General features: G+C 73.5%; 49 protein-coding genes and 1 tRNA gene (2 of these 50 cut by a window edge). 22 read left to right on the top strand and 28 right to left on the bottom strand.

The features are described 5' to 3' along the window. The 3 genes in view from ACZ7LE_RS23050 to ACZ7LE_RS23040 are tightly spaced (each overlapping or abutting the next) and all read left to right on the top strand, a layout consistent with a single transcriptional unit that may run on beyond the window. Positions 1 to 754, top strand: partial view of a glycosyltransferase family 2 protein gene (locus ACZ7LE_RS23050; protein WP_470405552.1) — the 3' portion only. It extends 35 nt beyond the left edge of the window; only the last 754 of its 789 coding nucleotides appear in the window; its start codon lies beyond the left edge, outside the window; it ends in the stop codon at positions 752 to 754. Continuing rightward, complete coding sequence (locus ACZ7LE_RS23045; RefSeq protein ID WP_470405551.1) at positions 751 to 2043, top strand: hypothetical protein; 1293 nt, start codon at positions 751 to 753, stop codon at positions 2041 to 2043. The genes ACZ7LE_RS23050 and ACZ7LE_RS23045 overlap by 4 nt, the downstream gene beginning before the upstream one ends. Next, positions 2040 to 3155 carry a polysaccharide pyruvyl transferase family protein gene (locus ACZ7LE_RS23040; protein WP_470405550.1) on the top strand — a complete coding sequence of 372 codons (1116 nt, stop codon included), beginning with the start codon at positions 2040 to 2042 and terminating at the stop codon, positions 3153 to 3155. The genes ACZ7LE_RS23045 and ACZ7LE_RS23040 overlap by 4 nt, the downstream gene beginning before the upstream one ends. Here the strand turns inward: ACZ7LE_RS23040 and ACZ7LE_RS23035 are convergent. The 4 genes from ACZ7LE_RS23035 to ACZ7LE_RS23020 all read right to left on the bottom strand — a co-directional run bounded on the left by ACZ7LE_RS23035 (position 3128) and on the right by ACZ7LE_RS23020 (position 7952). Then, complete coding sequence (locus tag ACZ7LE_RS23035; protein ID WP_470405549.1) at positions 3128 to 3916, bottom strand: glycosyltransferase family 2 protein; 789 nt, start codon at positions 3914 to 3916, stop codon at positions 3128 to 3130. The two genes, ACZ7LE_RS23040 and ACZ7LE_RS23035, sit on opposite strands and share 28 nt — an antisense overlap. A 30-nt stretch (positions 3917 to 3946) precedes the next feature. Next, entirely contained in the window at positions 3947 to 5416 is a 1470-nt protein-coding gene (locus ACZ7LE_RS23030; RefSeq protein ID WP_470405548.1) for a sugar transferase, read from the bottom strand. 128 nt (positions 5417 to 5544) lie between these two features. Further along, complete coding sequence (locus ACZ7LE_RS23025) at positions 5545 to 6105, bottom strand: LPXTG cell wall anchor domain-containing protein (protein ID WP_470405547.1); 561 nt, start codon at positions 6103 to 6105, stop codon at positions 5545 to 5547. A 125-nt stretch (positions 6106 to 6230) separates the two neighbouring features. Further along, the gene (locus tag ACZ7LE_RS23020) at positions 6231 to 7952 is read right to left on the bottom strand and encodes a DUF4012 domain-containing protein (protein WP_470405546.1); all 1722 of its coding nucleotides are present in this window, start codon (positions 7950 to 7952) and stop codon (positions 6231 to 6233) included. A gap of 372 nt (positions 7953 to 8324) precedes the next feature. Here ACZ7LE_RS23020 and ACZ7LE_RS23015 point away from each other — a divergent pair, with 372 nt between their 5' ends. Beyond that, the gene (locus ACZ7LE_RS23015) at positions 8325 to 8876 is read left to right on the top strand and encodes an arsenate-mycothiol transferase ArsC (protein ID WP_470405545.1); all 552 of its coding nucleotides are present in this window, start codon (positions 8325 to 8327) and stop codon (positions 8874 to 8876) included. 77 nt (positions 8877 to 8953) lie between these two features. Further along, the gene (locus ACZ7LE_RS23010; RefSeq protein ID WP_470405544.1) at positions 8954 to 9190 is read left to right on the top strand and encodes a DUF2530 domain-containing protein; all 237 of its coding nucleotides are present in this window, start codon (positions 8954 to 8956) and stop codon (positions 9188 to 9190) included. 41 nt (positions 9191 to 9231) lie between these two features. Here the strand turns inward: ACZ7LE_RS23010 and ACZ7LE_RS23005 are convergent, their stop codons facing one another. The 4 genes from ACZ7LE_RS23005 to ACZ7LE_RS22990 all read right to left on the bottom strand — a co-directional run bounded on the left by ACZ7LE_RS23005 (position 9232) and on the right by ACZ7LE_RS22990 (position 14684). Then, entirely contained in the window at positions 9232 to 12513 is a 3282-nt protein-coding gene (locus ACZ7LE_RS23005) for a sacsin N-terminal ATP-binding-like domain-containing protein (protein WP_470405543.1), read from the bottom strand. Beyond that, entirely contained in the window at positions 12510 to 13349 is an 840-nt protein-coding gene (locus ACZ7LE_RS23000) for a DUF3027 domain-containing protein (protein ID WP_470405542.1), read from the bottom strand. Before ACZ7LE_RS23000 ends, ACZ7LE_RS23005 begins: the two co-directional genes overlap by 4 nt. Positions 13350 to 13372: 23 nt before the next feature. Continuing rightward, the gene (locus ACZ7LE_RS22995; RefSeq protein ID WP_285105431.1) at positions 13373 to 13747 is read right to left on the bottom strand and encodes a cold-shock protein; all 375 of its coding nucleotides are present in this window, start codon (positions 13745 to 13747) and stop codon (positions 13373 to 13375) included. A 193-nt stretch (positions 13748 to 13940) separates the two neighbouring features. Continuing rightward, positions 13941 to 14684, bottom strand: a complete 744-nt coding sequence (locus tag ACZ7LE_RS22990) for a TetR/AcrR family transcriptional regulator (RefSeq protein ID WP_470405541.1) — start codon at positions 14682 to 14684, stop codon at positions 13941 to 13943. Between the two features lie 125 nt (positions 14685 to 14809). On the opposite strand from ACZ7LE_RS22990, the gene ACZ7LE_RS22985 reads away from it, so the two are divergent. The 4 genes from ACZ7LE_RS22985 to ACZ7LE_RS22970 all read left to right on the top strand — a co-directional run bounded on the left by ACZ7LE_RS22985 (position 14810) and on the right by ACZ7LE_RS22970 (position 22505). Further along, complete coding sequence (locus ACZ7LE_RS22985) at positions 14810 to 15730, top strand: NAD-dependent epimerase/dehydratase family protein (RefSeq protein WP_470405540.1); 921 nt, start codon at positions 14810 to 14812, stop codon at positions 15728 to 15730. A 58-nt stretch (positions 15731 to 15788) separates the two neighbouring features. After that, positions 15789 to 18413, top strand: coding sequence for a helicase-associated domain-containing protein (locus ACZ7LE_RS22980; RefSeq protein WP_470405539.1), 2625 nt, complete (start codon positions 15789 to 15791; stop codon positions 18411 to 18413). Between the two features lie 31 nt (positions 18414 to 18444). Further along, positions 18445 to 20142 carry a DNA repair helicase XPB gene (locus ACZ7LE_RS22975; protein WP_470405538.1) on the top strand — a complete coding sequence of 566 codons (1698 nt, stop codon included), beginning with the start codon at positions 18445 to 18447 and terminating at the stop codon, positions 20140 to 20142. A gap of 125 nt (positions 20143 to 20267) precedes the next feature. Beyond that, positions 20268 to 22505, top strand: coding sequence for a TPM domain-containing protein (locus tag ACZ7LE_RS22970; RefSeq protein ID WP_470405537.1), 2238 nt, complete (start codon positions 20268 to 20270; stop codon positions 22503 to 22505). Positions 22506 to 22549: 44 nt separating this feature from the next. On the opposite strand, the gene ACZ7LE_RS22965 is transcribed toward ACZ7LE_RS22970, so the two are convergent. Continuing rightward, entirely contained in the window at positions 22550 to 23143 is a 594-nt protein-coding gene (locus tag ACZ7LE_RS22965) for an NYN domain-containing protein (RefSeq protein ID WP_470405536.1), read from the bottom strand. A 141-nt stretch (positions 23144 to 23284) separates the two neighbouring features. Between ACZ7LE_RS22965 and ACZ7LE_RS22960 the strand changes: the two genes are divergently transcribed. From ACZ7LE_RS22960 to ACZ7LE_RS22945, 4 genes are all read left to right on the top strand, one after another. Continuing rightward, a complete protein-coding gene (locus ACZ7LE_RS22960; protein WP_182619482.1) occupies positions 23285 to 24010 on the top strand; it encodes a response regulator transcription factor in 726 nt (241 codons plus the stop codon). Beyond that, a complete protein-coding gene (locus tag ACZ7LE_RS22955) occupies positions 24003 to 25559 on the top strand; it encodes a sensor histidine kinase (protein WP_470405535.1) in 1557 nt (518 codons plus the stop codon). The genes ACZ7LE_RS22960 and ACZ7LE_RS22955 overlap by 8 nt, the downstream gene beginning before the upstream one ends. Before the next feature lie 157 nt (positions 25560 to 25716). Beyond that, a complete protein-coding gene (locus ACZ7LE_RS22950) occupies positions 25717 to 26421 on the top strand; it encodes an HD domain-containing protein (protein ID WP_470405534.1) in 705 nt (234 codons plus the stop codon). Positions 26422 to 26512: 91 nt separating this feature from the next. Next, the gene (locus ACZ7LE_RS22945; protein ID WP_470405533.1) at positions 26513 to 26878 is read left to right on the top strand and encodes a WXG100 family type VII secretion target; all 366 of its coding nucleotides are present in this window, start codon (positions 26513 to 26515) and stop codon (positions 26876 to 26878) included. A gap of 140 nt (positions 26879 to 27018) precedes the next feature. Here the strand turns inward: ACZ7LE_RS22945 and groL are convergent, their stop codons facing one another. The 6 genes from groL to ACZ7LE_RS22915 all read right to left on the bottom strand — a co-directional run bounded on the left by groL (position 27019) and on the right by ACZ7LE_RS22915 (position 32773). Further along, entirely contained in the window at positions 27019 to 28647 is a 1629-nt protein-coding gene (gene groL, locus ACZ7LE_RS22940) for a chaperonin GroEL (protein ID WP_377241831.1), read from the bottom strand. 204 nt (positions 28648 to 28851) lie between these two features. Further along, a complete protein-coding gene (locus tag ACZ7LE_RS22935) occupies positions 28852 to 30381 on the bottom strand; it encodes a phytoene desaturase family protein (RefSeq protein ID WP_470405532.1) in 1530 nt (509 codons plus the stop codon). Between the two features lie 219 nt (positions 30382 to 30600). Next, positions 30601 to 30804 (bottom strand): cold-shock protein, encoded by a 204-nt coding sequence (locus tag ACZ7LE_RS22930; RefSeq protein WP_036964095.1) that lies wholly within the window; start codon positions 30802 to 30804, stop codon positions 30601 to 30603. A 204-nt stretch (positions 30805 to 31008) separates the two neighbouring features. Then, positions 31009 to 31659: a LytR C-terminal domain-containing protein gene (locus tag ACZ7LE_RS22925; RefSeq protein WP_470405531.1), complete on the bottom strand. Its 651-nt coding sequence runs from the start codon at positions 31657 to 31659 to the stop codon at positions 31009 to 31011. 42 nt (positions 31660 to 31701) lie between these two features. Beyond that, a complete protein-coding gene (locus tag ACZ7LE_RS22920; protein WP_470405728.1) occupies positions 31702 to 31998 on the bottom strand; it encodes a DUF3263 domain-containing protein in 297 nt (98 codons plus the stop codon). A 112-nt stretch (positions 31999 to 32110) separates the two neighbouring features. Continuing rightward, positions 32111 to 32773: a uracil-DNA glycosylase gene (locus tag ACZ7LE_RS22915; RefSeq protein ID WP_470405727.1), complete on the bottom strand. Its 663-nt coding sequence runs from the start codon at positions 32771 to 32773 to the stop codon at positions 32111 to 32113. A gap of 154 nt (positions 32774 to 32927) precedes the next feature. Here ACZ7LE_RS22915 and ACZ7LE_RS22910 point away from each other — a divergent pair, with 154 nt between their 5' ends. The 3 genes from ACZ7LE_RS22910 (at position 32928) to ACZ7LE_RS22900 (ending at position 36035) form a co-directional block, all read left to right on the top strand. Beyond that, positions 32928 to 33782, top strand: a complete 855-nt coding sequence (locus ACZ7LE_RS22910; protein ID WP_470405530.1) for an SGNH/GDSL hydrolase family protein — start codon at positions 32928 to 32930, stop codon at positions 33780 to 33782. Positions 33783 to 33916: 134 nt separating this feature from the next. Beyond that, positions 33917 to 35452 carry an MFS transporter gene (locus ACZ7LE_RS22905; RefSeq protein WP_470405529.1) on the top strand — a complete coding sequence of 512 codons (1536 nt, stop codon included), beginning with the start codon at positions 33917 to 33919 and terminating at the stop codon, positions 35450 to 35452. A gap of 34 nt (positions 35453 to 35486) precedes the next feature. Beyond that, positions 35487 to 36035 carry a TetR/AcrR family transcriptional regulator gene (locus tag ACZ7LE_RS22900; protein WP_470405528.1) on the top strand — a complete coding sequence of 183 codons (549 nt, stop codon included), beginning with the start codon at positions 35487 to 35489 and terminating at the stop codon, positions 36033 to 36035. A gap of 24 nt (positions 36036 to 36059) precedes the next feature. On the opposite strand, the gene ACZ7LE_RS22895 is transcribed toward ACZ7LE_RS22900, so the two are convergent. Further along, a complete protein-coding gene (locus ACZ7LE_RS22895; RefSeq protein ID WP_470405527.1) occupies positions 36060 to 36758 on the bottom strand; it encodes a FadR/GntR family transcriptional regulator in 699 nt (232 codons plus the stop codon). Positions 36759 to 36806: 48 nt separating this feature from the next. On the opposite strand from ACZ7LE_RS22895, the gene ACZ7LE_RS22890 reads away from it, so the two are divergent. Further along, positions 36807 to 38036: a CynX/NimT family MFS transporter gene (locus ACZ7LE_RS22890; protein WP_470405526.1), complete on the top strand. Its 1230-nt coding sequence runs from the start codon at positions 36807 to 36809 to the stop codon at positions 38034 to 38036. A 41-nt stretch (positions 38037 to 38077) separates the two neighbouring features. Here ACZ7LE_RS22890 and ACZ7LE_RS22885 read toward each other — a convergent pair. The 3 genes from ACZ7LE_RS22885 to ACZ7LE_RS22875 all read right to left on the bottom strand — a co-directional run bounded on the left by ACZ7LE_RS22885 (position 38078) and on the right by ACZ7LE_RS22875 (position 41070). Further along, positions 38078 to 38153, bottom strand: a tRNA-Thr gene (locus ACZ7LE_RS22885). Positions 38154 to 38288: 135 nt separating this feature from the next. Then, positions 38289 to 39134, bottom strand: coding sequence for a DsbA family protein (locus ACZ7LE_RS22880; RefSeq protein WP_470405525.1), 846 nt, complete (start codon positions 39132 to 39134; stop codon positions 38289 to 38291). A 121-nt stretch (positions 39135 to 39255) separates the two neighbouring features. Beyond that, positions 39256 to 41070 (bottom strand): protein kinase domain-containing protein, encoded by a 1815-nt coding sequence (locus ACZ7LE_RS22875; protein WP_470405524.1) that lies wholly within the window; start codon positions 41068 to 41070, stop codon positions 39256 to 39258. A 175-nt stretch (positions 41071 to 41245) separates the two neighbouring features. Here ACZ7LE_RS22875 and otsB point away from each other — a divergent pair, with 175 nt between their 5' ends. The 3 genes from otsB to ACZ7LE_RS22860 all read left to right on the top strand — a co-directional run bounded on the left by otsB (position 41246) and on the right by ACZ7LE_RS22860 (position 46290). Beyond that, positions 41246 to 43576, top strand: coding sequence for a trehalose-phosphatase (gene otsB / locus ACZ7LE_RS22870; protein ID WP_470405523.1), 2331 nt, complete (start codon positions 41246 to 41248; stop codon positions 43574 to 43576). A 151-nt stretch (positions 43577 to 43727) separates the two neighbouring features. After that, a complete protein-coding gene (locus tag ACZ7LE_RS22865; protein ID WP_470405522.1) occupies positions 43728 to 44846 on the top strand; it encodes an ABC transporter ATP-binding protein in 1119 nt (372 codons plus the stop codon). Positions 44847 to 45045: 199 nt separating this feature from the next. Beyond that, complete coding sequence (locus tag ACZ7LE_RS22860; protein WP_470405521.1) at positions 45046 to 46290, top strand: DUF4032 domain-containing protein; 1245 nt, start codon at positions 45046 to 45048, stop codon at positions 46288 to 46290. Here the strand turns inward: ACZ7LE_RS22860 and rlmB are convergent. Genes rlmB through ACZ7LE_RS22840 form a run of 4 tightly spaced genes read right to left on the bottom strand, consistent with a single transcriptional unit; the run spans position 46287 to position 51287 of the window. Further along, the gene (rlmB, locus tag ACZ7LE_RS22855) at positions 46287 to 47276 is read right to left on the bottom strand and encodes a 23S rRNA (guanosine(2251)-2'-O)-methyltransferase RlmB (protein ID WP_470405520.1); all 990 of its coding nucleotides are present in this window, start codon (positions 47274 to 47276) and stop codon (positions 46287 to 46289) included. The two genes, ACZ7LE_RS22860 and rlmB, sit on opposite strands and share 4 nt — an antisense overlap. A 32-nt stretch (positions 47277 to 47308) precedes the next feature. Continuing rightward, positions 47309 to 48736: a cysteine--tRNA ligase gene (gene cysS, locus ACZ7LE_RS22850; protein WP_470405519.1), complete on the bottom strand. Its 1428-nt coding sequence runs from the start codon at positions 48734 to 48736 to the stop codon at positions 47309 to 47311. Between the two features lie 19 nt (positions 48737 to 48755). After that, positions 48756 to 50024, bottom strand: a complete 1269-nt coding sequence (locus ACZ7LE_RS22845) for a low temperature requirement protein A (protein WP_470405518.1) — start codon at positions 50022 to 50024, stop codon at positions 48756 to 48758. 33 nt (positions 50025 to 50057) lie between these two features. Next, the gene (locus ACZ7LE_RS22840) at positions 50058 to 51287 is read right to left on the bottom strand and encodes a type III PLP-dependent enzyme domain-containing protein (RefSeq protein WP_470405517.1); all 1230 of its coding nucleotides are present in this window, start codon (positions 51285 to 51287) and stop codon (positions 50058 to 50060) included. Between the two features lie 56 nt (positions 51288 to 51343). On the opposite strand from ACZ7LE_RS22840, the gene ACZ7LE_RS22835 reads away from it, so the two are divergent. Then, positions 51344 to 52681: a D-arabinono-1,4-lactone oxidase gene (locus ACZ7LE_RS22835; protein ID WP_470405516.1), complete on the top strand. Its 1338-nt coding sequence runs from the start codon at positions 51344 to 51346 to the stop codon at positions 52679 to 52681. A 22-nt stretch (positions 52682 to 52703) separates the two neighbouring features. Here ACZ7LE_RS22835 and ACZ7LE_RS22830 read toward each other — a convergent pair whose 3' ends face one another. The 4 genes from ACZ7LE_RS22830 to ACZ7LE_RS22815 form a co-directional block, all read right to left on the bottom strand. Continuing rightward, positions 52704 to 53303: a TetR/AcrR family transcriptional regulator gene (locus tag ACZ7LE_RS22830; RefSeq protein ID WP_470405515.1), complete on the bottom strand. Its 600-nt coding sequence runs from the start codon at positions 53301 to 53303 to the stop codon at positions 52704 to 52706. After that, complete coding sequence (gene ispF / locus ACZ7LE_RS22825) at positions 53300 to 53845, bottom strand: 2-C-methyl-D-erythritol 2,4-cyclodiphosphate synthase (RefSeq protein ID WP_397397920.1); 546 nt, start codon at positions 53843 to 53845, stop codon at positions 53300 to 53302. The genes ACZ7LE_RS22830 and ispF overlap by 4 nt, the downstream gene beginning before the upstream one ends. Continuing rightward, a complete protein-coding gene (gene ispD / locus ACZ7LE_RS22820) occupies positions 53842 to 54558 on the bottom strand; it encodes a 2-C-methyl-D-erythritol 4-phosphate cytidylyltransferase (RefSeq protein ID WP_400543493.1) in 717 nt (238 codons plus the stop codon). The genes ispF and ispD overlap by 4 nt, the downstream gene beginning before the upstream one ends. 108 nt (positions 54559 to 54666) lie before the next feature. Beyond that, positions 54667 to 55149, bottom strand: a complete 483-nt coding sequence (locus ACZ7LE_RS22815) for a CarD family transcriptional regulator (protein WP_020017968.1) — start codon at positions 55147 to 55149, stop codon at positions 54667 to 54669. Between the two features lie 304 nt (positions 55150 to 55453). On the opposite strand from ACZ7LE_RS22815, the gene ACZ7LE_RS22810 reads away from it, so the two are divergent. Continuing rightward, positions 55454 to 55990 (top strand): hypothetical protein, encoded by a 537-nt coding sequence (locus ACZ7LE_RS22810; protein ID WP_470405514.1) that lies wholly within the window; start codon positions 55454 to 55456, stop codon positions 55988 to 55990. Between the two features lie 121 nt (positions 55991 to 56111). Here ACZ7LE_RS22810 and pstB read toward each other — a convergent pair whose 3' ends face one another. Beyond that, positions 56112 to 56803 carry the 3' portion of a phosphate ABC transporter ATP-binding protein PstB gene (gene pstB, locus ACZ7LE_RS22805; protein WP_470405513.1) on the bottom strand. 88 nt of this gene lie beyond the right edge of the window, so the window shows 692 of its 780 coding nt (coding positions 89-780); the start codon falls outside the window, past its right edge; its stop codon occupies positions 56112 to 56114.

The raw sequence follows: 56803 nt of genomic DNA, 5'->3' as shown, positions 1-56803 counted from the left end.
CGTCGTCCTGCCGACCTATGACCGGGAGGCGACGCTCAGCGCCGCGATCGCCACCGTCCTGGACCAGACGGTCCCGGTGCACGAGCTGCTGGTCGTCGACGACGGGTCGACCGACGGCACCGCGGCCCTGGTCGGCGCACTCGCCGCGGAGGATCCCCGGGTGCGCTACGTCTTCCAGGCGAACTCGGGTGCGACGGCCGCCCGCAACCGCGGCATCCTCGAGGCGACCGGTGACGTGATCGCGTTCCAGGACAGCGACGACCTGTGGCGCCCGACCTTCGTCGAGAAGCTCCTCCCCCATGTGGGACCCGACACGCTCGTCTTTGGGTCGCACGTGCTCCACGACCGGGACGGCAGCCGCCGGACCGTTCCCTCGCGACACGTCGCCGCACCCGCCACGGTTCTGCGGCGGGGCAACGTCGCCTCCACCCAGACGATGGCCGTCGACGCCGCGCTGCTGGCCCGGGTCCGGTTCGATCCCGGGCTGCGCCGGTTCCAGGACTGGGACCTCTGCCTCACGGTCCTGGAGACCGCCGGGGCGCGGATCGTCCACGTGCCCGACGTCGTCGCGGACGTGCGGCGTCGCACCGACAGCATCTCGGCGGGCTCGGCCGCGGTGCGTGACCAGGCTGTTCGCGCCGTCTTCCGCAAGCACCGCCGGCAGTTCCTCGGCGACCCCGCGGCGCTGGCCCGCGTGCTGCTCCGTGGCTGGGTGCGGCCCGCGATCCGGCCCGCCGTGCGGGACGCGCCGTGACGGTCCTCGAGCGTGCGGACACGACCGACCCGGCCCTCCGCACGACCGGGCCCGCGCGCGAGGCGCGCCTGATCACCGCGGCGACGGTCGTGCTCGTCGTCGGGATGATGATCAGCTTCAAGCTGACGGGACGCTTCGCCGTCTCGAACGTGGCCCAGTTCGTGGCGCTCGGTCTGCTCCTCACCGCGCACCCGCGCCTCCTGCGTCCTCGGGACGTCGGCCTCTTCCTCCTGGCCCTCGGGTCCGTGGCGGCCGCCGCGTACTCGGTCTCGACCCTGTACGGCTACGTCATCCAGGTCGAGCACACGCTGTTCTTCGCCCTCTTCGGGCTGCATCTCGTCGCGGTGTACCGACTGTGCCATGACCACGGTCAGGGTGCGGCCTTCGCGGAGGGACTGCGGCGGGCCATCCCGGTCGCGCTCGTCCTCGTCGTGCTGCTGCTGGCCGTCGACCTGGCTTCCGGCGACGCCCGACGACGTCTCGGGTTCGACGACAAGTCGCACGCCGCGATCGCGCTGTGCTTTCTTTCCTTCGCTTCTCTGCGTTTCCTCAGAACCCCATTACGAATCATCGTTTCCCTGACGTTCTTCGTCATCAGCCTGCTGACGATCTCACGCCTGCCCTACCTTTTCGCACCGGCGTATATCATCGCGTTCCTCCTCGAATACCGGCGGATCCGGTCGTATGCCATTCAGGCCTGGCAGGTCTACGGGGTGCATCTGGTGCTCCTGACGGCCGTCTGCGCCCCCGTCGTCGTCGCCGTGCGGGCCGGACACTACTTCGACTCCTTCCGCCGGGTGTTCGAGCAGAACGACGTGACGAACCGGTCCAACGACGCCCACCTGCTGCTCCTCGGGTACGCCGGGCAGCTCAAGGTCGAGAACATCTGGAACTTCCTGCTCGGCGTCACCCCGGGCGGGTTCTCCGGCGTCACGTACCGCAGCGACGTCGACGTGGGCGAGTTCGCCGCCGCCGATCCCGCCGGCTTCCGGAAGTTCGTCCTGGGCGAGGCACCCATGCACTCGACCGTCGGGTCGGTGATCCTCGAGTTCCCCCTGTGGATCGCGCTGGTCTTCCTCGCGCTCGTCGTCGTGACGTTCGTGCGGCTGGCCCGACGGCGCGAGACCGCGATGTGGCTCTACGCCGTGTCGGCGCTGGGCGCCTCCGTCTTCTACTCCAGCCACAACGAGGTGCACTACATCGCCTCGTGGACGGCCCTGATCGCGGTCGCGTTCAGCCGCCCGCCAGCCTCCGACGAGGACCAGCCGATGCGCACGGGAGCTGCATGACCAGCGAACCGCCCCACATCTTCGCGTGGCTCACGGGACAGGAGGACAACGTCGGCGACTCGGCCCTGCGTCGTCCGTACCTGCGCGCGCTGGCCGACGCCGGCGAGGTCACCGTCTGGTGCGGCGACCTGGGTTCCGGGTACCTCAGGGGCCTCGCCCTGCCGCAGGACGTCACGGTGGCGACCAGCTACCTCCGCTGGTGGGCCGCATTCGTGTCCTCGGCCGTCAGACGGCCCACGGTGCTGGCGTTCAACGCCGGCGAGTTCGACGTCACCCGGGCGTACCTGGTCGGCGTCGTCGCACTCCTCCCCTGGCTGCTCCTGATCCGGTCACGAGGAGGAGGCGTCATCTGGGCCGGTGCGGGGGTCCGACGCCGACGGGCCGGCCTCATGTGGCCGTTCCGCGCCCTGGCCCGGCTGGCCGACCTGCTGACCTGGCGCGACCGTGGTTCGGCCGAGCTCCTCGCCCCGGCCCCGATCGTGCCCGACTGGGCGTTCGGGCTGCCCCGGGGTGGCCTGCTCGAGGAGAACCCACCTCGGCCGGTGCGGGACTGCGTGGTCGTCTCCCTCCGGTCGGACCGGCCGATGCCGACCCGCGACTGGATCTGCGCGGTGTCCGGCTTCGCCCGGCGGTTGGACGCCTCCGTCGTCGTCGTGGCACAGGTGCGGCGCGACGACGACCGGTCCCGGCACGTTGCGGGGCTCCTGGGCGCGACCTGTGTCGGCTGGCGGTCGGACGACCACAGCGAGCAGGAGCGTCTGCTCCGGCAGGTCTACCGGCGGGCGCACGCCGTCGTCTCCGACCGCCTGCACGTCCTGATCCTGGCAGCGACGGAGGGCTCCGTACCGCTCGGCTGGTGCGAGCGGGCCACCGCCAAGATCGATCGCCACTTCGACGTCGTGGGCGCCCAGTGGGTCGGCGCCGGGCGCCGCGACCCGACGGCCGAGCTCGATGCCCTGGACAGGGCCGGGCTCGCGGACCTGGCGCGCCGGACGGACGCGACGGTTCCCGCGGCGGCCGCCCGGGTCCACCAGGTCGCGCACCGCATCGGCGTCGTCGTGACGTCCCGCGCCGCACGTCGGCGCTACACCACACCCAGCCGCCGGACCTGATCCGCCGCCCGGCCGGGGAGCGGCGCGAGGCAGTACGGGTGCTGCCGGTAGAACCGAGCGGCGGAACGGAACTCGTTGCGCCATGCGGCGACGGTGAGGTTTCGTCGCGTCTCGCGTCGCCACCCGTGGGTCCACCGGACGTCACCGTTGATCCGCACCGGCAGGCCGGCCGAGCGCATCCTGAGCCCCAGGTCGTGGTCCTCGTAGTACAGGAAGTATCCGGGATCCCACCCGCCGACCCGCAGGAAGTCGTCCCTCGTCACCGCGAGGGCCGCGCCCATGACCCAGGCGACGTCCACGACCTCGGACGCCCGCGCCAGCCGTAGGTAGCCGGGGTCTGCCCAGCCGAGCAGGTGCCGCACCTTCCGGTGCAGGTAGGGGATGCCCCGGCCGTTCTCCTGGAGCGAGCCGTCGGCGTTGACCAGCTGGGGCGCCACGATCCCGCCCGTCCGCCGCACCTGGTCGGCGAGCGTCGCGATGCCGTCGGGGGTGACGGTGACATCGGGGTTGCAGAAGATGAGCACCTCCGCGTCGGTCGCCGACGCACCCACGTTGTTGGCCGCGGAGAAGCCCTGGTTGGAGTCCAGCGTGATGACCCGCGCCCCGAGCCCGCGTGCGACCTCCCGCGAGTCGTCGGACGAGCCGTTGTCCACCACCGTCCATTCGTAGGGCACGAACCGGTGACCGGCCCAGAACCGCTCCAGGGCGCGTGCGCTGTTGTACGAGACGGTGATCAGGCTGACCGTGCCGGGTGACGTCACGAACTCTCTCTCCTTCTCGGTCGGGCCGGGTCAGTAGGACCCGCTGGGAGAGATCACCTCGCGTGCCGTCCGCAGGATGATCCCGATGTCGCCCAGGAGGCTCCAGTTCTCCACGTAGTAGAGGTCGAGCCGCGCGCCCTGCGCGAGCGACAGGTCGTTGCGGCCGCTCACCTGCCAGAGCCCCGTCAGTCCCGGCTTCACGAACAGCCGGCGTCGCAGGGCGTCGTCGTACTGCGCCACCTCGAGCGCCACCTGCGGCCGCGGCCCGACCAGGCTCATGTCGCCCTTGATCACGTTGAGGAGCTGGGGCAGCTCGTCGAGCGAGTACTTGCGCAGGAACCGGCCGAGCCTCGTGACCCGCGGGTCTGCCCGGGGCTTGTAGAACACGCCGACGTCGCCGCCGAGCACGTCGGCGAGCTCCCCCTCCGCGTCCTGCCGCATGGAACGGAGCTTGAGCAGGGTGAACGGCCTGCCGTGCCGGCCGATCCGCTGCTGGGTGAACACCGCTGGACCCGGGCTGGTCAGCCGGACCAACCCGGCCAGGACGGCGAGCGGCGCAGTGACCACCAGCAGGATCAGCGTGGCGACCACCACGTCGAAGACCCGCTTGAGCGCGTGCTGCAGTCCTGTGTAGCCGGGCGGCGAGACCTGGACGACCGGGACACCGTCGACCGGGGTGGTCACCAGCCGTGGGCTCGCGACGTCGGCGAGCGCCGGGACCACCACGAGCTCGGCGCCCGTGTGCTCCAGGTCCCAGGCCAGCCGCTTGAGCGCGTGGGGTGTGGCGCCGTCGGACGCGGTGACGGCGACGACGTCGACGTCGTGGGCGCGCGCGGAGTCCGCGGCGTCCTCGATGCGGCCGAGCACCGGGACGCCGTCGACCGGCGACGGCATCCCGGGACCCCCCGGGAGGCACAGGCCGACCACGCGGAAGCCCGCCTGGTGGTTGCGCTCCACGCGTCGACACAGGTCGACGACGGCGCCCCGGGCGCCGACCACGAGCGTGCGCCGCTGGAACTCGCCTCGGGCCCGCTCCCGGTGGAGCCGGTTCGCGAGGAACCGTCGGCCGCCCACCACGAGGACGAGACCGATCGGGAGCGCGACGGCGACGTACGAGCGCGCCAGGTCGAACTTGACGAGGTAGCAGACGATGGCGGTCAGCCCGAAGAGCACGACGGTCGCCCGGGCTGCCCGGAGGTACTCCTCGACACCCGAGCCCAGGACGCGGGGGCTGCGGGACCCGGCGAGGCCGAGCGCGAGCACCCAGGCCTCGGCGAGCACCACCGAGATGAGGACGTACTGGCCGCCGCGCGGCTCGAAGAGGTCCACCTCGATGCCCCGGTCGAACCGGAGCACGTACCCGAGGCCGACGGCGGTCGTGACGGCGGTGACGTCGACGAGCAGCGCACGCCGGGTGATCACGTCCTGCCACGGTGCTGCGGGTCCTCGGCGCTGCGCCGGCGCCGCCATCTGGACGGGAGAACGGTTGTCGAGGGTCAAGGCCCGCTCCTGGACTGGGGGTCCGAGATGTTGGTGTCCGTGGTCTCGGGCCGGGCGCCGCGCCCGCCGCGACGGCGGGACGCGGCGCACGGGCCGTTCCGGGCCGTCCGCGGACGGCCTGGGTCTGGTCAGCCGCGCCGGGAACGGGCGCGGACGGTCACGAGCGCACCCACGCCGAGGAGCAGCAGCGCACCGGCCGCGGCGAGGTACGGGAGGCTGGTGGACCCGGTCGCGGCCAGGCCGCCCCCGCCGCCCGCGCCGTCCGTGGCCGCGGTGGCGGTGATCGTGTACACCTCCGAGAGCGGCTCGCCGTCCGCGTCGAGGACCTGGACGGTGTAGTCGCCCGCAGCCGAGACGGTGGCGGTGTCAGACACCGCGCCGTCGTCGTCGAGGGTGAGCTCCTCCGCGTCGGCGCCGGCCACCTCGACTGCCGAGGCGGAATCGCCGGCCGCGGCCGCCTCGCCGGCGAAGGCGATCTGGACCGTGACGGTCACTCCTCCGAGCTCCGGGCAGGAGACCGTGAACCCGAAGGGTTCGCCCACCGTGACCGTCTGGCTCTCGAAGGTGATGACGCACGGGAACTCGCCGGGGCCGTACTCGTCCGCCGCCACCGAGGTGGCCATGGCGGTCGCCGGGGCAAGCACGGCGGCTGCCGTGACGGTCAGAGCGCTGATGAGGTGTCGAAGCATTGCTCAGTCCTTGATGTCGTGACGATGTTGCTGGACGTCTGGATATCGGTGTCCGTGCACCGGGATTCGCGGCCCGTAAAACCGGCCGCGGGACGTGCGGTCCGTCAGTTCTCTCGTCGGGAGCGTCATTTGTCGGCGAGCGCTCTCACGGGTCTCGGACCCGGAGTTGTGCGCAGAATGACACCCCCATCCTGCTGCTTCCCGGTGATGATTACATAGGTGATAGAAGATGTCTCTCCCGCACTCAGCGAGAAATCCCGGAACGCCAACCAGAGCTGATCATGTTTTTGGGGTGATAAGCCGACATCTCCGGACTTGTTGGCCGCCCCGACGATCCGACCGCCGGCCGGCGCGTAGACGAGGGCACGCAGCCGGACCTCCCCTGGACGCGACTCCCCCACGCCGGTGACGTACTCGGGCAGATCTGCCACCTCACCAGCATCGACGCGTGAGGTGTAGGTGACGGTCACGGCCAGCTCGCGCGACCCGTCCGGGCGCTCCTCGCGCTCCGTGACGTCCACCGCGGTGTCGACGTAGTACGCGATCTTCGCCATCTGAATTCCCTGTGTGAACACGCCGACAACCGGGCGGTCGCCGTTGACCCCGCGCAGGGCACCGTCGAGCACCGTGCCCTCCAGCAGGTCCGCCTCGGCGGGCTCGCTCGACCACACCGCGAGCCGCCCCTCGCGGGCGGCTCCCGCGAGCGCGTCGACCATCCGGACGGGCTCGACGTCGCCGGCGGACAGCGTCGCGAACGCCCGCTCCGCGACGGCGGCGAAGATCTCGTCCTGCTCTCGGGGCGTCTGGCTCCGGTACACCCCGTTGAGCAGGTAGGACACCAGCTCGTCACCGCGCAGGACGCCGCCCGGCCCGGTGTCGACGTCGTCCAGCAGCGCGGCCAGGGCCACCGGGTCCGTGGCGAGCACGCCGTCCACGGTCTGCCCGGTCTCGCGCCGCCACATCTCACGCGCGATCTCGGCCGACCGCGGGAAGTCCGGGGTGGCGGTGACGTTCTGCATCCACCGGCCCAGGTCGTTGCCGCCCAGGACACTCCGCTCGTCGCCGGTGAGCTCGACCACCGACTCGTCGAACGAGCCCACCTGCGCACCGGGCCGCTGGTCGACGAGTTCGATCCGGCCCTCGTCGGCGCGCAGCACCAGCACCGACCCGACGATCCCGCCCAGCGCCCGCGGCTCCGCGTTGTTCTGCACCAGCACCAGGTAGTCGCGGGGCCCGTCCGCGCCCAGCATGGGTGGCAGGAGCTGCGCCGCCCGCGATGCCGTGGCGGTGGACCTGCGCAGGTCGGAGAGCTGTGTCTCCAGCCCCGCGGCCGCGTCCGCGACCTGCGGCAGCAGCGGAGCACCGCCGATGGCCTCGACGCTCGCAAGAGCGTCGCCGACCGCGTCGTCGGCCCGCCGTACGTCCGGCGCCACCTCCCGCAGCGGCCCGAGATCGACGCGCCCGTCCCGCGGCGCAAGAGCCGCCGGGTCGACGACCTCGACCACCTCGGCGAGCCGCGGCAGCGGCCCCCGCGCCAGCAGGTCGACCACGGCCGCCATGGTCGACACCGCGCGCACCGACGGCCCGGCACCGGGCAGCCGGGCCGCGAGCGACCAGTGGGCGCCACTAGTCGCCTCCCGTGCCACCGCGGCATGTTCCTGCAGGTCGGACACTCTCGGAGCGAACCGGTCGGTCCGGCCGGCGACGGCGTCGGCCTGGAGCACCGCGACGTCCTGCGCCGCCCGGTCGAGCGCGCCCCGCGCCCGGGCGGCGTCGAGGGCGACCCAGGCGAGGAGGAGCGCGAGGGCAAGGAGAAGCGCAGCAAGACCCAGCAGGACCAGGCGCAAGGTGCGCCGCCTGCCGCGCGTCCAGAACGCCGGCCCGGACGGGTGGGGCCTGCGCCGCGGAGCGGGTGCCGAACCGGGCCTCGCGACCGGCAGCACCGTGGTATCACCGGGGCCCGCCCATTTCTCGCCCCATCCCGGATGTGTCACCAAGCCTCCTGATGGCCTCTTCGGCGCAGTGCGCGCTAGATTACCCACGAGATGAGAAATGGGCGCGGCGAATTGACCTCCGTGCATATTCACGGAGTTTTCCCGGTCGATGTTCCGTGCGCATTCATTAAATGATTCCGGATGGAAGTCCGTGCAAACTCACGAAGCAATACGGGGTTTCATTTCCCGTGACGTCCCGGAAAGACCGGGAGGAAGGCGCCCACCATGCCGTTCACCGTGCTCGCCGTCTGTACGGGCAACATCTGCCGCTCGCCCGCCGTCGAGCTGCTCCTGCGCGGCGTCCTCGACGGGTCCGTCGCGGTCGGCAGCGCCGGGACGCACGCCCTGGTGGGCGGGACCGTGTCGGAGCCGATGGCGGAGCTGCTCACCGCCGACGGCTTCCCGCCCGCCGGCTTCGCCGCCCGGCAGCTCGTCCCGGCGCTCGTGGAGCAGGCCGACCTGGTCCTGGCCCTGACGCCGGAGCACCGCACGCTGGTGGTCGAGCACGTACCGGCCGCCGTCCGCCGCACGCTCACCGTCCGGGAGCTGGGCCGGCTGTCGAGCTCCCTGCGGCCGGGCGCCGTCCGCGGGCCGGACGACGCCGCGCGGCTCGCCGCGCTCGTTCCCGCCGCCCTCCAGGAGCGGCCCCGGCACGCCGGGCGGCAGCGCGACGACGGCGTGCTCGACCCGTACGGACGCTCCGCCACCACCTACCGGCGCTCCTACGAGCAGATCATCGACGCGCTCACGCCGGTCCTGGCCGCGCTGCGGGGGTGATCAGCGTGCGACGGAATTCACCCCGGCCACGACCGCCCGCAGCGGGCTCGGCGAGCCCTCGTCCGTACACTGGCAAGGTGCCAACGATCCGCTCCCTGCTGGCCCATCCCGAGGAGCGTCGGCCCAGCCCGCCGGCCCCGCACGCCGATCTCTACCGAGTCCTCGGCGCGGGCATCGGGCTGTTCGTGATCGGGCTGGTCGTCACGCTGGTCCTGCTCCTCACCGGTCGTGGCGGCGTCGAGAACGTCGCGATCTGCGGCACGGGCGTCGTGCTCGGCGGGCTCGGCCTGCTCTGGGCGCGCCGCCACCGGTGACGCCTCCGGGGCGCGACCCGGCCCCGACGGCGCGCTGACCCTCAGCCCCAGGCCTGCTCCGCGCTCAGCGCCTCCGCACGGTCCGGGTCCCGCAGGGCCGCCTCCAGCAGCAGCGGATCCGCCCCGCCGATCTCGGCCAGCGCCCGCGCGAGGCCCTCGACCGAGACGGCGTGCGCGACGGCGTCGGGCCCCTCGCCCGGCGCACCGGCGGACACCCACCAGGCGACCCGCCTGCCCTCCACCGTCAGTGTCGTGTGGCGCCGCCAGGTCTCGGGCGCTTCCGGCACGACCGCCCGGACCCGCGGGTCGAGCCCGACCGGTTCCCCGGGTTCGTCCGGGGCCAGTTCGGTACCGGCCTCCAGCGGAAGGTCGAGCAGGTCGGCGAGGGCCTCGGCGACGTCGGCGGGCGCGGGGACCACCGGGCCGAGCTGGGCCCACCGCGGCGAGGCCGCGACGGCGAGGTCGTCCGTGCTCTCCACCGTGATCCCGGCTGGGCCGAACGCGGGCAGCCGGGACGGCGCGATCCCGGGGCCGTCGGCCCGGGCGAGCGCGGCCAGCCCGGTCCAGACGGCGCGCGCGACGTCGGCGGGCAACCGGCCGGACGACCCGGCCGACGCGTCCGGCAGTCGCTCCAGGACCGCGGACCAGTCGCGTCCGGGCAGGTCAGCAAGGTTGTGCAGGCCCCCGAGCGCCGTCAGGAGGTCCGCGTCCAGGCCGGCGGTCTCCGGCGGCGCGGGCGGCAGGAGCGGGGCGTCCCCGAGCGCGAACGGCGCACCGAGCCGGCGGCGCAGGAACCAGGCCGTGTACGACGGCGCCTCGCGGTCCGGGGCGTCGGGCGACCGGACGGGCGTCAGCAGCGCGCGCCGCAGCTCCGGGTCGGCGGCGATCCGGGCGAGCCCAGCGGCGAGCGGGCCGTGCCCGGGCTCAGGCTCCACGCCCGCGACGGCCCCCAGCGCGTCGAGGTCCGGGACGGCCGCGACGTCACCGACCCACGCCCCCGCGCCGAGCTCCCCGGCGAGCAGGTCGAGGTACTCGTCCCAGTCCGCGAGCCAGCCGGCCGGGTCGTCGGGACCGTAGTCGCCGTCGTCGTCCCCGTCGGGCGTCACGACGTCGGCCACGCGGTAGACGCCCAGGTCGGCGTGCGCCCCGGCGGCCCTGAGGGCACCCTCGCCCCAGCGCTCGACGACGTCCGCCCGCACGGGCGCGAGGTCCAGGTTCCGCGCCGCCCAGGTGCCCGGCAGCGCCGCCTCGCGCAGCGGGACGACGGCGCCGTCCGCCACCACGGGCAGCTCGCCCAGCCAGAACGGGAGGTCCTCCGCGGACTCGGTGACGGCGAGGCGCACCAGGCCGAGCACCGCACGCACGGTCTCGGCGGGTGTCGGGTCCTCGGGTGCCCACGGCTCCTCGGGTGCGGCGGCGGAGGCGGCCGGAGACCGCGGCCCGGCCGACAGGACGGCGCCGAGGTGTTCGGCGTCGCCGTCCTCCAGCACCTCCTCCGCGGCGGCCAGCGCCGCCGACCGGACCCCGGCGTCCGCGAGCAGCCCGCGCGGCGTGGTGGGTACGGCGCCGGCCCGCTCCAGCACCGGGTGCGCGGCGTCCGGGTGGACCACCCGGACGCCCAGCGCGCGGGCGATCCCGGCGAGTCGCGGGGTGTCGAGCAGCACGGTCCCCCGCGCGCCGCGGGTCACGCGGCCGTCCGCGAGCGGCAGCGGGACTCCGGCCACGGCCTCCAGGACCGCGGGCTCGCCGACGTGCGGCGCGAGGGCGTCGAGGGCCGCGTGCACGGCGCCGGGATCCGGCGGCAGGGCCTCGACCAGGTCGACGAGGTCGACGGGGTCCGTCCCGAGGGACCGCAGGAGGGCCTGGTGCCGCACGGGAACCGTGACCAGGGTCCTGACGGCCCCCGGCGCGAGCGCGCGGGCGAGCGCCGGATCCTCGCCGAGCGGCCCCGCGACGAAGGCGGCGTCCCGGGGCGTCACCAGCGGCCCGGGCGTGCTCGGCAGCAGCGCGGCAGTGCCCAGGGCGTCGCCGGCGGCCGCGCGGATCGCGGCGTCGACGTCGCCCGCCGGCAGCCCCGTCGGCACCAGGCCGAGCACGTCGCCCCCGGAGGCGGCGAGCTCGGCCAGGAACGCGGCGTACGCGCGGCCCGCCTCGGCGGCGACCCGGTCGGACGTCAGGCCCGGTAGCACGCCGCGCCGTCCCGGGTCGACCGGGAACGAGGCGATCAGGAGCGCGGGGAAGGTGAGCCGGACATCCGTGGGGGTCGGGGCGTGCAGCGTCGGCCCGGCCGAAGTGCCGCCGCCCGGGACGGACGGGCTGGGCAGGGCCCAGAGCACCGACCAGTCCGTGCGGCGCGCCTCGGACGGCAGCGAGTCGTCCGGCTCCAGCACCCCGGACGACCGGTGCACGCGCCAGCGCGTCCCGACGTCGCGCAGCACGCGCGGCGTCGCACGGGGCACCGTGCCACCGGGGTCAGAACCCGGCTGACCTGCGTAGTCGTCCTCGATCACCAGCTCGTCGAGGGCGGGCAGCGCGAGCAGCAGACCGTCGTCGACGGCGGCGAGCTGGGCGCGGACGGCGGCCACCGCGGCGTCGTCCCGCAGCCGCACCTCGACCACGGTGTCCGGCTCCTCCGCCGTGGTCCCGGGCGCAGGAAAGGGAAGCCGCAGCACGGGCAGCGCCCCACCGCGCCGCCGCGCCTCGCCGGCCAGCCACCCCTCGGCCTCTCCCCCGCCTGAGGATGCGAGATCGGTCGGTCGCCCTGAGACCGGTCCATCGTCGGACCGGTCTCGGTGCAGAGGACCGATCTCGTCCCCACTAGGCTCAGGCCCCAGCCCGAGCTCCGCGCGGGTGGCCGCGAGCGAGAAGCGCACGCCGCCCTCGCGGGAGCGCACCAGGATCTCGTCCGACACCGACCGGACCGCGGCGAACCCGACCCCGAACCGCCCCACGACACCGTCGGGCCCGGCCGGGCCGCCCGACTTGGCGGACGCCCGGAGGGAGGCCAGCGAGGCGACGCCGTCGGCGTCGAGCGCCGCGCCCGTGTTGGCGGCCACCAGCCACCAGCCCGCCGTGGTGCCGTCCGCGTCGTCGCCGGCGTAGCCGCGCGGCTCCAGGGTCAGCATCAGCCGGCCGGGCACGCCGGCGCGCGCGGCGGCGTCGGCCGCGTTCTGCGCGAGCTCCACCACCACCCGGTCGCGGTAGTAGCCGCGCGCGTGGTCCTCCTCGGAGTTCGCGTCCTCGCGAAAGCGCGTCGGCGACGCCAGCCACGCCTCGGTCACCACGCGCCGCAGCGCTCCGGTGCCGAAGGGGTCGTGGGTCACGCGGAGGGTTCGCCCCCGTCGCCCGCCGGCGTGTCGCCGGCCGCCGCGACCGGCTCGACCTCGTTCTCGTCGATCAGGGGGGCGGGCGCCGGCCAGTCGGTCGGGTGCGCCTCGACGTCGGTCTCGGAGTGGGCACCGCAGCCGTGGTCGAGGGAGACGACCTTGCCGTCGTCGGGCGACCACTCGTTGGCGCACACCCCGAAGAGCTGGCCCATCGGACCGGAGAGCGGGATGAGGAACGCACAGGCCATGCACTCGGCGGCAGCCGCGACGGACCCCGCGGACGTCGGCCCGCGCGAGCCGCGGTACCAACGCTCCGCCGCCTCGTCGCGGCCCTGCGGGGACAGCACGCGGGCGCGGGCGAGCGCGAGCTCGTCGATGGCCACCTCGTCGACCTCGGGGTCGCCGGTGGCGGTGTACCCGGGCTCCAGCCGCGGGTCGTCGGCGCGGAACGGCAGCACGTCGCCCGGGCCGACGTCGCCCGGGCGCAGCCGCTCGGACCACGGGAGCCAGGCCGGGGCGAGGATCGCCTCGTCGCCGGGCAGCAGCTCGACCTCGCTGATCGTGGCGGTCCGGCCGCGCGGCACGCGCGTCACGGTGACCGTCCAGTGCCAGCCGCGGTACCCGCGCATGGTCGCCGCGAAGCGGTGCGAGACCACCCGCTCGTCCTCGAAGAGCGTGCCGAGGTGCTCCCCGACGTCCTCCGGCCGCTCGGCGACCTCCTGTGCGGCGGCGCGCGCGAGATCCGCGGCGCCGTTCAGCACGGCGTCGCGGCTGGAGCGTGCGGCGACCCGCCGGGTAGGCGTTCGGGTAGCGGGCGCGGTGATCGTCACCATGTTCCTCGGGACCTCGTGGGGTTTCAGGCGTCGAAGTCGTCTGCGACCTTGCGCAGCATCTTGGCTAGCGTCTCCGGGTTCTTCGGATAACGCCCCTTGCGCAGGTCATTTGCCACCCGGTCGAGCATCTGCGTCAGGTCGCCGACGATGACAGCCATGTCGTCGGCGGGCTTCCGCTTCGCCTTGGCGACCGACGGCGCGGCGTCCAGCACCTTGACCGCGAGCGCCTGGGGACCGCGACGGCCGTCGGCCACCCCGAAGTCCACGCGCGCGCCGGGCTTGGGCACGACGCCCTCGGGGAGGGCGGAGGCGTGCAGGAACACCTCGCCGCCGTCCTCGTTGGCGATGAAACCGAAGCCTTTGTCGGTGTCGAACCACTTGACCTTGCCGGTGGGCACTGCGACCTTCTTCTGTGCTTGTCGGTACTGCTCGTGAAACTGCTCATGACGGCCCGGGGTGCTGCGACTGACGCGCTCTCTCCGGACCCGTTGCACAAGGTTACCGGGCGGATGCCTACCGCGTCGCATGCATTGACCACTCTTCGCCCGCGCGGTGCGCCGGTGCCGGGTGCGGGCCGCCCGGATGCTGGGTTCAGACGCCGATGCCCAGGTCGGCGCCGAGCCGGAGCGCCACCTCGTCGAGCCAGGTCACCGGGTCGGCGACCGAGCCGACCTGGTGCCCGAACAGCTCGAACGAGATCAGGCCGAACAGCGTGGTCCAGGCGATGATCGTGCGGCGGACGGCCTCCGGCACGTCGTCGTCCGTGAGGTCGGTGCCCGCCCAGAGGCCCTGGTCCGCGATGAACGCCAGGCCCGGCCCGACGGTCACCGGGGCGCCCGCCGTGGCGGCGGCCACCGACGCCGGCACCGCCGTGGGGCGCGCGCCCGCCGCGTAGGCGTCCCCGACGATGCGGGCGAGCACGCGGACCACGCGGACGGCGGGCACGACGGTGTCGCGCGGCGCGGCGTAGCCGGGTACGGGCGTGCCGTACAGCAGGCCGAACTCGCCCGGGTGCGCCACGCACCAGGCCCGCACGGCGCGGAACGTGGCCAGCCAGCGGGCCCCGGTGTCGGCGCGGTCGGCGACCGCGGCGTCGGCGGCCTCCGCGGCCTCGCCGAGCTCGTCGTACGACTCGATGAGCAGGGCCGTGAGCAGGGCGTCCCGGCTCGGGAAGTAGCGGTACACGGCCGAGGACACCATCTCGACGTCCCGCGCGACGGCGCGCAGGGACAGCGCCGCCGCGCCGTCCGTGGACAGCCGCGCGCGGGCGGAGTCGAGGATCTCGCGGGTGATCGTCTCGCGGGCAAGGGCGCGGGCGGTACGGGCGGGACTCATGTCGCTCAGGTTCGCACGACGGATCACTGCACACAACCGAGAGCACCGCTCTTGCCAAAGCGCACCCGCCCGTGCCACGCTTACGACACAACAGAGAGCACCGCTCTCGGAATGGAGCATTGGTCATGTCTGACACCCACCTCATCGTCGGCGCCGGTCCGATCGGCCGGCACGTCGCCGCCCTGCTCGCCGAGCGCGGGTCCCGCGTCGCGGTCGTGAGCCGCTCGGGCCGCACCACCGGGATCGACGGCGTGGAGCACCTCGCCCTCGACGCCTCCGACGCCGACGCCCTGTCCCGCGCCGCCGAGGGGGCCGACTTCCTCTACAACTGCGCCAACCCGGCCGACTACACCCAGTGGGAGCGCGTCTGGCCCCCGCTCGCCTCGTCCCTGCTGACCGCCGCGGAGCACTCCGGAGCCGTCTACGGCATCACCGGCACCCTCTACCCGTACGGCCCCGTCGACGTCCCGATCTCGGAGGACCTGCCCGACGCCGCGACCGACCACAAGGGCCGGCTCCGCGCCCGGATGTGGGCGGACGCGAAGGCGGCGCACGAGACCGGGCGCATCCGGGCCGTGGAGATCCGCGGCTCCGACTACATGGGCCGCGGCGTGGGCGGCAACGGGCACATCTCACGCCTGGTGCCGAGCGCGCTGCAGGGCAAGCGCGCCCTGATGATGGGCCGCACCGACCAGCCCCACACCTTCACCGACGTCGCGGACGCCGCCCGCACGCTGGTCGCCGCCGCGGAGGACCCGGGCGCCCACGGCCGCGTCTGGCACGTGCCTAGCAACGCCCCGGTGACGCAGGCGCAGGCCCTGACCGACGTGCTCGCGAGCGTCGGCAGGCCGCCGGTGCGGATCTCGTCCCTGCGCGGCGCCGGGCTCGCCGCCGCAGCCCTCGTCGTCCCCTTCATGCGCGAGATGCGGGAGATCATCTACCAGTGGGAACGGCCGTACGTGCTGGACGACGCCGCGGCCCGCGACCGCTTCGGCATCACCCCCACCCCGTGGGAGGAGGTCTGCCGCCGCACCGCGCAGGTCTGACGGGCCGGGCGCGAACCGGCCGGACGGGGAGCCAGGAAACCCGCGTAGCATCGTCAGGATGGCCTCCTCGCTCCCCGCAGCGCCGGCCTCGGCCACGCGGCACTTCGCCGACGACCTCCGGCAGCGCTCGGACACCGCGCTCGCCGCGCTCCTGCGCGCCCGTCCTGACCTCGCCTCCCCCTCCCCCTCGACGCTCCGGTCGCTGGCCGCCCGCGCGTCGAGCCGCACGTCGCTCGAACGCGCGCTCGCCCGCGCCGACGCCCTGACCCTGCAGGTCCTGGAGGCGGTGCTCGCCCTGGAGCCGGTCTTCCGCGCCCCGCCCGGTCCCGCCGCCCTCGGCCCCGAGGTCGTCACCCGCGCGCTCGGCGGTGCGGCGGACGACCGGGCCGCGGTGGAGGCGGCCGTCCACCTGGCCGTGGAGCACGCCCTCCTCTGGGACGCCGGCCAGGGCACCGGACCGGCGTCGACCCCGGACCTGCGCACCTCGCCGGGGCTCGACGAGCTGCTGGGGCCCAACCCCGCGGGCCTGGGCCCGCACATCGACCCGGTCCCGGACGGGCTGGCCGAGGCGGTCTCGCGGGCCCTCGGCCCCGCGACCGGCGCGCCCGGGACGGACGCCGCGCTCGACGCCCTCCTCGCCGAGGCGCCCGGCGGGGCGCGGGCGATCCTGGACGCCCTCGCGTGGGGGCCGCCGGTCGGCGTCGTCCCGGCCGCGGGGACCCGCCCCCGCGATGCGGTGAACTGGCTGGTCACCGCGCACCTCCTGGTCCGTTCGGACGCCCGGCACGTGGTCCTGCCGCGGCTGGTCGGGCTGGCCCTGCGCGGCGGGCGCACCCACCGCGCACCCCGCACCCGGGCCCCCGAGCCGCAGGGTCGCCCCGTGCCGCGGGCCACCGCCGACGCGGAGGCCGCGAGCGCCGCGCTCGAGCTGGTCCGGCGCGTGCGCGTGCTGCGCGGGTCCTGGGACGAGAACCCGCCGTCGGTCCTGCGCGCCGGCGGGCTGGGCGTCCGCGACCTGCGGCGGCTCGCGACGCAGCTCGAGACCGACGAGCCCGCCGCGGCGTTCGTGGTGGAGGTCGCCGCGTTGGCCGGCCTGGTCCGGGACGACGGCGAGGCGCCGCCGTCGTACGTACCGACGGTGACGGACTGGGACGACCTGGACGACGCCGCCCGCTGGGCCCGCCTGGTCGAGGCCTGGCTGGCCTCCCGCCGCGCGCCGTGGCTGGTGGGCTCGCGCGACGACAAGGGTGCGCTGCGGGCGCCGCTGTCGCCGGACCTGCAGCGGCCGTGGGTGCCGCGGCTGCGGGACAGCGTGCTCGGGGTGCTCGCGGCGGGCCGGGACGGCGAGTCCGTCCTGGCTCCCACGGCGGCCGCGGTCGTCGAGGTGCTGACCTGGCACACGCCCCGCTCGGTGCCGCCGACGAGCGCGGTCGAAGGCCTGCTGGCCGAGGTGGAGTGGCTGGGTGTGACGGGCGCGGGCGCGCTGTCGGCGCCGGGCCGGGCGCTCCTCCCGGCGGACCCTGCCCGCCCGGCCGACGTCGCCGGCGCGCTGCGCGCGGTGCTCCCGCACGAGGTGGACGAGATCCTGCTGCAGGGCGACCTCACGGGGATCGTCCCCGGGCGGCCGTCGCGCGAGCTCGCGCGGCTCCTGGAACGGGCGGCGGACGTCGAGTCGCGCGGCGCGGCGACGACGGTGCGGTTCAGCCCGGCGTCGGTCACGCGGGCGCTGGACCAGGGCGAGACGGCGGACGGTCTGCTCGACGAGCTGGCGCACCGGTCCCCCGTGCCCGTCCCCCAGCCGCTGGAGTACCTGGTCCGGGACACCGCCCGGCGGCACGGCGCGGTGCGCGTCGGCTCGGCGTCGGCGTACCTGCGGGCCGCCGACCCGACCGTGCTCGCCGGGCTGGAGCACGACCCGTCGCTCGTCGGCCTCGGCCTGGTGCGGCTCGCACCGACGGTCCTCGCGGCATCGGTCCCCGCGGCCGCCCTGCACGAGGCGCTCCGCAGCCGCGGGCTGGTCTCGGCCCTGGAGGGGCCGGACGGCCGGGTGCTCGTCGCGCGCCGCGGCGTCACGGGCCGGGCGATGCCCGCGCCGCGCTCGGCGGCCGCGATCCGGATGGGTTCCGGGTCCGACGTCGCCACCCGCGCGCCCGACCCCGAGGCCCTGGTCGCCGAGCTGCGCGCCGTCGAGGCGGCGGCCCAGGCCGGTGCGCGGGCGCGGGCGGACGCCGCCGAGGTGGCGCACTCCGTGACGACGTCGGGCGGCGGCATCCCGCTGCGCGGGTACCGGGTGCTCCCCGGCCGGCCGGCCGGCACGGGCACGGCGGAGGAGGTGACCTCCGGCGCTGCCGGGCAGGCGCCGCCGCGCCCGACGAACGGGTCACGCCCCGCCGCGGCGACCGCCGGGCCGCCGTCCTCGGACCCCGGTCCCGGGCCCGAGGACGACGACGCGGGAACACAGCACCCCGCTGACGGGTTGGCACTGCTGCGCGACGCGCTCCGCGACGGCTCCACCGTGATCGTCGAGGTGGCCGGGCACACCGGCCGGCTGGAGCGCCGCGAGCTGAGACCACTGAACCTCGACGGCGGCAGGCTGCGCGCGCTCGACCCGGACCGCGAGGCCGAGCTGACGATCGCCGTCCACCGCATCGCGTCGGTCCTGCCGACGTCATCCACGCCCTGAGGCGCACCAGACCAACACTGAGGGAGACCCCATGCCCGACGGCCCGTTGATCGTGCAGAGTGACAAGACGCTCCTGCTGGAGGTCGACCACCCGAGCGCCGAGCAGGCGCGCCGCTCCATCGCGCCGTTCGCCGAGCTGGAGCGCGCGCCCGAGCACGTCCACACCTACCGCCTGACGGCGCTGGGCCTGTGGAACGCGCGCGCGGCCGGCCACGACGCGGAGCAGGTCGTGAACACGCTCATCGAGTTCAGCCGGTACCCGGTGCCGCACGCGCTGCTGGTCGACGTGGCCGAGACGATGTCCCGCTACGGGCGTCTGCAGCTCGCGCAGGACCCGGCGCACGGCCTCGTGCTGCGCACCACCGACCGCGCGGTGCTGGCCGAGGTGCTCAAGTCGAAGCGCACCGCGGGCCTCGTCGGCGCGCGGATCGACGAGTCCACCGTGACGGTGCACCCCTCCGAGCGCGGCCACCTCAAGCAGGTCCTGGTCAAGCTGGGCTGGCCGGCCGAGGACCTCGCGGGCTACGTGGACGGCGAGAAGCACCCGATCGAGCTGAGCCCCACCACGCACCCGCGCACGCCGCACGAGAAGGCGGCCCCCTGGGAGATGCGGCCCTACCAGGCGCAGGCCGTGGACGGGTTCTGGCACGGCGGCTCCGGCGTCGTGGTGCTCCCCTGCGGCGCGGGCAAGACGATCGTGGGCGCGGGCGCCATGGCCAAGTCGGGCACGACGACGCTGATCCTGGTGACGAACACCGTCAGCGCACGCCAGTGGCGCGACGAGCTCGTGCGGCGCACCACGCTGACCGAGGACGAGATCGGCGAGTACTCCGGCACCAAGAAGGAGATCAAGCCGGTCACCATCGCCACCTACCAGGTGCTCACCACCAAGCGGAAGGGCGTCTACACGCACCTCGAGCTGCTCGACGCCCGCGACTGGGGCCTCGTCCTGTACGACGAGGTGCACCTGCTGCCCGCGCCCGTCTTCCGGATGACGGCGGACCTGCAGGCACGGCGCCGGCTCGGCCTGACCGCCACGCTGGTGCGCGAGGACGGCCGCGAGGACGAGGTGTTCAGCCTCATCGGGCCCAAGCGGTTCGACGCGCCGTGGAAGGACATCGAGTCCCAGGGCTACATCGCGCCCGCCGACTGCGTGGAGGTGCGCCTCACGCTCCCGGAGAGCGAGCGGATGACGTACGCGACGGCCGAGACGGAGGACAAGTACCGGCTGGCCGCGTCGGCGTCGGGCAAGAAGAAGGTGGTGGAGCAGATCGTGGCGCGCCACCCCGACGACCAGGTGCTGGTCATCGGGCAGTACATCGACCAGCTCGAGGAGCTGGCCGAGCACCTCGGGGCGCCGATCATCACCGGGCAGACCACCAACAAGGAGCGGCAGCGGCTGTTCGGGGCGTTCCGCGAGGGCGAGATCTCCCGGCTCGTGGTGAGCAAGGTCGCCAACTACTCGGTGGACCTCCCGGAGGCGTCGGTCGCCATCCAGGTGTCCGGGTCGTTCGGGTCGCGGCAGGAGGAGGCGCAGCGCCTCGGGCGCATCATGCGGCCCAAGGCCGACGGGCGCACCGCGCACTTCTACGCCGTGGTCGCGCGGGACACCGTCGACCAGGACTTCGCGGCCCACCGGCAGCGGTTCCTGGCCGAGCAGGGGTACGCGTACCGCATCGTGGACGCCGAGGACCTGGACGAGTCGCCGGCCGGTTCGACGACACCCTGACGTCGGGCCTGTTCAGGGCGTGAAAATGCCCTTCACGCTGGGCATTCACCTGGGGATTCGTTGCACATACGCAACGTTGCGGCCTCCGATTGCGCTGTCCTGAACCCGGGGTGACGATCAGGGACGTGATCGAGTCCCGAGCAAGAGCCGAGCGTCCGCACGATCCCGGCACCCGCGCTTCCGGGGGCTGGGTCATCGTGGCCTTCGCCGGCCTCGTCGGCATCGTCCTGGCGGCCACCTCACAGGCCGCCAGTGCGACAGTCGTCGGGCCGGCCGAACCGCGGCCGTCCGTGTCGCCGCGCCTGTCGGCCGCAACGCAGGCCGAGCTCATGTCGGACATCCTGCCCGCGTCGCCGCCGATCACCCTCACGGACCCCGTGACCGACGGCGCGGGCGCGCTCACCGACACCGAGCGCCAGGACGTGCTGGCCGCCGTCGAGCGGCTCGCCGCGGAGTCCGACCTGCGCATGTTCGTCGTCTTCATCGAGAGCTTCGACGGCACCGACCCCGTGGACTGGGCCAACGCGAGCGCGAACCAGTCCGGGCTCGGGACCGACGACCTGCTCCTCGCGATCGCGACCGTCGACCACGAGTTCGGCCTGTCCGCGGACACCAACGTGCCGCTCACGGACGGCCAGCTCGGGCAGATCGACGACGCCGTCGCGGCCGCCGTCGAGGACGAACGATGGGCCCCCGCGGCCACCGACGCCGCCGACGCGGTCCGCAAGGGGATCGCGAGCACCACCAGCCCCCTGCTCGTGGTGGGCATCACCGTCGCGGCGATCCTCGTGCTGGCCGCCCTCGGCTACGTGCTGTGGCGGTTCGCCGTGCCCCGGCTCCGCCCGCTCGTCACCCAGCTCAGGGACCGCACCCCCGTGGCCGGCGGACCGGCGCCGGAAGCCTTCGCGGACCTCGCGCTCGACGAGCTCGACGAGCGCGCCGCGGCGGCACTGGTCGGCATCGACGACGCCCTGAAGACGTGCGAGCAGGAGCTCGGCTTCGCCCGCTCCGAGCTCGGCGCCGACGCGACGCGGGACTTCGAGCTGATCCTCGAGGGCGCCGCCGCGGACGTCCGTGAGGCGTTCGCGGTGCGGCAGATCGTGGACACGGAGGCCCGGGCCACCGCGCCCGAGAACCCCGAGCCGGCCGACGGCACGGTCGGCGACGGCACGGTCGACGACGCCGCGCCCGGCACCGCGGAGGACCCCGTGCGCCGTGCCCGCCTCGGCCGGATCATCGCGCTCTGCGAGGCCGCGGCCGACACGCTCGACGCGCGCACCCGCGCCTTCGACGACCTGCGCCGCCTGCAGCAGCGCGCCCCGGAGCTGCTCGCCGACGTCGTCGCCCGCGAGGCCGAGGTCTCCCAGCGCGTCGCCACCGCGCGCGGCCTGCTGACGCAGCTCTCCCGGCGGTACCCCACGGGCCCGCTGGCCACCGTGGTGGGCAACCCGGAGCAGGCGGAGCTGCTGATCGCCAACGCCAAGGAGGCCGTGGCCGCCGGGAACTCGGCCCTGGCCGCCGGCCAGAAGGTCGTCGCCGTGGCGCATGCGCGGGGCGCGCAGAACGCCCTGGGGCAGGCCGTCATGCTGCTCGACGCCGTCGACGCCACCGCGCTGCACCTCCGGGAGGCGGTCGGCCGGCTCGACAAGTCGATCGCGTCGCTCACCCAGGACGTGGCCGCCGCCAAGGCGATCGAGGGCGACCTCCGCGTCACCCTCGCGCGCGCCGCGGCCCAAGCCTCGCTCAAGAACGTCGAGGTGACCCGCGAGGGCGGCGACCCGCTCGCCGGCCTGCAGCGCATCGCCGCGGCGGAGGCCTCCCTCGACGCCGCCCTGGCGTCCACCCGCGACCACACCGAGGTCAAGGCCCGGGCGTCCGCGCTGCTGCGCGACACGCTGCGCCGCGTCGACGCGCAGCTGCGGCAGACCGGCGACTTCATCGCGACCCGCCGCGGGGCCGTCGGCGCCGCGGCGCGCACCCGGCTCGCGGAGGCGGTCCGGCTGGCCGACGTCGCCCGCGCGCTCCACCCGACCGACCCCACCGCGGCCCTGAACGAGGCCCAGGAGGCGAGCGCGCTGGTGCGGGAGGCGGCGCGCCTGGCCCGCCAGGACGCGGACGCCGTCGTCGCGGCAGCCGCCGAGACCGAGCCCGAGGCCGGCGGGGAGGACGCGAACGGGCCGATCAGCGGCGGCATGATGCTCGGCGGCATCCTGCTCGACCCGCACCTGGTGCGCTCCCGCAAGCGCGCCCGCACGGCCCGCATCGGCGGCGGGTTCGGCGGGGGCGGGTTCGGCGGCGGACGCCCGGCGGCGCACCGCAAGCTGGGCACGGTCCGGGCCTGGTGGCCGGCGTCGGCACGCTGACGACATCTCCCCGGGGGCGGTGACCGCCCCCGGGGATCGCGGCGCTACAGGTAGCGCAGCGGGTCGAACTCCTCGATCGGGATGATGCGGACGCGCGGCAGCATGGTGGTGAAGGCGTCCGCGTCGGCCTCGAGGTCGTACATGACCAGGCCGCGCTGCTCCAGGTCCGTGAACCGGGCGTTGACGAACTCGCGGAAGCCCAGCAGGCCGACGCGGCGGTCGTCGTCGGCCAGCAGGGCCTCGATCTGCGGCAGGAAGTCGCCGTCGTGGCTCGCGAGCAGCACGTCGCCCGGCCGGTCCATCAGCGCGTCGAGCGTGCGCTGGATACCGACGTCGACGACCTTCTCCGAGCCCTGCGCGGCCAGCGGGATGGGCTTGTAGCCCATGGCGAGCAGCGCCTGCACGAACGGCATGGGCATCTGGCCGGACGTCGCGTTGAGGAAGAACAGCGGCACGACGTCCTGCGACCAGACCTTCTCCGCGAACGCGGAGATACGGTCCCAGCGGGGGCGCTCCTCGGGTGCCGGACGGCGGTTCAGCACGTTCATGCCGAGCGTGGCGTCGATGTTCTCACCGTCGACGATGAGATACGTGCGCCGGGGCGACTGCCCGGACTCCTGCGGGGACGGTGCTGACATGCGACACAGCCTAGGCCGTGCGCGCCGAATCGCGGAGCCGAAGCCCGTCCGACGGGGGTGACGACGCCACGGCACGAAAGCCCGGGGGATTTCCCGGGCGAAACTCAGGCAGTGTTCAGGAACCAGCCGCACACTGGAAACATGGCTACTCCTGAGGCGCGTCTGGTCGTCGTGGACGACGAACCGAACATCCGCGAGCTCCTGTCCACGTCCCTGCGCTTCGCGGGCTTCGAGGTCCATGCCGCGGCGGACGGCAACGGCGCCCTCCAGCTCGTCCGCGACGTCGAGCCGGACCTCGTGGTGCTCGACGTGATGCTCCCCGACATGGACGGCTTCACGGTCACGCGCCGCATGCGGGCGACCGGCCGGCACACCCCCGTCGTCTTCCTCACCGCGAAGGACGACACCCAGGACAAGGTGCAGGGCCTCACCGTGGGCGGCGACGACTACGTGACCAAGCCGTTCAGCCTGGAGGAGGTCGTGGCCCGGATCCGCGCGGTGCTGCGCCGCACGGGCGTGCCGGCCCCCGAGGAGGAGGCCGTGCTGCACGTGGGCGACCTCGAGATGGACGAGGACTCGCACGAGGTGCGCCGGGCCGGCGTCGAGGTCGACCTGTCGCCCACGGAGTTCAAGCTGCTGCGCTACCTCATGCTCAACTCCGGCCGGGTCCTGTCCAAGGCGCAGATCCTGGACCACGTGTGGCAGTACGACTGGGGCGGCGACGCGAACATCGTCGAGTCCTACATCTCCTACCTGCGGCGCAAGATCGACACGCTCGAGGTCGAGGGCGAGACCCTGCCGCCGCTGATCCACACCAAGCGGGGCGTCGGGTACCTGCTGCGCGCCCCGCAGCCCGTCCGTGCTTAAGGAGCGCCTCGCCGGTATCCCTCTGCGCGCCAGGCTCGTCGCGATCATCTCGCTGCTGCTGGCGGCAGGGCTGGGGATCGCCGCCGTCGCGACGACGACGGTGGTGTCGACCTTCCTGGTCCAGCAGGTGGACGATGAGCTGCACACGGCCGCGCTCGACCCGATCGCCATCATCCAGTCCACCTCCGGCCAGGCCCTGCCGAGCGACTACTACGTGCTGATCGAGAACGAGAGCGGCAAGCAGACCCAGCTCGGGAACTCCGCGATCCAGCGGTTCGGCACGCCCGAGCTGCCGACGGTGACGTACGACGAGGCCGTCGCCAGCGGCGGCGAGCCGTTCACGGCCGCCGGGGCGACCGGTGGCGACGGCTCCGGTCCCGAGACCGGCACCGGCACCGAGAGCTGGCGCGTCATCACGCTGGGCGCGACCTACCCGAGCGGCGAGCGCGCCACCGTCTACGTGGCCCTGCCCCTGGTGGGCATGGACCGGACCGTCTCGATCCTGACCCGCACCCTGATCATGTCGGGCCTGGGCATCGTGCTGCTCGGTGGGCTCACGGCGTGGCTGCTCGTGGAGCGGTCGCTCCGCTCGCTGCGGTCCGTGGAGCACACGGCCGCGCAGATCGCGGCGGGCGACCTGACGCTGCGCGTCCCCGAGGCCCCCGCCGGCACGGAGATGGGCTCGCTGGCGGCGTCGCTCAACGCGATGCTGACGCAGATCGAGCGCGCCTTCGCCGCCCAGGAGGCCTCCGAGGTACGCATGCGGCAGTTCGTCTCGGACGCCTCGCACGAGCTGCGCACGCCCGTCGCGACGATCCGCGGCTACGGCGAGCTGTACCGGATGGGCGCCCTGGACAGCTCCGACAAGGTCGACGACACGATGTTCCGCATCGAGGACGCCGCCCGCCGCATGGGCACGCTCGTCAACGACCTGCTGGTGCTCGCACGCCTCGACGAGGGCCGCCCGGTCGCCCGCGAGGACGTCGACCTGGTCGCCCTCGCGCGGGACTCCGCCCAGGACCTGCACGCGCTGGACCCGACGCGCGACGTCACCGTGGTGCCCCTCGCCCCGGACGCCGGTCCGGACGACCCGGCGGGGCAGGTCCCCGAGAAGCTCGTCGTGGAGGGTGACGGCGACCGCCTGCGGCAGGTCCTGACCAACCTCATCGGCAACGTCGCGCGGCACACGCCGTCGGGCACGCCCGCCGAGATCGCGCTGGGGGTGCTCCCGGGAGCGCCGGGCGCGCCGGGCGCGATCGGCGCCGCGCAGAACGGCGAGAAGGCGGCCCCGAGCGCCGGCGCCGCGACGTCGGGCCCCACCGCCGTCCTGGAGGTGCGCGACCACGGTCCCGGCCTCACCGAGGAGCAGGGCCGGCGGATCTTCGAGCGGTTCTACCGCGCGGACTCGTCCCGCACGCGGGAGTCGGGCGGCGGCTCGGGGCTGGGGATGGCAATCGTCGCGGCGATCGTGGGCACGCACGGCGGGCACGTCGAGGTGGCGCAGACCCCTGGTGGCGGGCTCACGGTCCGGCTCACCCTCCCCCTCTGACGTGTCAGACGTGCAGGTCACCCGAATGGCCTGCACGTCTGGCCTGTCCGGTGCCGAACCGTGATCACGATCCCGTGACGGTGGTAGCCGCCACTGACCGTTTCGGTAATAGGCTGGTCGTTGGAGTGACCGACATCGACCGTTAGGCAGAGTTCACATGGGCGTGCTGACGTCTGACGCGCCGCAGTGGTTCCTCAAGTCCTTCGTCCGCAGTGCGGTGGGCGCGGGGGCCACGGCGGACACCGAGGCGATCGAGGCGGTCGGCCAGTCGCTGCTCGACCGGTGGGCCGACGAGAACCGGCACTTCCACAACCTGCGCCACCTGGCCTCCGTGCTGCACCGCGTGGACGAGCTGGCCGAGGAGACGCACGAGCCGGACCTGGTGCGCCTCGCCGCCTGGTACCACGGCGCGGTGTTCAACGCCGAGCGCAAGGTGGCCGACGCCTCGCAGGGCGGCGAGCAGACCACGGCCTCCGCGGCCCTCGCGGACAAGGAGCTGACCGAGCTCGGGGTACCCGAGCGGGCGGCGGACCGGGTCGCCGCCCTGGTCAACGCCATCGTGCGGCACGCGCCCGACCCCGCGGACTTCGACGCCGCGGTGCTCAACGACGCCGACCTCGCGATGCTCGCCGCCGAGCCGCAGCGGTACAAGGACTACAAGTCCGCGGTGCGCGCGGAGTACGCCCACATCCCCGCCGAGGACTACCTCCGGGCCCGGATCCGTGTGATCGAGCGGCTGCTCGCCCGCAAGTCGCTCTTCCTGAGCCCCATGGGCGCCGCATGGGAGGAGCCCGCGCGGCAGAACCTCGACATGGAGCTGCACCGGCTGCGCAAGGAGCAGGCGAAGCTCGGTTCGGCCTGACGCCGCCCGCGACCGACCCTCCGGACCGCCCCGGGCCGGTCCGAGCGCGACCACACCTCCGGCATCCACAGGCCTGTGCACAGGCCGCCCCGTGACCGCCCCGCCGTCGGCCGCCCCGCGCCTACGGTCGGTGCAGGACGCCGGACGGGCCGGCGTGCGGGAGGTGATGACCATGCGGTTCGAGGTCGACAGCGACCAGGTGGAGCAGGCGAGCGCCGCGGTGGCGGGCTCGGTGGCCACGGTGCGCACCGAGGTGGGGGCGCTCATGCGCAACCTCGACGCGCTGCAGGCGAGCTGGCAGGGGCCGGCCGCTGCGGCGTTCGGCGGGACCGTTGCGCAGTGGCGGGGTGCGCAGGCGCAGGTCGAGGGCGCGCTGGACGCGATCCAGGCCGCGCTGGCCGCCGCGGCTCGCACCTACGCGGAGGCGGAGGCGGCCGCGACGCGCATGTTCTCCTGAGGCCACGGGCTCGTCCGGCGCCCGGCCGGAGGCCTGGTCAGGAGAAAGGCCGACGCCGGCCGGTCACCCTCCGCGTGAGAGGTTGACCGACCGGCGTCGGACGGGTGCGCGGGCCGAGGCCCGAGCGGGTCAGGCCGGACTCAGAAGTCCATGCCGCCCATGCCACCGGTCGGGTCGCCGGCGGGGGCCCCGACGGGCTCCGGCTTGTCGGCGACGACGGCCTCGGTGGTGAGGAACAGCGCGGCGATCGACGCGGCGTTCTGCAGCGCCGAGCGGGTCACCTTGACCGGGTCGTTGACGCCCGCGGCGAGCAGGTCCTCGTACTCACCGGTCGCGGCGTTCAGGCCCTGGCCGGAGGGAAGGTTGCGCACCTTCTCCGCCACGACGCCGCCCTCGAGGCCGGCGTTCACGGCGATCTGCTTCAGCGGGGCGTCGATCGCGGCACGCACGATCGAGGCGCCGGTCGCCTCGTCACCCTCGAGCTCGAGCTTGGCGAACGCGACGGCACCGGCCTGGATGAGGGCCACGCCACCACCGGCGACGATGCCCTCCTCGACGGCAGCCTTCGCGTTGCGGACGGCGTCCTCGATGCGGTGCTTGCGCTCCTTGAGCTCCACCTCGGTGGCCGCGCCGGCCTTGATGACGGCCACGCCGCCGGCCAGCTTGGCGAGGCGCTCCTGCAGCTTCTCGCGGTCGTAGTCCGAGTCGGACTTGTCGATCTCGCTGCGGATCTGGTTCACGCGACCGGCGATGAGGTCGGCGTCGCCGGCACCCTCGACGATCGTGGTCTCGTCCTTGGTGACGACGACCTTGCGGGCCTGGCCCAGCTCCTCGAGCGTGGCGTTCTCCAGCTTGAGGCCCACCGTCTCGGTGATGACCTGGCCGCCGGTCAGGATCGCGATGTCCTGCAGCATGGCCTTGCGGCGGTCACCGAAGCCCGGGGCCTTGACGGCGACGGACTTGAAGGTGCCACGGATCTTGTTCAGCACCAGGGTCGCCAGGGCCTCGCCCTCGACGTCCTCGGCGATGATGAGGAGCGACTTGCCCGACTTCATGACCTGGTCGAGCAGCGGCAGCATGTCCTTGACGTTCGAGATCTTCGACTCGACGATCAGGACGTACGGGTCCTCGAGCACGGCCTCCTGGCGCTCGGGGTCCGTCTCGAAGTAGCGGGCCAGGAAGCCCTTGTCGAAGCGCATGCCCTCGGTGAGCTCGAGCTCGAGGCCGAAGGTGTTCGACTCCTCGACGGTGATGACGCCTTCCTTGCCCACCTTGTCGAGGGCCTCGGCGATGAGCTCGCCGATCGCCGGGTCACCGGCCGAGATCGCGGCCGTGGCGGCGATCTCTTCCTTGGTCTCGATCTCCTTGGCGGCGTTCAGCAGCTGCTCGGTGACGGCCTCGGTGGCCTTCTCGATGCCGCGCTTGACGGCGATCGGGTTGGCACCGGCGGCAACGACACGCAGGCCCTCCTTCACGAGCGCCTGGGCGAGCACGGTGGCGGTGGTGGTGCCGTCACCCGCGACGTCGTCCGTCTTCTTGGCGACCTCCTTGACGAGCTCCGCGCCGATCCGCTCGTAGGGGTCCTCGAGCTCGATCTCCTTGGCGATGGAGACACCGTCGTTGGTGATCGTGGGGGCGCCCCACTTCTTGTCCAGAACGACGTTGCGGCCCTTCGGGCCGAGCGTGACCTTCACGGTGTCGGCGAGCTGGTTGAGCCCGCGCTCCATGCTCCGACGAGCAACCTCGTCGAAAGCGATGATCTTGGCCATGGGGATGAATCCTCCGCTGGTGGCTTGTCCAGGCCGGCCGGTGCCCGCGACGGACGGCAACCGCCTCGACGACCATGTCTCGCCGCGGCAGGAGGCCTCACCATTCGACCCTGCTGTCACTCTCCAACGGAGAGTGCTAAGACATTATTGGCACTCGGACCTTGAGAGTGCAAGGCGCGTACACCGCGGGCGAACGCGGGGCGCCTACCCCGGCGCCAGCCCCGGTACGTGGCGGACGTCGAACTCCCGCACCAGCGCCCGGCGCGCGGCGTGCCACCCGCCCATGCCGTGCACGCCCGGGCCCGGCGGGGTCGACGCCGAGCAGAGGTACACCCCCTCGGCGACCTGGTACGGGTCGGGGGCGAGGGTGGGCCGCGCGATCATCTGCCACATGCTCGCGGCGCCCGCGGAGATGTCGCCGCCCGGGTAGTTCTGGTTGTGCCGCTGCATCTGGTCGGCGGGGATGCACCGCGCGCCGACGACGACGTCGCGGAAGCCGGGCGCGAACCGCTCGATCTGCCGTGTGACCGCCTCGGTGACGTCGTGCGTCGAGCCGGCGGGCACGTGGGCGTAGCTCCACAGCGGCCGCGTGGCGCCGCGCACCCGGCCGGGATCGGCGACGCCCGGGTCGCTGAGCAGGACCATCGGGTGGTCGGGATGCACCCCGTGCGCGACGGCGTCCTCCGCGATCACCATCTCCGCGCGCGTCCCGCCCACGTGCACGGTCGACGCCCGCCCGACGTCGGACGCCGCCCAGGGGACCGGGCCCGACAGGACGAAGTCGACCTTGGCGGCAGCGTTGCCGTACCGGAACCTGCGCAGCGCCGCGCGGCGCGGCGCCCGGATCCGGTCCCCCAGGACCCGCAGCACCGTGGTCGGCGTGGTGTCGAAGAGCACGGCTCGGGCGGGCGGAAGATCCGTCCAGTCGTCGACCGGGCGGCCGGTCTCGACGGTGCCGCCGTGCGCCCGGAGGTCACGGACCAGGGCGTCGGTGATGGCCTGCGAACCACCCACCGGGATGGCCCAGCCGCCGTCGGCGTGCGCGAGGGCGGCGAGGAGCAGCGCCGTACCCGCCCCAGCGTAGGACGGGAGCGGCGTGATGGCGTGCGCCGCGACGCCGGTGAGCAGGGCCTTCGCCTCCTCGGTGAGGAACCGCCGCTCCCAGCGCGGGCCGCCCTGCTCGAGGAGCGCCGCACCGAACCGCAGGCCCGGCCGGACCAGGGAGGCCAGGCCCCAGGTCTCCGACGCGTGCGCGCCGTGGTCGCGCACGCCCTCCAGCATGCCGCGCACGGTCCGCTTGTCCCCCAGCGCGAGCGCGGTCACCTGCCGCCAGCTCTCGGCGAGCGGGCCGAGCAGGTCACGCCAGGCGTCGCCGTCGGGCCCGAGGCCGCCGGCGGTCCGGGCCAGGTCGCGCCACGCGACGCCCGCGCGATCGGCGGCGAGCGGCTGGGCGTAGGCGACCTCGGGCGCGAGGAGCTCGACGCCGTGCGCCGGCAGGTCGAAGGCCCGGAAGAACGGCGAGGCCCAGGCCATGGGGTGCACGGCGGAGCAGAGGTCGAAGAGCAGGTCGTCGTCGAGCTCGGGAACGGGGAGCGTGCGCGCGCCGCCGCCGATCGTCGGCTGCGCCTCCAGCACCCGGACGCCCAGGCCCGCGCGGGCGAGCGTCACCGCGGCCGCCAGGCCGTTCGGCCCGGAGCCCACCACCACCGCGTCGAGGAGCGTCACGCCCCCCATCGAATCACGGGTGCTCGCCGGGCAGGGGGCGCCGGGCGGGAACCAGGGCGAGCAGCCGCGGTACGGGGCGGCTGCTCGGTGGCGTCGGGCATCGTCGTCCGACAGGGTGCGATACCGGTCGTCGTCGACCGTCCAGTGCGGACGCCGGGGTCTGGGTCCCAGCATCCTCGGGGGGCGGCGGGCGACGGGTGGGCCTTTCCCACCCGTCGTCCCATCGAATCAGAGTGGACGAACCTGCTCTGCCTGCGGACCCTTCTGTCCCTGCCCCACCTCGTACTCGACTTCCTGACCCTCGTCGAGGGACCGGTAGCCGTCACTCTGGATCGCACTGTAGTGAACAAAAAGGTCCTGGCCGCCGGCAGTCGGGGTGATGAAGCCATACCCCTTCTCGGCGTTGAACCACTTGACGGTGCCCTGGGCCATGCGTAGTTCTCCTTGTACCTCTGCACGGGCCACTCGGTCGACCCGTGGTGGTTCGAGCGTAGTGGTCCGTCTCACACCAGGGAAGCCTCAATGCCCGGTATGCGGCATTAAGCGCATGGCGAACGCCCAGGTCAGGGGCCTGCAAACGGCCACTTGTCAAGGAATATCAACATGGTGGTACGGGCTGGTAAACCTAGCCGAGGGTCAGCCCATCGTCGAGGGCCGGGTCACGACGGCGACCCACACGGCCTCGGGCGAGTCCGAAACGGCCTGTGACTCGACCATGTTGGCCTCCGGGATGCCGAGCAGCGCCGCGATGTAGGCGGCCGTCTCCGCACGGGTGGAGCCGTAGAGAACGGTGTTCTCCGTGTAGGTCGCACCGTCCGGGGTCTGCGGCTCCTCGCGCAGCGCCGCGCCGGCCACGTCCTGGCCCATCAGGTACTCGGCGGTCTCGCCGGCGAGCCCCTGCTCCTGGCCGACGTTGTACACGGCCACGCTGGCGGTCAGGTCCGCGCCGGCCTTCAGCGCCGCGGGGTCGGCAGCGCCGCCGGTCTCCGCGGACGGCTCACCGCTGGGTTCGCCCGACGGCTCGCCGGACGGTTCACCCGAGGCGGACGGCGAGGCGGGCGCCGAGGCCGAGGTCGACGGGTCGCCCGACGCCTCCGCCGGTTCGCCGTCGCCGGAGAGCAGGGTGATGCCGCCCCACGCCACGGCGGCGCAGACTACGGCGACCAGCAGGAACGGCCAGGCCGAGCTCCAACCGCTGCGCGGTGCACGGTGCACACCCACTGGTGCGCCCCCGGGGACGGCGACGTCGAACTCGTCGGGCGGGTAGGGGTAGCCACTCTTCGTCACGGCAGAGAGAGTAGCGGGTTGTTGTGACGGATCGGTGCCTTCTCAGTGGTTCTCATCCGCCAGACGACGTGTAGATCGTGCTCTCTGCCGGGTCGACCGGAGCCTGCGCAGCCGCTTGACCAGCATCGGGTCGTGCTCCAGGGCCGCCGGGGAGTCGATGAGCGTATTGAGAACCTGGTAGTAACGCGTGGCCGTCAGGCCGAACAGCTCACGCGCCGCCTCCTCCTTGGCGCCGGCGTACTTCCACCACTGGCGCTCGAACGCGAGGATCTCGCGGTCCCGGTCGGAGAGCCCCTTCTCCGCGCCCGCGACGACGGGGGCCTCGACATGGGCGACCAGCGTCTCGCCGGTCCCCCCGAGGGTCGGAGGAACTGTCCTGTCGTTCACCTGAGTCCTTTTCACGTTGTCTGCACGCCGGCCGTCCGCCGGCGCCAAGGGCGGCCCGCGATCGCTACGGCAGGCGCCAGTCGACCGGCTGGGCGCCCTGCTGCTCCAGGAGCGCGTTGGCCCGCGAGAACGGCTTGGACCCGAAGAAGCCGCTGCGCGCCGACAGCGGCGACGGGTGCGCGCTCTCGACCACCGGGACGTCGCCCAGCCACGCCTTGAGGTTGCGCGCCTTCGCGCCCCACAGGATCGCCACGAGGGGCCCGCCACGGGCCACCAGCGCCCGGATGGCGGCCTCGGTGACCTCCTCCCAGCCCTTGCCCGCGTGCGAGTCCGAGGAGCCGGGGCGGCAGGTCAGCGTCCTGTTCAGCAGCATGACGCCCTGGTCGGCCCACGGCCGGAGGTCACCGTTCGACGGGAGCGGCAGGCCGAGGTCCTCCTGCAGCTCCTTGTAGATGTTGACCAGCGAGCGCGGGACCGGCCGCACGTCCGGCTGCACCGAGAAGGACAGGCCCATGGCGTGCCCCGGCGTCGGGTACGGGTCCTGGCCCACGATCAGCACGCGCACGTCCGCGAGCGGACGCTTGAACGCGGCGAGCACGTTCTCGCCCGCCGGGACGTAGGTGCGCCCCTCGGCGACCTCGTTGCGCAGGAAGTCGCCCATGGCATGGATGCGGGGCTCGACGTCGGCCAGCGCCTCGGCCCAGTCCGGCGCTATGACCTGCGACAACGGGGGCCGGCCAGCGGCAGCGGCGGCGTCGGCAGGGGGTGTCGGGTTCACGGTGGTCTCCACGCTCAGGAGGTTACCGGCACCCTCTGACACCGACCCCCTGTGCTGCCCGACACACCCCCTTGTGACGACTCTTCACGGCGTAAGCGCGACAATGAGCATCGTGAGCGCGACGACGACCCCAGAACCGGAAGGCCCCTCCACGACCCCCACCGCGACCGCCCCCGTCCGCTGGACGCGGTACATCGCCATGGGCGACTCCTTCTCGGAGGGCCTGTGGGATCCCTATCCTGACGCCCCGGACGTGCAGCGCGGCTGGGCGGACAATCTCGCCGCCGCGCTCTCCGCCCGGCGCATCGCGGCCGGCGAGGCACCGCTGGAGTACGCGAACCTCGCGATCCGGGGCCGCAAGCTCCGACCGATCGTCGCCGAACAGCTCGGGGCGACGCTCGACGCCAAGCCGGACCTCGTCTCCCTGGTCGCGGGCGGCAACGACATCCTGCGCGCCACGGCCGACGTCGACGCGATCTCGGCCGCGCTGGAGGATGCCGTCGCCACGCTCCGCGGGACCGGCGCCGACGTGCTGATGGGCACCGGCTTCAAGGCAGGGGCCGCCCTGAGCTGGACCAACGGCCGCGTGGGTATCTTCAACGCGAACGTCTGGTCCATCGCCCGCCGCCACGGCGCGCACGTCGTGGACCTGTGGGGCATGCGCTCCTTGGCCGACCTGCGGGTCTGGTCCTCCGACCGCATCCACCTCACCCCCGAGGGGCACCAGCGGGTGGCGAACGCCGCGCTGGTCGCGCTCGGCCTCGAGCCGGACGACACCGCCTACGACGTGCCGCTCGACGCCGCCCCGCCCGCGGCCTTCCGCGAGACGGCACGCGCCAACGCCGCCTGGATGCGCCAGCACGTGGGCCCGTGGGTCAAGCGGCGGCTGACCGGCACCTCCAGCGGCGACGGACGCACCGCGAAGTGGCCGACGCCGGGAGCCTGGCCGCGCGCATAGTTCACCCACTCGGCCCTACACTTGCGAGGGTGAATCTCAGAGGCTCCCCGGTGCTCGCACCAGGGAGCCTCTGCCGTCTCCGCAACCCAGTCCTGGCCGCGTAACTTAACCTTCTAGATGGTACATTTACAACCATGACGATGAGCCCTCCGCGCAGTGCGGGCACGTCCCAGCTCAGCACCGGACGGCGCTGGACCCTCCTGGTCACCGTGGGCACCGGTCTGCTGCTGATCACGCTGGACAACTCGATCCTGTACACGGCGCTGCCGACCCTCACGCGCGAGCTCGACGCGAGCTGGAGCGAGAGCCTGTGGATCATCAACGCCTATCCCCTGGTGATGACCGGGCTCCTGCTCGGCTCGGGCACGCTGGGCGACCGGTTCGGGCACCGGCGGATGTTCGTGTCCGGCCTCGTGGTGTTCGGGTTCGCCTCCTTCCTGGCCGCGACCGCGCCCACGCCCGAGGTGCTGATCGCCGCGCGCGGGCTGCTCGCGGTCGGCGCCGCCGCGATGATGCCGGCCACGCTCGCCCTGATCCGGGTGGCCTTCGTCAACGAGCGCGAGCGCAACATCGCCATCAGCGTGTGGGGCAGCCTGTCCGTCGTCGGGGGTGCCCTGGGGCCGATCGTCGGCGGCGCGCTGCTGGAGCACTTCGCCTGGGGCTCGATCTTCCTGATCAACGTGCCGGTGGTCCTGCTGGCCGTCATCGTCGGGCTCGCCGTCGCGCCGGAGGACGACCCGCACCCCGCGACCCGGTGGGACTTCGTCTCGTCCGTCCAGGCCCTCGTCACGCTGGTCGGGCTCGTGGTCCTGATCAAGGAGGTCGCCCGCGCCGACCGGTCCGGGACCGTCGTCCTCGGCGCGGCCGCCGTGACCGTCGTGGGCTGGTGGGTCTTCGTCCGCCGGCAGCGGCGGCTGCCGTTCCCGCTGCTCGACCTGGCGATCTTCCGCAACGCCGCCTTCTCGTCCGGGGTGCTGGCGGCGGCGATCGCGATGTTCGCCATGGGTGGCCTGCAGCTCGCCACGACGCAGCGGTTCCAGCTCGTGGCCGGGTTCACCCCGCTGGAGTCCGGGCTCCTGGTGGCCGCGATCGCGCTCGGCTCGCTGCCGTCCTCGCTCCTGGCCGGGGCGTTCCTCCACGTGGTGGGCCTGCGGGTGCTGATCGGCGGCGGCCTGGCCGTGGGCGCCGTCGGCGTGGCAGGGACGCTGTACGGCGTGCAGCACGGGACCGAGTGGCTGCTGCTCGCGGGTCTGCTCGTGACGGGCCTCGGGCTGGGGGCGGCGATGTCGGTGGCCTCCACGGCGATCATCGGGAACGTGCCGGCCCGCCGCGCCGGCATGGCGTCCTCCGTGGAGGAGGTCTCCTACGAGTTCGGCAGCCTGGCCGCCGTGGCGCTGCTCGGCTCGCTGCTGACCACCATCTACACCACGACGGTCCGCCTGCCCGTCGACGCCCCCGTCGAGGCGGGCCGGTCCATGTCCGACGCCCTGACCGCCCCGGGCACCGGTCCCGAGGTGCTCGCCGCCGCGGGGCAGGCCTTCGGGAACAGCTACTTCGTGGTCATGGTGGTCTGCGCCGCGGTCCTGGCGCTCGGCGCTATCGTCACAACTGTGCTGCTCCGCGCCTACGGGCCGGGATCGGCATCCTCCGCCTACGGTTCGGGTCACTGAACCGCCCCGACCGCGACGCCCCGCAGGAGACCCCGTGCGACCGAGCAACCGCGACCGCATCCTTGAGTCCGCCGTGCGCCTGGTCCAGCGTGAGGGCGTCACGGCCGTGACGTTCGACTCCGTGGCGGCCGAGGCCGAGCTCACGCGCGGTGGGATCATGTACCACTTCCCCTCCCGCGAGGGGTTGCTCGTCGCCATCCACGAGCACCTGGCCGCCCGGTGGGAGGCCACGCTGGAGGCCGACGCCGGCCGCCCGGCCGACCAGCTCACCCCCGACGAGCGGCTGGCCGCCTACATCCGCGTGAGCGCCCAGGCCGCGACCCGGGCGGAGCTGCAGCTCATGCTGGAGGCCGCGACCCGGCCGGAGTGGGCAGGCCCGTGGAGCGTGGTCCTGGAGCGGTGGGCGCCCGTGCCCGACCACGCCGGGTCCGACCCTGCCTCGATGTCCCTGCTGGTGGCCCGCCTCGCCGCCGACGGGCTGTGGATGTTCGAGTCGCTCGCCTACCGGTCGATGCCCGACGCCCAGCGGCGCGCCGTCGCGGAACACCTGGTGCGCGCCGTGGCGGGGGCTCCGGGGGCCTGAGCCCGTCTGGCGGTCCGACCGAACTCATTGTGTCCCGTCCCGGGCGCCCTCGACGCGAGCCAGGAGCTCGTCCAGGAAGCCGCAGGCCTCGGCGACGGCCCGCTCCGGATCCCGCTGCGCGATGGCGTCGGCCAGGTCCTCGTGTCCGATCTCGGGCAGGTGCTCCGCGCCGGGGGTGATGGTGGACGTCGCGGCGACGCTTGCCGTGACGACCTCCGTCAGCCCGAGGTAGAGCTCCGTGAGCAGCCCGTTGTGCCCGGCCCGGACGACCGCCCGGTGGAACTCGGCGTCCGTCCGCGCGAAGTCCTCCCAGCGGCCCTCGGCGCGTTCGCCCGCGCGCCGGGCGAGCAGGGCGCGCAGCTCGGCGACGTCGTCCTCCGTACGCTCCGTGGCGGCGAGCCGGGCGCCCTCGACCTCGAGGGTGCGGCGGACCTGGAGCACCTCCCGGAGCTCGGAACCGGCCAGCCGGCGGATCGCGCCGGAGACCTCGCTCGTGGCGCGCACGTATGTGCCGTCACCCTGGCGGACCTCCAGCAGGCCGGTGTGCGCGAGCGCCCGCACCGCCTCCCGGACGGTGTTACGGCCGACGCCGAGCTGCTCGCCGAGCTCCGGTTCGGTCGGGATGCGCTCGCCCACGGACCACTCGCCCTGCCGGACCGCGGTACGCAGCTGCTCGATGACCTGGTCGACGAGACCGGCCCGGCGGGTGGTGGCCAACGGCACAGCGGATTCCTTTCATCCAATCATCCTACGTATGCCAGAGTAGCGGTCATGCGTGTCGACCACCATGAACCCGGCCTGGAACCCGAGCTGAACGGCGCCGTGGAGACCCGGACGCCGGGTGTGGTCGCCGCCGGCGTGCTGCTCGCGATCGCCGTGGTGCTCGTCGCCCTCAACCTGCGTCCGGCCATCACCGGCGTCGGCCCGATGCTCGAGGAGATGCGCCTCGACCTGGGTGTCTCCGCGGTCTGGGCGGGCGTGCTCACGACGCTGCCGACGCTGTGCTTCGCCGGCGCGGGCCTCGTCGCGCCCCTGCTGGCCCGCCGGGCCGGGATCGGCGCCGCCATCGCGATCGCCCTGACCACGCTCGCCGCCGGGCTCGTGCTGCGCGTGCTCGACGGCCCGGCCGTGGTACTCGGCGGCACGCTGGTCGCCACCGCCGGGATCGCCCTGGTCAATGTGCTGATCCCGGTCGTCATCAAGGACTCCTTCCCGGCGCGCATCGGCGTCATGACCGGCGTCTACACCGCGGCCCTGCAGGGCGGCGGCGCCCTCGGGTCGGCGGTGACGCCGCAGCTCGGCGACGCGTTCGGCGGCTGGCGCCCGGCGCTGGGCGCCTGGACGGTACTGGCCGTCGTCGCGCTGCTGGTGTGGCTCCTCGCGGCCCGGGGCACCGGCCGGACGCCGCGGCACGCCGGGGCCGCCGATGGCGGCCGCTCGCAGCTGCGCAACCGCCTGGCCTGGATCGTCACCGGCTTCTTCGGCCCCCAGGCCTTCTACGCCTACGCCGCCATGGGCTGGTTCCCGCAGGTCCTGATGGACGCCGGCGTGCCACGCACCGAGGCCGGGCTGCTGATGGGCCTCGTGTCGGTGGTCGCGGTGCCGATCAGCCTGTTCGTCGCCCCGCTGGCCGCGCGCGGGCGCGGGCAGAGCGGGTGGATCATCACGCTCAGCGTCCTCGGCGTCGCCGGGACGGCCGGGCTGATGCTGGCCCCAGCCTGGTCGCCCCTGCTGTGGAGCCTGCTGGCCGGCCTCGGGATGAGCGTGTTCTCCCTCGCCCTGACCGTCATCGCGCTGCGCGCGCGGACCGGCGCCGACACCGCCCGGCTGTCCGGGATGGCGCAGGGCTTCGGGTACCTCTTCGCCGCGCTCGGGCCGTTCCTGTTCGGGCTGCTGCACGACGTCACGGGCGGCTGGGCCATCCCGCTGGCGATGCTCCTGGCGGTGCTGCTGGCCCAGATGGTCTTCGGCGCGCTCGCCGGCCGCCACCGGTTCGTCTGAACCGCGCAAAGGGGCCCGGGATCCTTGGGATCCCGGGCCTCTGGAGCCGCCTGTCGGGTTCGAACCGACGACCTTCCGCTTACAAGGCGGGAGCTCTACCAGCTGAGCTAAGGCGGCGGGCGGGGAACAGCCTAACGGTTCCTCGCGCCGGAGTCCGAGTCGAATCCGCGCGCGTCGCAGGGACACCGCGGGCGCACAGAGCGGCGGGGCCCCGGACCGCAGTCCGGGACCCCGCCGTCGACGTGCCGGGTACTACTCGGACGGCTCCGCGGAGGGCTCCTCGGAGCCGGCGGCCTCGCCCGTGATCGCCTGGGTCAGCGCGCCGGGGGTCTGCCAGTCCTCGAACCGCTCGCCGTCGATCACGACGGTCGGCGTACCGAAACCGCCCTGGGCGTTGGCCAGGGCCTCGTCGTTGGTCGCGATCTCCGTCGAAGCCTCGACCCACTCCCGGTAGGTGTCCGTCGCGTCGCCGTCGGTGATGCCCGCGGCGACGTCGGCCGGCACGCCCGCCTGCTCGGCGACCTGCGCGATCTGCTCGTCGGACAGACCCGCGGTGTTCTCCTGCGGCTGGCTCGCGAACATCGCGTCGTGGAACGCGGCGAACTGCTCGGGGGCGCGGTCGGCGACCCAGGCCGCGGCCGACGCCGCACGCGTCGAGTACTCGGTGCCCTGGGAGGTGCGGTCCAGGATCGAGACCGGGTGCACCACGAACGTGACGTCACCGGCCTCGCGCATCTCGGTGATGCTCGCGCTGTTGGTCTGCTCGAACTGGCCGCAGATGGGGCACATGTAGTCGACGTACACGTCGAGCGTCTTGGCCCCCTCGTTCGAGGTGCCCGCGGCGCCGTCGGCCCCCACGGGGATGCCGGTCTCCTGCACCACGCCGGCCGGGATGTCCTCGACCTTCTCCATGGTCGACTTCTGCGACTCCATGAAGATCAGGACGACCGCCACGACCAGGACGACGACTCCGAGTCCGAGGAGTCCGAGCACGATCAGGCGGCTGCGCTTCTCGCGGGCCTGCTGCTTCTTCTGGAGAGCAAGGGCCTCGGCACGGGCCGCGTCGCGGCGCTGTGCCTTGGTCTGATTCGTCGACATCGGGGTCCTTCGAGATGCGGGCCAATGGGGCGAGGCGCGACACGCGCCTGCAGTGAGCCTACTAGGGTTCGCTGGGAGACTGCTGAACGTTTCTGTACGATCCGGACACCCGGCCCGGCGGTCACCAGGTCACGGCGGGCCGGTCGCCCAGCGGCCACCAGATCACGTCCACCGGGCTGCCGAACAGCGGCAGCGCGGCGAGCAGCGCGAGCGCCAGCACGACCAGGGTGACCAGCGTCTTCGAACCCTTGGTCGGGGCGATCCGGCGCAGCAGGGGCCCGGCCCCGACCCGGGTCCCGTACGACGCCGGCCCCCACCACGTCACGACGACGGTGACCAGCATCCCGACGGCCAGCACCAGGCTGTCGACGATCGGCTGGTTCACCCCGCCCACGGACCGGGCCTCGACGGTCGGGATGGGGGCGATGATCACGTTGCCGGGCGCGAAGACCATCAGTCCCAGCAGCACCACGATCACCCCGGCGCAGATCCCGACGGCCACGGCGGGCAGGACGCCGAACACGGCCCGCACGAGATGCCAGGGGGACACGAGGGTCGCCACCAGCGCGTCGCTGCGGCTCGGCCCGCGCCGTGCGCGGCGGCTGCGGAACTCGTCGACGGCGATGCCGGCCAGGCGGGTCACGACGAGCAGGGCCACGAGCACGGCGACGGCCGCGCCCGGCCGGGTCGCGGCGAGCGTCATGAGGGCGAGGGTGAGCGTCAGGAACAGCGTGCGATAGCCGGTGACGCGCGCGGGGTTCACCGGCTCCGGCAGGAGGGCGGTCCCGCCCGACGGCGCACCCGGCCCCGGCGAGCCCAGCGCCCGGCCCGTGACCGACCGGCCCTTGGCCCGGCCCGCGTTCTGCGCCAGGTCGCTGACGCCGCCCACGGGGTCGGGGTTGCGCGCGGCCGCGGCGGCTCCGGCCGCCGCCCCGACCCCGGCGCCGCCGGCCGCCGCGGAGACGGGCCGCCGCCGGGGCAGCAGGCCCTTCGGCATGACTCGCGTCGAGCCGGCGTCGACCGCGGCCACGGTGGTCCCGTCGCCGGAGGGGTCGAGCACCGTCGTCTCCGGGCCGCCCTCCCCCGTCGTGGCGGCGACGAAGGCGTCCGACTCGGCCTTGAGCGCCCGCGCGACCTCGTTCGGCCCCCAGCGTTCGGCGGGCACGGCCCGCAGCGCCGCCGCGAGCGCCCGGCCGGCGCGCGGCTGCAGCCCGTCGAGGTCCGCCTGGCCCTGCCGTGAGCGGCGCAGGACGAGCTCGGTGGGCCGCACGCCGAACGGCGCGCGGCCGGTGCCGGCGAACGCGAGGACGGCGGCCCAGGACCACCAGTCGGTGTCGGGGCCGGGCTCCGCGCCGTCGAGCAGCTCGGGCGCGAGGTACCCGGGGGTACCCATGACGAACCCGGTCCGGGTCGCCCGCACGTCGCCCGGGCCCTGCGCGAGCCCGAAGTCGATCAGGACCGGCCCGGTGCGCGCGATGAGCACGTTGGACGGCGTCAGGTCCCGGTGCACCACACCGGTGCCGTGGACGGCCTCGAGGGCGTCCGCGAGCTGGTCGGCGAGCTCGAAGAGGTCCCGGGAGTCCAGGGGCCCGCGCGCGTCGATCTCCTCCTCGAGCGTGGGGCCCTCGACGAGCTCGGTGACGATGAAGGCGTCGGGCCCCTCGAGCTCGGCGTCCAGCACCCGGGCCACGGCGGGGTGCCGCAGGCCCTGCAGCGCGGTGGCCTCGCGGCGCAGCCGCTCGCGGGCCGCCCGGTCGTCGAGGTGGCGGTGGAGCATCTTCAGCGCCACGGCGTTCCCGCCGTCGTCCTGCGCGCGGTAGACGGCGCCCATCGCGCCCGACCCGATCTCGCGCACGACCGTGTACCCGCCGAGCTTCGTACCGGCAGCGGGGCCGGCGCCGTGCGGGGGCGCGATCGAGGCCTCCACCTCCTCCATGAGGCACACCGTAGCCGTCACCGACAGCGGACGCCCGCCAACATCCAGCCCCTGACCAGCACCGCGACGGGCCGACGTTCGAGTGAAGCCGGACATCGTTACCCTGAGCAGGGAAGAGACCTCGTTACTCTTGACGCAGCAGAGCGAGAATCATCCACACATAAGGAGCAGTACATTGCCGGGTAAAGACGGGTACGATCTGGTCGTCGTCGCGAACCGGCTCCCGGTCGACTTCTCGGTCGGCGCCAACGGTGACCTCACCTGGCAGAGGTCACCGGGCGGCCTGGTCACAGCACTCGAACCGGTCATGCAGGGCGCTGACGGCGCCTGGGTCGGTTGGTCCGGCGCCCCCGACCTCGCGCACGAGCCCTTCGAGGCGGACGGCATGCTGCTGGTGCCGGTCACGCTCAGCGCCACCGAGATCGAGCGCTACTACGAGGGCTTCTCGAACGCGACCCTGTGGCCGCTCTACCACGACGTCATCGCGCCCCCGGACTACCACCGCCAGTGGTGGGACGCCTATCGCCGGGTCAACCAGCGCTTCGCCGACGCCGCCGCCGAGCAGGCCGCGGAGGGCGCCGTCGTCTGGGTGCACGACTACCAGCTCCAGCTCGTCCCCCGCATGCTGCGCGACCTGCGGCCGGACCTGCGGATCGGGTTCTTCGACCACATCCCGTTCCCGCCGGTCGAGCTGTTCGCGCAGCTCCCGTGGCGACGGCAGATCATCGACGGCCTCCTCGGCGCGGACCTCGTGGGCTTCCAGCGCAACGGCGACGCCGCGAACTTCGTGCGCTCGGCACGGCGGCTGACCGGGTTCACCACGCGCGGTCCGGTCATCACCATCCCGGACGCCGACGGGCGCCCCGGCCGGCACGTGCGCGCGTCGTCGTTCCCCATCTCGATCGACTCCCACCGGTTCGACACGCTCGCGCGCACCCCCGAGGTCCAGGCCCGCGCCAAGGAGATCAAGGCGGACCTGGGCAACCCGGACACGCTGATGCTCGGCGTCGACCGCCTCGACTACACCAAGGGCATCCGGCACCGCATCAAGGCGTACGGCGAGCTGCTCGACGACGGCCGCCTCGACGTGGAGCACGCCACGCTCGTGCAGGTCGCCAGCCCCAGCCGCGAGAACGTGGGCGCCTACCAGGAGCTCCGCGAGCACGTCGAGGTCCTGGTGGGCCGGATCAACGGCGAGTACGGCGAGCTGGGCCACTCGGCGATCCACTACCTGCACCACTCCTACCCGCCGGAGGAGATGGCGGCCCTCTACCTCGCGGCCGACGTGCTGCTGGTGACCTCGCTGCGCGACGGCATGAACCTGGTGGCCAAGGAGTACATCGCCGCCCGCTCCGACGAGCGCGGCGCCCTGGTGCTGAGCGAGTTCACGGGCGCGGCCGACGAGCTCTCCCCCGGCCCCCTGCTGGTCAACCCGCACGACATCGACGGCATGAAGGACATCATCGTGGCCGCCGCGACCATGGACCCGAGGGAGCAGCGCCGCCGTATGCGACGCCTGCGCCGCAAGGTCCTGGCCGACGACGTGGCCAAGTGGTCGGAGACCTTCCTCGGTGTGCTCACCGCGGTGCCGCCGCGGCCGCTCAGCGTGGACCCGCGCTCCACGGAACCCCGGCACCAGAACCTCCGGGACGCGCTGACGGCGTTCACCACCGTGCCCGACGGCATCCCCGCCAAGGGCCGGCTCGCGCGCATGGGCAACGGGAACGGCCGCCGCAAGAAGCCGACGACGGGCTGGCTGCTCGCGTCCGACTTCGACGGGACGCTGGCGCCGCTCGTGGACGACCCCAAGTCGTCGACCATGACGCGCGCGGCGCGGACCGCGGTCGAGCAGCTGCACGCGCTCGCGCAAGAGGCACCGGTGCGCCTCGCGTTCGTCTCCGGCCGCGACCTGTCCGACCTCGCCGAGCGCACCGTCGCCCCCGACGGCACGTTCCTCGTGGGCAGCCACGGCGCGGAGGCGGGCCGGGCCACCGCCACCGGCGTCGACCAGGTGCCCTTCCACCTGACCACCGTCCAGTCCGGCCAGCTCGACGCGCTCGTCGCGGGCTTCGAGTCCGCGGTGTCCGGCCGCGAGGGGGCGTGGGTGCAGGTCAAGCCCGCTGCCGCCGTCGTGCACACGCGCCTGGCGAGCGTGGACGACGCCGCCGCCATCACGGTGGCCGCCGACGAGGTCGCGGCCAACCTGGGTCTGCCCGTGATGCACGGCAAGGACGTGGTCGAGGTGTCGGTGGTGACCACCAGCAAGGGCGAGGCGCTGCGCCGGCTGCGCGGCACCGTGGCGGCCGAGCTCGGTGTCGAGAAGGTGCGCGTCCTGTACGCGGGCGACGACACCACCGACGAGCAGGCCTTCGGCGCGCTCGAGGCCGGCGACCTGTCGATCAAGGTGGGCACCGGCGACACGCTCGCCTCCCACCGCGTGCCCGACCCGGACGCGCTCGCCGCCGTCCTGGCCGGCCTCGCCCGGACGCTGCGCGAGGAGGACTGACCCGTACGTGACCCGGTCGATACCGCGGCCTTGACCAACCGGGGTACGATCGCGCTGCAACAGTGTCACCGCCGACACGCGAGTGGAAGCAACGGCACCCGACCACAACGGATCGTCCGGCACGTACCTGCCGGTGGAGGGATGTTTTCTCATGGCTACGGTCACCTTTGACCACGCGACGCGCGTCTACCCGGGCACGGAGCGCCCGGCCGTCGACCAGCTGAACCTGGAGATCGAGGACGGCGAGTTCCTCGTCCTCGTCGGCCCGTCCGGCTGCGGCAAGTCCACCTCGCTGCGCATGCTCGCGGGTCTCGAGGACGTCAACGGCGGGCACATCTTCATCGGTGACCGCGACGTCACCGACGTGCAGCCCAAGGACCGCGACATCGCGATGGTCTTCCAGAACTACGCGCTCTACCCGCACATGTCGGTGGCGGACAACATGGGCTTCGCCCTGAAGATCGCCGGCACCCCGAAGGCGGAGATCCGCCAGCGGGTCGAGGAGGCCGCGAAGATCCTCGACCTCACCGAGTACCTCGACCGCAAGCCGAAGGCCCTCTCGGGTGGCCAGCGTCAGCGCGTCGCCATGGGCCGCGCCATCGTGCGCCAGCCCCAGGTGTTCCTCATGGACGAGCCGCTGTCGAACCTCGACGCCAAGCTCCGCGTCCAGACCCGCACCCAGATCGCGTCGCTGCAGCGCCGCCTGGGCGTCACCACCGTCTACGTCACCCACGACCAGACCGAGGCCCTGACCATGGGCGACCGCATCGCGGTCCTCAACGGCGGCATCCTGCAGCAGGTCGGCACCCCGCGCGAGATGTACGACCGCCCCAGCAACGTCTTCGTCGCCGGCTTCATCGGCTCGCCCGCCATGAACATCGGCACGTTCGACGTCAAGGAAGGCAACGTCAAGGTCGGCTCGGCCAGCGTGCCGCTGGACCGCTCCATCGCGAGCAACCTGGCCGAGGCCGACGGCGGCAAGGTCACCCTGGGCTTCCGCCCCGAGGCCCTCGACGTCGTCCCGTCCGGCACCTCCGGCTCGTTCGAGGTCGAGGTCAACCTGGTCGAGGAGCTCGGCTCCGACGCCTTCGTCTACGGCTCCCTCAAGGGCGACGCCGCCGACGTCGACCTCTCCGCCGGCGACACCAACCAGGTCATCGTCCGCATCGACCCGCGCGGCGTGCCGGACAAGGGCGACGTCATCTCCGTCGCCATCCAGGCCGGCCACTCGCACGTGTTCTCCGCGACCACGGGTGAGCGCCTCGGCTGAGCCAGAGCGTGACCTCGGGCCCGGTCGCCGGGCCCGACCCCTCGGCTCGCCGAGGGAACGGTGACATCCTCGGGGTGTGTTGCTCGGGGTAGACAATGTCTACTCCGAGCAACACACCCCGCAGGCCTTTCATGACTCCGCCCCGGTGGATTCCCCGCCCTGCCCGGCCCACCAGCCGGCTCAGCGCAGAATGGTGCCCATGCCCCAGCAGAACCTGCAGATCACCGCGGTCGCACCCGACCCCACTCTGCTGGACCTCCCCTGGCACATCCCGCTGGCCGAGTGGCCGGACGAGGTGCTCGCCGCGCTGCCCCAGGGCATCTCGCGGCACGTGGTCCGCTTCGTCAACCACGGCGGCCGCGTGCTGGCGATCAAGGAGATCGGCGAGACCGTCGCCTACCGCGAGTACGCGCTGCTGCGCCAGCTGCATCGCATCGAGGTGCCCTCGGTCGTGCCGGTCGGCGTCATCACGGGCCGCAGCGCGCCCGACGGCGAGCGGCTCGAGGCCGTGCTGATCACGGAGCACCTGCCGTTCTCCCTGCCCTACCGCGCCCTGTTCAGCCAGGACCTGCGCCCCGACACCGCCACGCGGCTCATCGACGCCCTCGCGGTGCTCCTGGTGCGCCTGCACCTCGTCGGCTTCTACTGGGGCGACGTCTCGCTGTCCAACACGCTCTTCCGGCGGGACGCGGAGACCTTCGCCGCCTACCTGGTCGACGCCGAGACCGGCGACATGCACCGCCAGCTCACCGACGGCCAGCGCAACTACGACGTCGACCTGGCGCGCACCAACATCATCGGCGAGCTGATGGACCTCGCCGCCGGCGAGCTGCTCGACGAGGACGTCGACGAGGTGTCCATCGGCGATGCCCTGGTGGAGCGCTACCAGGAGCTGTGGGCCGCCCTCACCATCTCGGAGGCGTTCGACCAGGAGGAGCGCTGGCGCGTCGCCGCGCGCATCGAGCGGCTCAACGACCTCGGCTTCGACGTCGGCGAGCTGGAGATCACCACCGACATCGACGGCACGAAGGTGCGCATCCAGCCCAAGGTGGTAGACGCCGGCCACCACTCCCGCCGGCTGCTGCGCCTGACGGGCCTGGACGTCCAGGAGAACCAGGCACGCCGCATGCTCAACGACCTGGACAGCTTCCGCGCCGCGACCGACCGGCAGAACGACCAGGAGCAGATCGTGGCGCACGCCTGGGTCCGTCAGGTCTTCCGCCCCACGATCGACGCCGTGCCCAAGGAGATGCGGCGCAAGCTGGAGCCCGCGCAGCTGTTCCACGAGATCCTCGACCACCGCTGGTTCATCTCGCAGCAGGCGCAGCGGGACATCCCGCTGCCCGAGGCCGCCAAGTCCTACGTCGAGAACGTGCTGCGGCACCGCCCCGACGAGGACGCCCTGCTCGGCCTCGCACCGGGCGAGGCCGAGCAGCAGGCCTAGCTCGCCTCCGCGCGCTGCCTGGCCACCTCGTACAGCGTGATGCCCGCCGCCACCGCGGCGTTCAGCGACTCCGTCGTGGCCGCGATCGGGATCGAGACCACCGCGTCGCACGCGTCGCGCACGAGGCGGGACAGCCCCTTGCCCTCGGAGCCGACCACCAGCACCAGCGGGTCGTTCGCGTACGCGAGCTCGCCCACGGGCATGTCGCCGCCCGCGTCGAGCCCCACCACGAAGCAGCCGGTCTTCTTCAGCTCGGCGAGCTCGCGCGCCAGGTTGGTCGCGCGCGCCACGGGCACGCGCGCCGCGGCGCCCGCGGACACCTTCCACGCCGACGCCGTCACGCCCGCCGCGCGCCGCTCCGGCACCAGCACGCCGTGCGCGCCGAACGCCCCGGCGGACCGCAGCACGGCCCCGAGGTTACGGGGGTCGGTGACGCCGTCCAGCGCCACGATCAGCGGGGGCTCCCCCGCCTCGGCCGCGGCGTCGAGCAGGTCGTCGGCGTCCCGGTAGTCGTAGGCCGGCACCTTCATCGCGACGCCCTGGTGCACGGCGCCGTCGGTGATCTTGTCCAGGTCGAGGCGCGACGCCTCGAACATCGGCAGGCTGCGCGCGTGCGCGATCTCCAGGATCTCCTGGGTGCGGTCGTCCGACTCCAGGCGCGAGGCCAGGTAGATCCCTTCGGTGGGCATCTCCGCGCGCAGCGCCTCCAGCACGGCGTTGCGGCCGGCGACGACCTCGGCCGCCCCGGCGCCCTTGCGGCCCGCGCCGCGCCCCCCCGGGCTGCCCGGACGGCGTCCGGCCGCGGTGGCCCGCTTCTCGGCCGCGACCTTGCGCTGGTGCGCGGGGTGGTACGTGCGGTCCTCCGCCTTGGGCGTCGGGCCCTTGCCGCGCAGCGCCTTGCGGCTGTGCCCGCCGGTGCCGACCTGCGCGCCCTTCTTGGAGCCGGCCTTGCGCACCGCTCCGGCGCGCTTGGAATTGCCTGCCATCTTTGTTTCTCGTCTCTAGCCGGGGTGTCAGATCAGGAGAGGGACCAGCGGGCCCCGTCGGCGTTGTCCTGGACCTCGATGCCCGCGGCCGCGAGGCGGTCCCGGATCGCGTCGGAGGTGGCCCAGTCCTTCGCGGCGCGCGCCTCCGCGCGCGCCTTGAGCTCCGCGGCCACGAGGCCGTCCAGGGCCGTCGCGTACCGGTCGTCGCCCGACGTCGACCACTGCGGGTCGGCCGGGTCCAGGCCCAGCACGTCCAGCATCGCACGGAGCGCCACCAGCTCGTCGCGGACGGCGGCGTCGCTCCCGGAGGCGAGGGCGGTGTTGCCGGCCCGCAGGTGCTCGTGCACGACGGCGAGCGCCTGCGGCACGTTCAGGTCGTCGTCCATCGCGGCGGCGAACGCCTCGGGGACCTCCGCCTTGGCGACCTCCTCGGCCGGGACGTCGCCCACCCGCTCCGAGGCGCGCGTGACGAAGCCGGACAGGCGCTCCCACGTGGTGCGCGCCTCGTCCAGCGTGTCGGGCGCCCACTCGAGCATGGACCGGTACTGCACGGCCACCAGCGCGTAGCGCACCACGGGCGCGGGCGCCTGGGCCAGCAGCTCGCTGACCAGCAGCCCGTTGCCGAGGGACTTCGACATCTTGACGCCGGCCTGGGTGACCCACGCGACGTGCATCCAGCGCTGCGCGAACCCGTAGCCCGCGGCTCGCGACTGCGCCTGCTCGTTCTCGTGGTGCGGGAACCGCAGGTCGAGGCCGCCGCCGTGGATGTCGAACGTCTCGCCCAGGTAGCGGCGGGCCATCGCGGAGCACTCCAGGTGCCAGCCGGGCCGGCCGCGGCCGAACGGGGTGTCCCACGACGCCGACTCCGGCTCGCCCGGCTTCGCGGCCTTCCACAGCGCGAAGTCGTGCGGGTTCTTCTTGGCCGCGGCGGCGGACCCCGGCGCGACCTCCGTGCCCTCCTCGGGGCTGAGGTCCTCGACCCGCTGCCGGGTCAGCTCGCCGTAGGCGGGCCAGGAGTGGACGTCGAACCAGACGTTGCCCTCGCCGGTGGAGTAGGCGTTGCCCTTCTCGACCAGGCGCTCCATGAGCGCGACCATCTCGGGCACGCTGCCGGTGGCCCGCGGCTCGTAGGTGGGCGGGATGACGCCGAGCGCGTCGTACGCCTGGGTGAACACCCGCTCGTACAGCGCGGCGTGCGCCCACCACTCCCGGCCGGCGGCAGCCGCCTTGGCCAGCACCTTGTCGTCGATGTCGGTGACGTTGCGGATCAGGGTGACCTTCAGGCCCCGCCGGGTCAGCCAGCGCCGCAGCACGTCGAACGCGATGACGGGGCGCAGATGGCCTACGTGCGGGGGTGCCTGCACGGTGGCGCCACACAGGTAGATGCCGACCTCGCCCGGGGTGATGGGGTCGAAGTCGCGCACCTCGCGCGCAGCGGTGTCAAACAGGCGAATAGTCACCTGTCAAGGGTACCGGCGCTCAGGCACCCTTTTCCTGCTCGAGCGCCTGTCCGAGCACACGCGCCACGTGCTGGTGCCCCCGCACCTCGTACCCGACGACCGACACGGCCGGGGCGAGCATGACGAGGAGCAGGGACCAGGCCATGCCGAGGCCCGCCGCCGCGACGACGACGGCCACGCCGAGCACCACCACCGTGCCGAGCACGAGGAACAGGTGCAGCCGGCTGAACGACCGGGACAGGACCCAGAACTGCGTGTAGTCGGCCACCACGAACACGAGCACCGGCACGGCGACCGCCAGCACCGTCGCGACGGGGCCGAGGTGCGAGTGCCCCTCCAGGTAGTAGCCGGCCACGTGCAGCCCGGCCCCGACGCCGGCGAGCGCCGCGAAGACCAGGATGTTCCCGTAGCCCCAGGCGAACGACCGCTCCCGGTGCCGGTGCAGCAGCTCGGCGTCCGGCGTGAGGTAGTACGTCCACCAGAGCCCGAAGGTGAGGCCGGTGCCCGCGAGCGCGACCAGGGCTGCGTCGAGCGTCCAGCCCGAGCCCTGGACGACGGCGGACAGCGACGCGACGGTGCCGATCACGCCCTCGCCCAGCGTGATGATGGCCAGCAGCCCGTAGCGCTCGGCCATGTGGTGGGCGTGCCACGGCGTGCTCTTCTGCCCGGGCCCGGCCGTGCGGAACCGCTCCGCGATCAGCGGCCCCGCCATCTCGGCGGTCCCCAGCAGCACGCCGCCCACGAGGAACACCGGGACGGTCACGGGCGCGACGGCCAGCACGGCCCAGCCGATCTGCGTGATGACCAGCGTGCGCACGTACGCCATGCAGGTGGCGCGGTACTCGGGCGCCTGCCGCGCCGCGCGCAGCCACTGCACGAGCATGGCCAGCCGCATCACGATGTAGCCGGCGACCATGACCTCGTTGTGCACGCGGTCGCCCGCGTCGAGGGAGCTGAACATCTCGGGCAGGCCGAGCGCCAGGATCACGACGCCGATCATCTGCACCATCGTGGTGACGCGGTAGAACCAGTCGTCGGTGTCGAACGCGGAGGCGAACCAGGTGAAGTTGATCCACGCCCAGCAGATGGCGAACATCGAGAACGCGAACCCGATGATGCCCGACGCGACGTGCCCCTCGGCGAGCAGATGCGCGCCCTGCTCGCCGGCCACCCCGAACGCGACCACGAACGTGAGGTCGAACAGCAGCTCCAGCGGCGTCGCCGTGCGGGCCGGCTCGTGCGGGTCGCGCCCCGTCATCGGCCGGGTGCGGTGGTGCAGTGTGGACATGGGCTTGTTCTACCCGATGGTCCACCCGGCGGCCTACCCGAAGTTCTTGCTCTCACCCCGGTACGTCGGCACCGTCTCGGTGATCTCGGCGCCCCGCACAAGGTGCACCTGGTCGAACCGCTCCATCATCTCGCCGGCCTTCGCGTGCCGGAGCCAGACGCGGTCGCCCGTGCGCAGGGGGGCGCCGTCGGCACGCGTGGCACGCAGCGGCGTCTGGACCTCGCCCGCGCCCTCGGTCCCGCTCAGCGTGTATCCGGGCGTGAACAGGCGCGGCAGCCGCGCCTTGCCCGCCTGGCCCGACGCCGCGTACCCGCCCGCGAAGGCCGTGACCCAGCCGGGGGCGGGCTCGCGCACCACGTCGAGCCCGAAGAACGCCGCCGGACGCGCCTCGAAGGAGCGGTAGCCGTCGAACAGGCCGGGCGCGAACAGCCCGGAGCCCGACGTCACCTCGGTGACACCGGGGGCGCTGCCGCTCACCTCGATCGAGCCGGTCCCGCCCGCGTTGACGAGCTCCACGTCCTGGCCGACGGCGTCGCGCACCGCCGCGAGGATGCGCACCCGGCGGTCGTTGACCTCGCGCATGGTGAGGCGCTTGACGAGGCGGACGGCGGGGCTGGTGTCCGGCAGGCCGGCCACCTGGGCCTCGTAGAACATCAGGCCGCGTACGACCAGCCCCTTGGCCTGGGCCACGGTGGCGAGCGCGGCGACGTCGCCGGGCTCGCGCAGCGGCGAGCGGCGCACGCCGAGGTGCGCCGTCAGCGGCCCCGCACCGACCCGCAGCGAGCAGTCGACGTCCAGGCAGACCTGGACGGGTCGGCCGGCCGCCGCGCCCGCCGTGGCAGCGGCCGGACCACCCGCGCCCACGCGCTCCTCGGCCTCGGCGATCAGGCCGAGGTGCGCCACGTCGTCGACCATCAGGGTGATCTCGGCGCGGGCCGCGGGATCCGCGGCGAGTGTGGCCAGGGCCTCGCGGTCCACCGTCGGGTAGCCCACCAGCACGTCGCGCACACCGGTACCGACCAGCCACAGCGCCTCGCGCAGGGAGTAGGCCATGACACCGGCGAACCCGTGCCCGAGCGCCCGCTCGACCAGCGAACGCACCCGCACGGACTTCGACGCGACGCGGACGGGCACGCCGTCGGCCCGCTTGAGGAGGTCGAGCGCGTTGGTGTCGAACACGTCCAGGTCGACGACGGCGACGGGGGCCGGCAGGCCGGACGTGGCGGCGGAAAGCCGCGCGGCGGTATCTGCTGCGGAGCTCATGCCCGAACGCTACTCCGGTTCTGTCCAGCGGCGCGGGCCCGTGGGATAGTGCTCCGGTGATCTGGACGAACTGGGCACGCAACGTGACCGCCACGCCCGCGCGACTGGAGCAGCCGGCCTCGGAGGACGAGCTGTCCGACGCCGTGCGCCGCGCCGTGAAGGACGGGCACACCGTGCGTGCGGTCGGCGCCGGGCACTCGTTCATGCCGGCGGCGGCCACGGACGGCGTGCTGCTCAACCTCGACCACCTCGACGCCCTGCACCGCGTCGAGCGCGACCCCGACACGGGGCATGCCCTGGTCACGGTGGGCGCGGGCATGCGGCTGCACCAGCTCAACCGGATCCTGGCCGAGCGCGGGCTGGCCATGCAGAACCTCGGCGACATCGACCGGCAGTCGGTGGCCGGCGCCATCTCGACCGGCACGCACGGCACGGGCGCGCGGTTCGGCGGCCTCGCCACCCGCGTGCGCGCGCTGACGGTCGTGGGGCCGGACGGCGACGTCGTGCGCGCCGCGCCCACCGAGCGGCACGACCTGTTCGAGGCCTCCCGCCTCGGTCTCGGCGCCACGGGCGTGCTGAGCACCGTGACCATCGAGGCGGTCCCCGCCTTCGACCTGCTCGCCGTCGAGGAACCCTGGCCCCTGGACCGTGTCCTCGAGGAGCTCGACGATCTCGTGGCCGGAAGCGACCACTTCGAGTTCTACTGGTTCCCTGCCACGCGCCGCGCCCTGACCCTGCGCAACACCCGGGTCGACGCCGGGGTGAACGCGGGCTCGGGTCTCGCGCACGGCCTGCGCAAGGCGGCCGGGGCGGCCCGCTCCTTCCTCGACGAGGAGGTGCTGTCGAACGCGCTCTTCGGGACCGTCAACCAGATCGCGACCCTGATCCCCGCGGCGACCCCCACGCTGAACGCGATCTCGGCCCGCGCCCTGAGCGCCCGCCGGTACACGGCGCCGTCGCACCAGGTGTTCTGCACCCACCGTCGCGTGCGGTTCCGCGAGATGGAGTACGCGGTGCCGCGGGCCGCGGTGGTCGACGTGCTGAACCAGCTCGACGCCTGGCAGCGGTCCACCGGCGAGAACGTCCCGTTCCCGGTCGAGGTGCGCTTCGCCCCCGCCGACGACGTGTGGCTCTCGACCGCGTACGGCCGCGACACCGCGTACGTCGCCGTGCACCAGTACTGGCGGCTGCCCTACGCGCGGTACTTCGACGCCGCCGAGCAGATCTTCACCGCCGCGGGCGGGCGCCCGCACTGGGGCAAGATGCACACGCGCGACGCCGACTACCTGGCGGGCCAGTACCGGCGGTTCGGCGACTTCCGCCGGGCGCGCGAGGCGGCCGACCCCGAGGGCGTGTTCGCCAACCCGTACACGCAGCGGGTCTTCGCCATCTAGGCCCTGCCGGGACGGCGAGCCCTCAGGGCTGCATGTCGTCGAACACGTCGTGCGTCAGGTCGGCGAACGCGGACCGCGCCGCGGCGTCGTCCTGGTCGACCATCCACGCGAGCTCGATGCCGTCGATCCGGATCGCCACCGTGCGCGCCAGCGCGTCGATGTCGGTCCGGTACTTGGCCTCGGCGACCTCGGCCAGCCGCAGCAGGTACTCCCGCGTCATCACGATGCTCTGCTTGAGGTGCGCCTGCGCCACCTCGCGCAGCACCGGCGTGCGCGCGCCGGAGACGGCGAACTCGAAGGTGAGCAGCCGCATGTGCTGGTGCTGCTTGAGACCCGTCAGGAGGGCGTCCACGGCCGTCTCGGCCAGGGTCGTGCGGTCCGGCCCGACCTCCAGCGCCGAGATCATGGGCTCCGACGCCCGCATCGCGATGGCGCGCCCCATGGCCCGCAGCATCGCGTCCTTGTCGTCGAAGCAGTAGTGCACGGTGCCCAGCGAGATGCCGGCCTCCTGCGCCACGCGGCGCACGGTCACCGACTCGACGCCCTCGCGCATCGCCACGCTCAGCCCGGCCTCGACGATCTCGGCGCGCCGTTCGTCCAGCGGCTTGCGCTTGTTGTTCATGCCGCGGCCCTGCCGTCGGGCACCACGAGCGCGGTCGCGATCGCCGCGACGCCCTCGCCGCGCCCGGTCAGCCCGAGCGCATCCGTCGTGGTCGCGGTCAGGGAGACGGGCGCGCCAGCGGCGGCGGACAGCGCCGCCTGAGCCTCGTCGCGTCGCGTGCCCACCCGCGGATGGTTTCCGATCACCTGTACAGCCACATTGCCGATCATGTACCCCGCAGCGCGAACGCGCCTCGCGGCCTCGGCCAGGAGCGTGGTCCCGGAGGCCCCCGCCCACTCGGGACGGCCGGTCCCGAAGTGCGACCCGAGGTCGCCCAGACCCGCCGCGGAGAACAACGCGTCGGCTGCCGCGTGTGCGGCGACGTCGGCGTCGGAGTGCCCGGCCAGGCCGCGTTCGCCCGGCCAGTGCAGGCCCCCGAGCCACATCTCGCGGTCCGACCCGTCCGGCGCGAACGCGTGCACGTCGACGCCGATGCCCGTGCGCGGCAGGGGGTACGCGGCGGCCGGGACGGCCCGTTCCGGCGTGCTCGACGGGTCGGTCATGCGTTGCTCTCCTGCAGCACGAGGGACGCGAGCCACAGGTCGCGTTCGGTGGTGATCTTGAAGGCGGCGGCGTCCCCCGGCACGATGTGGACCGGCTCGCCCAACACCTCGACGAGGCCGGCGTCGTCCGTCGCCGCGAGGTGCTCCGCCCGGGCGCGGGCGGCGCCCGTCCGGTGCGCGCGCACCAGCAGGTCGCGCGCGAACCCCTGGGGCGTCTGCACGGCCCGCAGCATCGACCGGTCCGGGGTACCGGTGACCAGCTCGGCGTCGCCGTCCGGCCGGACCTGCTTCACCGTGTCCGTGACCGGGAGGCCGGGCACCACGGCCCCGTGGCCGCTGCGGACGGCCGCCACGACCCGCCGGACGAGGTCCGGGGGGACGAGCGGACGAGCGGCGTCGTGCACGAGCACCACGTCGTCACCCGGCCGGGCGAGCGCCAGGCCGGCATGTACGGAGGCCTGTCGCGTGGGGCCGCCGTCCGTCACCTCGACGGGGACGTGGACGTGCGGGTCGTCGGCCATGAGGTCGGCCATCACGCCCACGAGCCCGTCGGGCGCGGTCACCACGAGCGAGTCCACGACTCCCGACGCCGCCAGGCGCCGCGCCGCGTGCAGCACGAGCGGGAAACCGTCGAGCTCCACGAGCGCCTTGGGCAGGTCTCGCCCTAGTCGGGAGCCCGAGCCGGCGGCCGTCAGGATTGCAAGGGTCGTCATCTCGTCGGGGTCCCCACAGGATCATGATTGAAGCGAAGGATCCCGTGGGGCACGATGCACCGGTCGCCAGACCGGTGCATCAGTGGAGCTGGGGATCCTGTGGGTGGGTCAGGAGGCGAGGACCTCGTCGAGGATGGCTTCCGCCTTCTCCTCCTCGGTGTGCTCGGCCAGCGCGAGCTCGGACACGAGGATCTGCCGTGCCTTCGCGAGCATTCGCTTCTCACCTGCGGAAAGACCGCGGTCGGCGTCACGGCGGGACAGGTCGCGAACGACCTCGGCCACCTTGATCACGTCGCCCGACGCGAGCTTCTCGAGGTTCGCCTTGTACCGGCGCGACCAGTTGGTGGGCTCTTCCGTGTACGGCGCACGAAGCACCTCGAACACGCGGTCGAGACCCTCCTGGCCGACGACGTCGCGTACCCCCACCAGGTCGACGTTCTCCGCCGGGACCTCGATGGTCAGGTCGCCCTGGGCAACCTTGAGCTTCAGGTACATCTTCTCTTCGCCGCGAATCTTGCGGGTCTTGATCTCTTCGATCAGCGCCGCGCCGTGGTGCGGGTAGACAACCGTCTCGCCTACTGTGAACGTCATCTGCAGATGTCCCCTTTCCCTGAAACCAGGTTACCACGGCGTGATCTGAAGAACTTGCACGCTTGGCGTTTGTCCGACCCCCTTGCGAACAGCGTTTTCGCAGGTCAGAGCGTTGCCCACCCGGGTAGGTGGGGTGATCCTCACCCCCGCGACCCCGGTCGGATCGTTCCGGAGCCGTGACCGTTGCCACTCCCTGACCGGGTGGTTCGTCACCTTCGGCGATGCGCGGGCACGCCCTCGGGCCCACTAGGATATTGCGGGGATCCGACCCCGCCCGAACCAGACGAACATCAGGGAGTTCACCGTGTCCCGTCGCGCCACCGCCGCCCGAGGCGCCCGCACCATCGCCGTCGCGGCGGTCTCCGCTGCGGGAGCCCTCCTGCTGGCGGGCTGCGCCCCGACCACCACGACGAAGCCCTACGACCCGTCCGACGGCGTCGGGGTCTCCGTCCTGGGCGAGGAGGACACGGACCTGCGCGGCATCAACCTCATGGTCGTGTCCGCCGCCGAGGGCGAGGCCGGCAACGTGCTGGGCGCCCTGGCCAACGAGACGGCCGACGACGCGTCGTTCACGCTCCAGGCCCCGGGCGCCACCCCCGTGATCGTCGAGGTCCCGGCCGGCGGCACCGTCTACCTGGGCACCGAGACCGGCGAGGCCGCCCTGCTCGACACCGTCGGCGCCGAGCCCGGCAACTACCTCGACGCGACCCTCACCGTGGGCACCGACACCAAGGAGTTCCAGCTCCCGGTGCTCGACGGCACCCTGTCGGAGTACGCGGACTACCTGCCGGTCGAGGTCGTCGAGCCGTCGGCGTCCCCGTCCCCCTCCCCCTCGGAGTGACCCCGCGGGGGTAGCCGGAAGGCTGCCCCGCACAAGGCGTAAGAAACACCTCTGGCGAGGTAGGACCCCGTCCTACCTCGCCAGAGCCGTCTTCCGGCCGGGGCCGGTCAGCGGCCGTCCGTCACCCGAAGCGGCCCGAGACGTAGTCCTCGGTGGCCTTCTCCGCCGGCGAGGAGAAGATCGTCGAGGTCTCGTTCATCTCGATGAGGCGGCCGGGCTTGCCGGTGCCCGCGATGTTGAAGAACGCCGTCCGGTCGCTCACGCGCGCCGCCTGCTGCATGTTGTGCGTGACGATGACGATCGTGTAGTCCTTCTTGAGCTCCTGGATCAGGTCCTCGATCGCCAGCGTGGAGATCGGGTCCAGGGCCGAGCACGGCTCGTCCATGAGGACCACCTGCGGCTTCACCGCGATGGCGCGGGCGATGCAGAGTCGCTGCTGCTGGCCGCCCGACAGGCCGGAACCCGGCTTCTCCAGGCGGTCCTTGACCTCGTTCCAGAGGTTGGCGCCGCGCAGCGACGACTCGACCAGGTCATCGGCGTCGGACTTCGAGATCCGCTTGTTGTTCAGCTTCACGCCCGCCAGCACGTTGTCCCGGATGGACATCGTGGGGAACGGGTTGGGGCGCTGGAACACCATGCCGACCGTCCGGCGCACGGCCACCGGGTCGACGTCGTCGCCGTACAGGTCGACGCCCTCGAGCTCCACGGAGCCGTCGACGCGGGCCCCGGGGATCACCTCGTGCATGCGGTTCAGGGTGCGCAGGAACGTCGACTTGCCGCAGCCCGACGGGCCGATGAAGGCCGTGACGGACT

Source organism: Promicromonospora sp. NPDC110617, assembly GCF_055598465.1.
Note: the sequence above shows the minus strand (reverse complement) of the source record. Positions and strands in the feature narration are given on the sequence as shown.

What these genes read in the sequence shown, in the direction of transcription:
- ACZ7LE_RS23040 (WP_470405550.1), top strand. Translation starts at nt 2,040, where the DNA reads ATGACCAGCGAACCGCCCCACATCTTCGCGTGGCTCACGGGACAGGAG.
- ACZ7LE_RS23025 (WP_470405547.1), bottom strand. Translation starts at nt 6,105, where the DNA reads ATGCTTCGACACCTCATCAGCGCTCTGACCGTCACGGCAGCCGCCGTG.
- ACZ7LE_RS23015 (WP_470405545.1), top strand. Translation starts at nt 8,325, where the DNA reads ATGCCGTTCACCGTGCTCGCCGTCTGTACGGGCAACATCTGCCGCTCG.
- ACZ7LE_RS23000 (WP_470405542.1), bottom strand. Translation starts at nt 13,349, where the DNA reads ATGGTGACGATCACCGCGCCCGCTACCCGAACGCCTACCCGGCGGGTC.
- ACZ7LE_RS22990 (WP_470405541.1), bottom strand. Translation starts at nt 14,684, where the DNA reads ATGAGTCCCGCCCGTACCGCCCGCGCCCTTGCCCGCGAGACGATCACC.
- ACZ7LE_RS22985 (WP_470405540.1), top strand. Translation starts at nt 14,810, where the DNA reads ATGTCTGACACCCACCTCATCGTCGGCGCCGGTCCGATCGGCCGGCAC.
- ACZ7LE_RS22980 (WP_470405539.1), top strand. Translation starts at nt 15,789, where the DNA reads ATGGCCTCCTCGCTCCCCGCAGCGCCGGCCTCGGCCACGCGGCACTTC.
- ACZ7LE_RS22975 (WP_470405538.1), top strand. Translation starts at nt 18,445, where the DNA reads ATGCCCGACGGCCCGTTGATCGTGCAGAGTGACAAGACGCTCCTGCTG.
- ACZ7LE_RS22965 (WP_470405536.1), bottom strand. Translation starts at nt 23,143, where the DNA reads ATGTCAGCACCGTCCCCGCAGGAGTCCGGGCAGTCGCCCCGGCGCACG.
- ACZ7LE_RS22960 (WP_182619482.1), top strand. Translation starts at nt 23,285, where the DNA reads ATGGCTACTCCTGAGGCGCGTCTGGTCGTCGTGGACGACGAACCGAAC.
- ACZ7LE_RS22950 (WP_470405534.1), top strand. Translation starts at nt 25,717, where the DNA reads ATGGGCGTGCTGACGTCTGACGCGCCGCAGTGGTTCCTCAAGTCCTTC.
- groL (WP_377241831.1), bottom strand. Translation starts at nt 28,647, where the DNA reads ATGGCCAAGATCATCGCTTTCGACGAGGTTGCTCGTCGGAGCATGGAG.
- ACZ7LE_RS22935 (WP_470405532.1), bottom strand. Translation starts at nt 30,381, where the DNA reads ATGGGGGGCGTGACGCTCCTCGACGCGGTGGTGGTGGGCTCCGGGCCG.
- ACZ7LE_RS22930 (WP_036964095.1), bottom strand. Translation starts at nt 30,804, where the DNA reads ATGGCCCAGGGCACCGTCAAGTGGTTCAACGCCGAGAAGGGGTATGGC.
- ACZ7LE_RS22910 (WP_470405530.1), top strand. Translation starts at nt 32,928, where the DNA reads ATGAGCATCGTGAGCGCGACGACGACCCCAGAACCGGAAGGCCCCTCC.
- ACZ7LE_RS22905 (WP_470405529.1), top strand. Translation starts at nt 33,917, where the DNA reads ATGACGATGAGCCCTCCGCGCAGTGCGGGCACGTCCCAGCTCAGCACC.
- ACZ7LE_RS22890 (WP_470405526.1), top strand. Translation starts at nt 36,807, where the DNA reads ATGCGTGTCGACCACCATGAACCCGGCCTGGAACCCGAGCTGAACGGC.
- ACZ7LE_RS22880 (WP_470405525.1), bottom strand. Translation starts at nt 39,134, where the DNA reads ATGTCGACGAATCAGACCAAGGCACAGCGCCGCGACGCGGCCCGTGCC.
- ACZ7LE_RS22875 (WP_470405524.1), bottom strand. Translation starts at nt 41,070, where the DNA reads ATGGAGGAGGTGGAGGCCTCGATCGCGCCCCCGCACGGCGCCGGCCCC.
- ACZ7LE_RS22865 (WP_470405522.1), top strand. Translation starts at nt 43,728, where the DNA reads ATGGCTACGGTCACCTTTGACCACGCGACGCGCGTCTACCCGGGCACG.
- ACZ7LE_RS22860 (WP_470405521.1), top strand. Translation starts at nt 45,046, where the DNA reads ATGCCCCAGCAGAACCTGCAGATCACCGCGGTCGCACCCGACCCCACT.
- rlmB (WP_470405520.1), bottom strand. Translation starts at nt 47,276, where the DNA reads ATGGCAGGCAATTCCAAGCGCGCCGGAGCGGTGCGCAAGGCCGGCTCC.
- ACZ7LE_RS22845 (WP_470405518.1), bottom strand. Translation starts at nt 50,024, where the DNA reads ATGTCCACACTGCACCACCGCACCCGGCCGATGACGGGGCGCGACCCG.
- ACZ7LE_RS22840 (WP_470405517.1), bottom strand. Translation starts at nt 51,287, where the DNA reads ATGAGCTCCGCAGCAGATACCGCCGCGCGGCTTTCCGCCGCCACGTCC.
- ACZ7LE_RS22830 (WP_470405515.1), bottom strand. Translation starts at nt 53,303, where the DNA reads ATGAACAACAAGCGCAAGCCGCTGGACGAACGGCGCGCCGAGATCGTC.
- ispF (WP_397397920.1), bottom strand. Translation starts at nt 53,845, where the DNA reads ATGACCGACCCGTCGAGCACGCCGGAACGGGCCGTCCCGGCCGCCGCG.
- ispD (WP_400543493.1), bottom strand. Translation starts at nt 54,558, where the DNA reads ATGACGACCCTTGCAATCCTGACGGCCGCCGGCTCGGGCTCCCGACTA.
- ACZ7LE_RS22815 (WP_020017968.1), bottom strand. Translation starts at nt 55,149, where the DNA reads ATGACGTTCACAGTAGGCGAGACGGTTGTCTACCCGCACCACGGCGCG.